General features: G+C 63.0%; 37 protein-coding genes. 7 read left to right on the top strand and 30 right to left on the bottom strand.

Features of this window, described 5'->3' with window-relative positions:
* Positions 1–42 precede the first annotated feature (42 nt).
* From P0D73_RS40185 to P0D73_RS40175, 3 genes are read right to left on the bottom strand one after another with little or no spacing between them, the layout of a single operon-like run.
* Positions 43–747, bottom strand: a complete 705-nt coding sequence (locus P0D73_RS40185) for a response regulator transcription factor (protein ID WP_408435539.1) — start codon at positions 745–747, stop codon at positions 43–45.
* Between the two features lie 35 nt (positions 748–782).
* Entirely contained in the window at positions 783–2180 is a 1398-nt protein-coding gene (locus P0D73_RS40180) for a HAMP domain-containing sensor histidine kinase (RefSeq protein ID WP_132375129.1), read from the bottom strand.
* A gap of 13 nt (positions 2181–2193) precedes the next feature.
* The gene (locus P0D73_RS40175; RefSeq protein ID WP_310812328.1) at positions 2194–2871 is read right to left on the bottom strand and encodes a response regulator transcription factor; all 678 of its coding nucleotides are present in this window, start codon (positions 2869–2871) and stop codon (positions 2194–2196) included.
* A gap of 365 nt (positions 2872–3236) precedes the next feature.
* On the opposite strand from P0D73_RS40175, the gene P0D73_RS40170 reads away from it, so the two are divergent.
* Complete coding sequence (locus P0D73_RS40170) at positions 3237–3590, top strand: DUF4148 domain-containing protein (protein WP_408183146.1); 354 nt, start codon at positions 3237–3239, stop codon at positions 3588–3590.
* Positions 3591–3612: 22 nt separating this feature from the next.
* Here P0D73_RS40170 and P0D73_RS40165 read toward each other — a convergent pair whose 3' ends face one another.
* The 21 genes from P0D73_RS40165 to P0D73_RS40065 all read right to left on the bottom strand — a co-directional run bounded on the left by P0D73_RS40165 (position 3613) and on the right by P0D73_RS40065 (position 37701).
* Positions 3613–6819 carry a multidrug efflux RND transporter permease subunit gene (locus P0D73_RS40165; protein WP_408183147.1) on the bottom strand — a complete coding sequence of 1069 codons (3207 nt, stop codon included), beginning with the start codon at positions 6817–6819 and terminating at the stop codon, positions 3613–3615.
* 13 nt (positions 6820–6832) lie between these two features.
* Positions 6833–7381, bottom strand: a complete 549-nt coding sequence (locus tag P0D73_RS40160; RefSeq protein ID WP_408435535.1) for a GNAT family N-acetyltransferase — start codon at positions 7379–7381, stop codon at positions 6833–6835.
* A gap of 4 nt (positions 7382–7385) precedes the next feature.
* Complete coding sequence (locus P0D73_RS40155) at positions 7386–7967, bottom strand: GNAT family N-acetyltransferase (protein ID WP_408435533.1); 582 nt, start codon at positions 7965–7967, stop codon at positions 7386–7388.
* Positions 7968–7971: 4 nt separating this feature from the next.
* The gene (locus P0D73_RS40150; RefSeq protein ID WP_408435531.1) at positions 7972–9333 is read right to left on the bottom strand and encodes a TldD/PmbA family protein; all 1362 of its coding nucleotides are present in this window, start codon (positions 9331–9333) and stop codon (positions 7972–7974) included.
* Positions 9333–10769, bottom strand: coding sequence for a TldD/PmbA family protein (locus P0D73_RS40145; RefSeq protein ID WP_408435529.1), 1437 nt, complete (start codon positions 10767–10769; stop codon positions 9333–9335). The genes P0D73_RS40150 and P0D73_RS40145 overlap by 1 nt, the downstream gene beginning before the upstream one ends.
* Positions 10762–12429 carry an ABC transporter ATP-binding protein gene (locus P0D73_RS40140; RefSeq protein WP_408435527.1) on the bottom strand — a complete coding sequence of 556 codons (1668 nt, stop codon included), beginning with the start codon at positions 12427–12429 and terminating at the stop codon, positions 10762–10764. Before P0D73_RS40140 ends, P0D73_RS40145 begins: the two co-directional genes overlap by 8 nt.
* Entirely contained in the window at positions 12426–13541 is a 1116-nt protein-coding gene (locus tag P0D73_RS40135) for an ABC transporter permease (protein ID WP_408435525.1), read from the bottom strand. The genes P0D73_RS40140 and P0D73_RS40135 overlap by 4 nt, the downstream gene beginning before the upstream one ends.
* A complete protein-coding gene (locus P0D73_RS40130) occupies positions 13495–14547 on the bottom strand; it encodes a microcin C ABC transporter permease YejB (protein WP_091795321.1) in 1053 nt (350 codons plus the stop codon). The genes P0D73_RS40135 and P0D73_RS40130 overlap by 47 nt, the downstream gene beginning before the upstream one ends.
* 8 nt (positions 14548–14555) lie before the next feature.
* Positions 14556–16445, bottom strand: a complete 1890-nt coding sequence (locus tag P0D73_RS40125; RefSeq protein WP_408183156.1) for an extracellular solute-binding protein — start codon at positions 16443–16445, stop codon at positions 14556–14558.
* Positions 16446–16727: 282 nt separating this feature from the next.
* Positions 16728–19469: a TonB-dependent receptor plug domain-containing protein gene (locus P0D73_RS40120; protein WP_408280122.1), complete on the bottom strand. Its 2742-nt coding sequence runs from the start codon at positions 19467–19469 to the stop codon at positions 16728–16730.
* 302 nt (positions 19470–19771) lie between these two features.
* Positions 19772–20347 carry a helix-turn-helix domain-containing protein gene (locus P0D73_RS40115; protein ID WP_132375140.1) on the bottom strand — a complete coding sequence of 192 codons (576 nt, stop codon included), beginning with the start codon at positions 20345–20347 and terminating at the stop codon, positions 19772–19774.
* Positions 20348–20651: 304 nt separating this feature from the next.
* The gene (locus P0D73_RS40110; RefSeq protein WP_408435523.1) at positions 20652–21836 is read right to left on the bottom strand and encodes a tetratricopeptide repeat protein; all 1185 of its coding nucleotides are present in this window, start codon (positions 21834–21836) and stop codon (positions 20652–20654) included.
* Between the two features lie 9 nt (positions 21837–21845).
* On the bottom strand, positions 21846–22274 hold the full coding sequence (locus P0D73_RS40105) for an ExbD/TolR family protein (RefSeq protein WP_011487696.1): 429 nt from the start codon (positions 22272–22274) through the stop codon (positions 21846–21848).
* Positions 22275–22331: 57 nt separating this feature from the next.
* On the bottom strand, positions 22332–22754 hold the full coding sequence (locus tag P0D73_RS40100; protein ID WP_012432473.1) for an ExbD/TolR family protein: 423 nt from the start codon (positions 22752–22754) through the stop codon (positions 22332–22334).
* A 12-nt stretch (positions 22755–22766) separates the two neighbouring features.
* Positions 22767–23675, bottom strand: coding sequence for a MotA/TolQ/ExbB proton channel family protein (locus P0D73_RS40095; protein ID WP_408280116.1), 909 nt, complete (start codon positions 23673–23675; stop codon positions 22767–22769).
* A gap of 76 nt (positions 23676–23751) precedes the next feature.
* Complete coding sequence (locus P0D73_RS40090) at positions 23752–24417, bottom strand: energy transducer TonB (protein WP_207915680.1); 666 nt, start codon at positions 24415–24417, stop codon at positions 23752–23754.
* Between the two features lie 1039 nt (positions 24418–25456).
* Entirely contained in the window at positions 25457–31342 is a 5886-nt protein-coding gene (gene uvrA / locus P0D73_RS40085) for an excinuclease ABC subunit UvrA (protein ID WP_408435521.1), read from the bottom strand.
* A gap of 290 nt (positions 31343–31632) precedes the next feature.
* Positions 31633–33195, bottom strand: coding sequence for a cysteate racemase (gene cuyB, locus P0D73_RS40080; protein ID WP_408435519.1), 1563 nt, complete (start codon positions 33193–33195; stop codon positions 31633–31635).
* A 155-nt stretch (positions 33196–33350) separates the two neighbouring features.
* Positions 33351–34664: an MFS transporter gene (locus P0D73_RS40075; protein ID WP_132375146.1), complete on the bottom strand. Its 1314-nt coding sequence runs from the start codon at positions 34662–34664 to the stop codon at positions 33351–33353.
* A 68-nt stretch (positions 34665–34732) separates the two neighbouring features.
* Positions 34733–35938, bottom strand: coding sequence for a CaiB/BaiF CoA transferase family protein (locus P0D73_RS40070; protein WP_408315714.1), 1206 nt, complete (start codon positions 35936–35938; stop codon positions 34733–34735).
* Positions 35938–37701: an acyl-CoA dehydrogenase family protein gene (locus P0D73_RS40065; RefSeq protein WP_408435516.1), complete on the bottom strand. Its 1764-nt coding sequence runs from the start codon at positions 37699–37701 to the stop codon at positions 35938–35940. The genes P0D73_RS40070 and P0D73_RS40065 overlap by 1 nt, the downstream gene beginning before the upstream one ends.
* 132 nt (positions 37702–37833) lie before the next feature.
* On the opposite strand from P0D73_RS40065, the gene P0D73_RS40060 reads away from it, so the two are divergent.
* Positions 37834–38760, top strand: a complete 927-nt coding sequence (locus P0D73_RS40060; protein WP_408435514.1) for a LysR family transcriptional regulator — start codon at positions 37834–37836, stop codon at positions 38758–38760.
* Here P0D73_RS40060 and P0D73_RS40055 read toward each other — a convergent pair.
* Together P0D73_RS40055 and P0D73_RS40050 are read right to left on the bottom strand one after the other, a co-directional pair.
* Positions 38730–39047, bottom strand: a complete 318-nt coding sequence (locus P0D73_RS40055; protein WP_168793237.1) for a single-stranded DNA-binding protein — start codon at positions 39045–39047, stop codon at positions 38730–38732. The genes P0D73_RS40060 and P0D73_RS40055 overlap by 31 nt on opposite strands.
* A 127-nt stretch (positions 39048–39174) precedes the next feature.
* Positions 39175–40098, bottom strand: a complete 924-nt coding sequence (locus tag P0D73_RS40050) for a LysR family transcriptional regulator (RefSeq protein WP_408435511.1) — start codon at positions 40096–40098, stop codon at positions 39175–39177.
* A gap of 227 nt (positions 40099–40325) precedes the next feature.
* Here P0D73_RS40050 and P0D73_RS40045 point away from each other — a divergent pair, with 227 nt between their 5' ends.
* Positions 40326–41357, top strand: a complete 1032-nt coding sequence (locus tag P0D73_RS40045) for a glutathione S-transferase family protein (protein ID WP_408435509.1) — start codon at positions 40326–40328, stop codon at positions 41355–41357.
* 57 nt (positions 41358–41414) lie between these two features.
* Here the strand turns inward: P0D73_RS40045 and P0D73_RS40040 are convergent, their stop codons facing one another.
* Positions 41415–42326, bottom strand: coding sequence for a LysR family transcriptional regulator (locus tag P0D73_RS40040; protein WP_408435507.1), 912 nt, complete (start codon positions 42324–42326; stop codon positions 41415–41417).
* A gap of 165 nt (positions 42327–42491) precedes the next feature.
* Between P0D73_RS40040 and P0D73_RS40035 the strand changes: the two genes are divergently transcribed.
* The 3 genes from P0D73_RS40035 to P0D73_RS40025 all read left to right on the top strand — a co-directional run bounded on the left by P0D73_RS40035 (position 42492) and on the right by P0D73_RS40025 (position 44781).
* Positions 42492–43235, top strand: coding sequence for an SDR family oxidoreductase (locus P0D73_RS40035; RefSeq protein WP_408315723.1), 744 nt, complete (start codon positions 42492–42494; stop codon positions 43233–43235).
* A gap of 71 nt (positions 43236–43306) precedes the next feature.
* On the top strand, positions 43307–44203 hold the full coding sequence (locus tag P0D73_RS40030; protein ID WP_408435505.1) for an SDR family oxidoreductase: 897 nt from the start codon (positions 43307–43309) through the stop codon (positions 44201–44203).
* A gap of 134 nt (positions 44204–44337) precedes the next feature.
* Positions 44338–44781 carry a cyclic nucleotide-binding domain-containing protein gene (locus tag P0D73_RS40025; RefSeq protein WP_408435503.1) on the top strand — a complete coding sequence of 148 codons (444 nt, stop codon included), beginning with the start codon at positions 44338–44340 and terminating at the stop codon, positions 44779–44781.
* A gap of 50 nt (positions 44782–44831) precedes the next feature.
* Here P0D73_RS40025 and P0D73_RS40020 read toward each other — a convergent pair whose 3' ends face one another.
* The 3 genes from P0D73_RS40020 to P0D73_RS40010 form a co-directional block, all read right to left on the bottom strand.
* Positions 44832–45857, bottom strand: a complete 1026-nt coding sequence (locus tag P0D73_RS40020) for an aldo/keto reductase (protein ID WP_132375157.1) — start codon at positions 45855–45857, stop codon at positions 44832–44834.
* Positions 45858–45966: 109 nt separating this feature from the next.
* Positions 45967–47691 (bottom strand): tetratricopeptide repeat protein, encoded by a 1725-nt coding sequence (locus tag P0D73_RS40015; protein ID WP_408435501.1) that lies wholly within the window; start codon positions 47689–47691, stop codon positions 45967–45969.
* 197 nt (positions 47692–47888) lie between these two features.
* The gene (locus P0D73_RS40010) at positions 47889–48458 is read right to left on the bottom strand and encodes a DUF4142 domain-containing protein (protein ID WP_408435499.1); all 570 of its coding nucleotides are present in this window, start codon (positions 48456–48458) and stop codon (positions 47889–47891) included.
* 411 nt (positions 48459–48869) lie between these two features.
* Between P0D73_RS40010 and P0D73_RS40005 the strand changes: the two genes are divergently transcribed.
* Positions 48870–49847, top strand: a complete 978-nt coding sequence (locus P0D73_RS40005) for a chemotaxis protein (RefSeq protein ID WP_132375160.1) — start codon at positions 48870–48872, stop codon at positions 49845–49847.
* Positions 49848–49956: the final 109 nt, after the last annotated feature.

Genomic DNA, 49956 nt, shown 5'->3' with positions numbered 1-49956 from the left:
ACTAATAGACCACCACGAAAAGAAGAAACCCCAAACAGAAAACTAAAAACCAACCGAAACCTGATACCCAAACCGACTAACCGTCTCAATCCGAACCTCAGGCAAATCACCCAAAAGTTTCCTCCTCAACCGAGAAACAACCAGATTGACACTAGAAGGATCGACATCTTCCTTCTCCGGCCAGGCATACCGAATAAGCTGATCCCGCGCCACAGGCGCATTGACCTGCTTGATCAGACACTCGAGCAAAAGAAACTCTCTACGAGTCACCCCAACCCTCCGTCCACCAAAAACAAGCTCCCGAGTCGCGGTATCCAGAGAGGGCTCATCAACCGCGGAAAAAACAGAAGAAGGACCCGAGCCCCCAACAGCTCCTCGCCCCATTCCGATGCGCTGCAAAGCCTGCATCCGCTCATGCATTTCAATAAACGAATAAGGCTGACAGAAGCAAGCATCCGCGCCGGCGCGCAAAACTTTGGTGCGATCCTGCGCCGTAGCCGCGCCCAGTACAGCTACAATCGCCGCCCCACTCCCAGCCGAAGCAAACTTGACAACAAACTCCAGCAAGGCAGAATAAAACCCCACCTCCAACACCATCAAAACGATCGCATCAAACGGTTCCTGAGCCGCGAGAAAGACCCCATCCCGCAGATCATCAGCTCGCTGCAAACTATGTGCGCTCTCCTGAAGCGCCTTGAAAAGCCACGCAGCTTCCGGATGAGAAGGCCCCACGAAGAGAACGCGCATTCACGCCCCCGCAAGAACAAGAAAGGAAACCAGGCTCATGCAAGCGTCCTCGACCAGCATTCAATCGAAATCCGAGTGCCCGGCTGCGCATTACCGATTTTCATCGTGAAGTCATGCACCCGCATCACCGCGGAGACAATACTCAAACCCAGCCCTGACCCGGCCAGATGCCGCGTACTCTTACCGCGATAGAATCGCTGCAAAACCGCATCACGCTCATCGGCAGCAATACCGGGCCCGTTATCGACAATATCCACCTGCGGCCCAGCAGCCGTCTGACGCAACTCCATCCGCACCACGCCGCCTTCAGGCGTGAACTTGATAGCGTTATCCACCAGATTGCTCAACGCTTCAAAGAGCAACGCACGATCGCCATAGATCGCATCCACAGGCTGTGCATGAACAGAAAGCTGAATCGAACGGCTCTCAGCGAGCGGTTCGTACAGTTCGCCGACCTCTTCGATCAGCGTCTCCAACTGCATCTCACCGAAGCCGCCGCGCCGCTGCAACGTACCAATCTCGGAGATCCGCAGCATCGCGCGGAACCGATCGAGCAGCGCATCCGTTTCCGTGCGCGCGCGCTCCACCAGATTCGCCAACTCGGCGTCGTCGAGCGTCCCGGTCCGCTCCGCCGCGTGCGCAAGCACCGTCCGCACATGCGCAAGCGGTGTACGCAAATCATGCGCGATGCCATCGCAAGCGCCCTTCACTTCGTTCATCAGACGCTCGACTTCGGCGAGCATATGATTCACGAGATGCGCGAGCATATCTACTTCGTCGCGTCCGCCAATAGGCAAACGCTGCGCGAGATCGCCCTGCGCGATGCGCTGCGTGACGCGCCGGATCGCTCTCAGACGGCGCATCTGCCGCACGCTCAGTGCGAGACCACCGGCCACACCGGCGAGCAGACAGAAAACACCTCCGCCCACCAGGGCATTGATGATGGTCTGGCGAATCCGCAGAATGTGCGTGAGGTCACGCGCGACCACGAGCGTCGAGCCGTCCTCGCGACGCTCGGCCATGGCGCGCACCACCGGTGCCTGATCGTTACGCCCGAGCGCGAGCGTCAGATCGAGCGTCTTGCCGGTGCGATTGGTGGGCAGCGCGCCCGGATAGGCGAGCACGTCGCCGGCCAGCAGCCGGCCGTCGGCGGCGAACAGGCCGTAGTAATTCGTGTGCATACGCTCATGCTCGATGCGCCGGTGGATCGCGTCCGCGAGACCCGAATCGGGCAGCGAATCGAAGTAGATCAGTTGCCAGTCCATCACCACATCGGTCTCACGCTCCATGTCGCCGGTCACGGCCCAGCCGATGAAGCCCAGCAGCAGCATCACGGAAAACGAAAAGATGACCGCGTAAACGGAGAGCAGGCGAAAGGTGGTGGAATGCCAGCGCCGCCCGAGCGCAGATTGAGCGGGGAAGGTTGTGTCCATCAAAATGTGTCGCTCATGCGAGGATATAACCCGAGCCCCGCACGGTCTGAATCATCGGCGTCACGCCGGGCGGGTCGATTTTCTTGCGCAGGCGTCCCATGTGCACGTCGATCAGATTAGTGCCCGGATCGAAGTGATAGCCCCACACGGCCTCGAACAGCATGGTGCGCGTGATGGTCTGCCCCGCGTGGCGCATCATGAATTCGAGCACGCGGTACTCGGTGGGCAGTAGAACGATTTCCTCGCCGTCGCGCTGCACCTTGCGTGAAATCAGATCGAGTTCGAGCGGGCCAACGCGCAAGTGCGTTTCGAGTTGCGCGGCCGGCGTCTGACTGCGGCGCAGCAGCACTTCGAGGCGCGCGGTCATCTCTTCGGGGTCGAACGGCTTGGTCAGATAATCGTCGCCGCCGGCGCGCAGGCCGCGCACCCGCTCATCCACGTCGCCGAGCGCGCTCAACATCAGCACCGGCGTCTGAATGCCGATGCTGCGCATGGTGGTGAGTATTGTCAGGCCGTCCATGCCGGGTAGCATGCGGTCGAGCGTGATCACGTCGTAGTCTTCGCTGATCGCGCGCGCCATGCCGTCGCGGCCGTTGGCCACCCAATCCACGGTGAAGCCGCGGCTTTTCAGTTCACCGACAATTTCATTCGCGGTAATTTCATCATCTTCGATCGTCAGTACTCGCGACATGATCATTGCATGCGCCACAGCCCGCTCTACCGATGCAAGCGGCGGGCGCGACCGGTTATCAGTAGAGGGACATGATGCCATATTCGGCTTGCGCGTTCAGAGCACGGGCGTGCGGTTCGACGAATGTCGGCGCTTTGCCTCGGTGCCTGCATGCAGGCTACGCGGGGGCTGTTAGCGGATAGATGTCCGCTTCATGAAGAAAAATTTAAGTTCGCCGCAAAGCCATGAAAACGCGGCAAATCACGCCAGGATAAAACAAGTTTAATGTTGCCGACGCCGCTCCGGTAGGCGCACTCCACTAGCCTGATGTCAACCCGCAGACCTCAACGCGGGACGACTCGAACCCTCTCGTGGATGACATGAACATGAAGCTTGCAACGAAAAACCTGCTCAGCGCCCTTCTCCTGATTGGCAGCGCATCGGCCATGGCCGCACCGCATCTCACGCCGCAGCAATGCAACGATTATCCGTTCACACCGTTGAAAGGCGAAGTGACGCACAAGCAGTTGATGCGCGAACTCGGCGAACTCGAAGCGGTCGGCTATCAACCGACCGCCGATGACGACGACTACCCGCGCGATCTGCAACACGCGGAGAATAAGCTGCAGGCCGAGTATCGCGCGGACTGCATGCCGGCCGCGCCACGCGTGTCGGCAAGCAATGCCCAGATGCCGACTAGTCCGGCGCCCGTGCAAGCGGCGAATCAGCCGGCCGGTTGAGCACGGCACCGGTGGAGCACGGTCAGGCCGTCGGCGATTCGTCGAATGATCCGCGCTCGAGCGCAACACGGCGCGCCCGCCGCTCCGCACGCTTGCGATGCAGCTCCTCAAGCCGCCGCCGTCCATGCGTGAGCGATGCGACCGCATGGAACGCGACCGGCGCGAACACCAGCCCGAACAGCGTGGCGGCCAGCACGCCGCCAAACACGCCGGTGCCAATCGAGCGGCGGCTTTCGGCGCCCGCGCCGCTCGACACCACGAGCGGGACGACGCCGAGCAGGAACGCCGCCGAGGTCATTACGATCGGCCGAAAGCGTGCGCCCGCGGCTTCGGTCACGGCGCGCGTCAATGGCAGGCCACGCTGGTACAGATCGCGGGCGAACTGCACGATCAGAATCGCGTTCTTCGCTGCGAGGCCGATCACCGTGATCATGCCGACCTTGAAGTACACGTCGTTGGGCATGCCGCGCAACAGCACCGCGGCGACCGCGCCGATCACGCCGAGCGGCACGACCATCAGCACGGCAAGCGGAATCGTCCAGCTTTCGTAGAGCGCGGCCAGCGCCATGAACACCGCCAGCAACGAGAGGCCGATCAACAGCGGCGTGAGTTTCGCGGCCGCGGTTTCCTCGCGTGCCGCATCGACCCAGTCATAGCGCACGCCGACCGGCAACGAAGCGGCAAGCCGCTCCATCTCCGCCATCGCCGCGCCGGAACTGTAGCCGGGCGCCGCGTGGCCGCTCACGTCGAGCGACGGATAACCGTTGTAGCGCGTCAGCATCACCGGGCCGATCGACCACTGACGCGTCGCGATGGCCGAGAGCGGCACCATGCCGCCCGTCGTGTTGGGCACGGCGAGCGCGAGCAGATCGTCTTCGGTCATGCGCGTGGCGGCGTCGGCGGCGATCATCACGCGGCGCATGCGGCCGCCGGCCGGGAAATCGTCGATATAGGTCGAGCCGAAGGTGCTGCCCAGCACGTCGGCGATGCGATCGAACGACACGCCGAGCGCATACGCCTTCGCGCGGTCGACGATGAGCTCGACGCGCGGCGCGTCAGGCAGATCTTCCGAGTGCACCGAGGCCAGCACCGGACTCGCCTTGGCCTGCGCGAACAGTTGCTCGCGCGCGGCCTTCAACGCATCGAGCCCCACTCCGCCGCGATCTTCGAGGCGGAACACGAAACCGTCGGAATGTCCGAGTCCCGGCACCGAAGGCGGCAATTGCGCCTCGACGCTGCCGTCCAGAATCTTGTCGAACTTTGCGTTGAGCCGGTCGCGCAGGGCCAGTGCATCGATATCGCGCTTGCCCCAGTCCTTGAGTTCGACGAACCCCATCGCCACGTTCTGACCGCTGCCCGAAAAGCTCCAGCCGATCACACTCGTAACGTTCGCGATGGCGGGCTCGGCATGCAGAATCTCTTCCATGCGTTGCACCACGCCCAACGTGCGTGCCTGGGTGGCGCCCGCGGGCAATTGCACCATCACCTGCAACTGGCCTTCGTCCTCGCTCGGTAGAAAACCGCCGGGCATTTGCCAGTAGAGCACACCGCACGCACCAACCAGCACCGCGTAGACGGCCAGCATCGGGCCGATGCGGCGCAGCGTGCGCGCGGTCAGCCCGCGATACCCACGCGCGGCGCGGTCGAAACCGGAGGTGAAGCGGCTTGCCGCACGTGCCGCGAAACCCAGCAGTCCACGGCGCGCATCGCGTTGACGCACCGATTGGGTGTGCGCCTTCAGCAGATTCGCGCACAACGCGGGCGTCAACGACAAGGCCATGAACGACGACACCAGCATCGACGCGATCATCGCCACCGCGAATTGCCGGTAGATTCCGCCGACGCCGCCGGGAAAGAACGCCATTGGCACGAACACCGCCGTCAACACCGCGGTCACGCCGACAATCGCCCCGCCGATCTGCGACATGGCCTTGCGCGTGGCCTCGCGTGGCGGCAGGCCCTCGTCTTCCATCACGCGATGCACGCTCTCCACCACCACGATCGCGTCGTCGACGAGAATGCCGATGGCAAGCACGAGGCCGAACATCGTGAACACGTTGATCGACAGACCGCACGCATACATGGCGAGAAACGCGCCCATCAGCGTGACCGGAATCACCACGGTCGGCACCAGCGTATAGCGCAGATCGCGCAGGAACAGCCACATCACGAAGAACACCAGCACCACCGCTTCCGCGAGCGTGACGAGCACCTCGTGAATCGCGATCTGCACGAAGTGCGCATTGTCGAACGGGATTTCGATGGCGACGCCCGAAGGCAATCCTTTCGCCAACTCGGCAAGCCGCGCGCGAATCGCGTTCGACGTTTCCAGCGCGTTGCCGCGTGGCCCGAGTTGAATCCCGACCGTCGCCGCAGCCTTGTCGTTCAGGCGCGAATAGTACGAGTAATTGTCACGCCCGAGTTCGACTCGCGCGACGTCGCGCAGGCGTACAGCCGAACCGTCCGGCCGCGCCTTCAGCACGATCTGGCCGAATTCCGCCGGCGAGATCAACTGGCCCTTCACGCTCACCGAGGCCGTCAATTGCTGGCCCGGCACGAACGGCGCGTCGCCGAGCGTGCCTGCCGTGACAGTCGCGTTCTGTGCGGCAATCGCGGCGTTCACTTCGGCGGCGCCGAGGCCGTATTCGCGCAGCTTCATCGGATCGAGCCAGATACGCAGCGCTTCGTCGGCGTCCCAGAGTTGGGCCGAGCCCACGCCCGGCGCGCGCTTCAGCTCACGCAACACGTAGCGGCTCAGATAGTCGCTCAATTGCACGGAGTCGCGCGTGCCGTCAGTGGAACTCAGCGCGACCAGCATCAGGAACGTGTTGGCCGCCTTGAACACGCTGATGCCCTGCTGCACCACCTGCTGCGGCAAACGCGGCTCGACCTGCTTGAGCCGGTTCTGGATGTCGACCAGCGCGAGATCCGGATTGGTGCCGGGCGCGAAGGTCGCGTCGATCTCGAGCTCGCCCAGGTTGTCGCTGGTCGTTTGGTAGTACAGCATATTGTCGGCGCCATCGAGACTCTCCTCGATGATGCTGCCGACGCTCTCGTCCACGACTTCAGTCGACGCCCCCGGATACATGGCGGATATCACGATGCGCGGCGGCGCAAGGCGCGGATACTGCGCCACCGGCAGTTGCGGAATAGCCAGCGCGCCCGCCACGACAATGGCGAGCGCGACGATCCATGCGAAGACCGGGCGGTCGATGAAGAAAAATGGCACTCAAAGAATCCGTTCAGATGGTCTGGAGGCGCGGTGCATCGACGAGACGGGCCATATGCAGCACGTCGGCCAACACGCCGTCACGCAGGGCAAAACCGCGCGAGCTGCCTTCTTCGACAAAGCCGAACTTGCGATACAGCGCAATGGCCGGCGTATTGTCGGAAAACACCGTGAGGTCGATGCGGCGCAAACCGAGCGACGCATCCGCGCAATCGATCAAGCCTTGCAAAAGCGCGGCGCCGACACCGCGGCCACGATACGCGTCGTGCACGGCCAGGCCCAAATGCGCGCAGTGCGCGCGGCTCGACCGATGGACCTCGAGACCGGCATGGCCGACCATGCGTTCGTCGATAATCGCGCACACGTTCACGCCGCCTTTGAGGCGCAGCTCGTACCAGGCCGCGAGTTGCTCAGGACTGCGATAGCCGACCGACAGCGTGCCGCGCCGCACACCGGGCAAGCTCGTGATCTCGGCGAACGCATCCATGTCCGACGATTCGAGAGCGCGCACCATAATACATTTGTAATGTGCAGCGTCGTCCGGCAACCTTGTTTGTTTCATGGTCTTATTCCGCTGCGAGATGGGCGGCCGATGGCGGCGACATCCACGGCGCCGGCTCGCGCAGCCGCGCCATGAAGAAACAATCGATCAGCACGCCACGGCGCAATACCGCGCCGCGCTGATGCGCTTCGATCTCGAAGCCGAACTTGCGATATAGCGCGAGTGCTGCGTGGTTATCGGTGTAGACATGTAACTCGACGCGCCGCAGACCGAGCCAGTTGTCGGCGAGATCGAGCAGTTCGGACATCAAGGCATGACCGATGCCGCGCCGCTGCCATGCGTCGTGCACGCCGATGCCAAGCGATGCCGCATGCGCACGGCGCCCCTTGAAAGGCCTGAGGCTCGCCGAACCGACCAGCGTGTCGCCGACCGTCGCCGCGATCGCGATTTCGGGCGCCTCGAGTTTTTCCAGGTACTCGCGGGTGCTCGCAATGGTCCGAAACGGCAGCTGCGGATTGCCGTTCATCGCCGCGGGCAACTGGAGCAGCGCGTGAAACTGTTCTGTGTCGGCCACGCGCAATGCGCGCAGCGTCAGGCCCTCGGGCAAGCTCTCAGGGTTTGATTTTGTTTTTATTTGTCGATCCATGGGCTCATAACGTCAATTCGAATGACCTCACCAGAATGCCAGGCAGTTGCATGCCGCCCGTGGCGCGCTCGCCCCATGTCGAGTCGCTCAATAGCAGTTCGGCTTGCGCGCCGAGTTGTTCGAGTTCGCTGCCGAGCAAACGGTACAGGCTGTCGTCGAAACGCATGGCTTCGAACGGTGCGACGATTTCTCCGTTCTCGACCCAGAACGTCGCGAAGCGCGTCATGCCGGTGAGGCGGCAATTCATGCGGTCCGAGAAGTTCACGTACCACAGGTTGCCGATGTAGAGCCCGGTGCCGATCTTGGCGAGCACGTCTTCTTCCAGCAGATCGCCCGCTTGCATCGACAGCGCGGCCGGCGACTCGCTGGCCAGCGCACCGTTGGGCGTCAAGCCGTACTCGCGCGCGCTGCGTGCGTTGGTCAGGCGTTCGGCACTGCGGCCGGCCTCGATCAGCGGGACGCTGTCACGCAGGTAGCCGTCGTCGTTGAAGCCTGGCGTGATGCCGAGGCTCAGATCTTCGCTGATGCTTACGCGCGGGTCGACTACGATTTCTCCCACATGCAGCTTGTACAACTCGCTGCGCGAGCTCGCCTGGGCGCGCGCGGAAAAGCCACTCCATGCGGTGACGCCGAGCAATTCCGCGAGCGCGGCGGGTGCCAGATAGGAACGGTAGCGTCCCGGCGCCAACGTGCGCGGCGTGCGCGCCAGAACGGCAAGACGCGTCGCGGCCTGTTCGACTTTGCGAGCGAACACGGCATCGCTCCAGTCGTCGCCGGCGTAGCTGGTTTTGATCGCGCGGCCGCTCGGGTCGTACAGCGACCAGCTGAAATTGAAGTTATCCACTTCGTACCAGCCGCGGCTGCCCTTCGTCGATGCGAAGCCGCGCACAATGGTGCCGCCCGCATAGAAGCCCACGAAGTCGAGCCCGTGCGCACATTCCGCGACGATGCGCGCGAGGCCGTCGGAATTCGCCAGCTTGCCGGAGCGCTGCGTGGTGCGCTGCCATTTCGAGGTGTCGAACAGCAGATGCGGATCGTCCGCCGCATCGCGCAGACCTTCGCGCAAGGTGGCGAGGGCCGCGCTCACTTCGTCGAGATCCTGTTGCAGATCGCCGCATACGGTCAGCGTGGAATAGGCCTGACGTGCGCCGTCGATCAGGCGCAAGGTCAGCTTGCCTTGCGACACGCTGCCGGTCTGCCGCACCTTGCCCGAATTGAAGCGAATGAAGTCGGACTGCTCGCCGGCAAATGAACTGAGGGTGGTTTCGCCGCCTTGTTGCAGGCGCTCGATCGCATCGGCGAGCAAAGTGAAATGCCGCTCCCAATCCACCGACGTAGCCGCGCGCGAAGAGATGAACTGGCTCATCATGCGCCTCCGAACACGTCGACGTCGCTGAAGACGCAGGCCGGCGACGCATGGCCGACGCGGATGATCTGCGCCGGTTCGCCCTTGCCGCACATAGATGTGCCATACACTTCACGCGTGGCCGCATTGCCCACCGCACTCAGGCTGCGCCAGAAATTCGCCGAAATACCGCGGTAATTCGGCTGTCTGACGACCTGCGTGAGCTTGCCGTTCTCGATCAACTGGCCGAACTCGCAGCCGAACTGGAATTTGTTGCGATGGTCGTCGATCGACCAGGACGTGTTGGTGCGCATCAGAATGCCGTGTTCGATGTTGCCGATCATCTCCTCCAGCGAACTCTCGCCGGGCTCGATATTCAGATTCGCCATGCGGTCGATCGGCGGCCGGTTCCAGTTCGACGCGCGCGAGTTCGCCACACCCGCCATGCGTGCGCGCTGTTGCGACAGCGCGCCGCCAAGCGGACGTTCCAGCACGCCGTTGCGAATCAGATATTGCTTGTGCGCTTCAGTGCCGTCGTCGTCGAATGCGTAGGCTGCCGCTTCCTCGCGCAGCTCCGGATCGAAGGTGACATTCAACAGTTCCGAACCGTAGCGATACGAACCGAACATGTCCTGCTTGACGAAGCTCCAGCCCGCGAAGTTGCGCTCGTCGCCGAGAATGCGGTCCAGTTCGAGCGGATGGCCGATCGATTCGTGAATCTGCAGCATCATCTGGTCGGGCATCAGCAACAGATCGCGCTTGCCCGACGGGCAATTCGGCGCGGCCAGCAATTGCAGCGCTTCATTGGCGACGCGCGCGCCCGATCCTTCGAAGCCGAAGCGCGTCAGCACTTCCATGCCGCCCTGTCCGAGCGTGCCGTAGTTGCCGCCCAGCGTGCGTACTTGCGTATCGCCGTTCGCATGCGCGGCGACGCTCAATTGCGGCATCACGAAGCGGAACTGCTGGTCGATCCGCACGCCGTCGCCGGTCATGTAGAGTTGATCGGTGTGCGTGATCTGCACCGCCGCCACACGTTCGACAATCTTTGCATCGAGGTTCGCGCCCGCGCATTCCGCGCCGAGAAGCTCGAGCCATTCGGTGCGGCTCGGCAACGCGCGTTGCGCATTCGGCGACACGTACTGCCCGCTCGCAACCGGACGTGCAACTTCGCGATGGTCGATCAGCGAGAAAGCCGCGCTCGCTTCAGCGCGCGCGGTCGCCATATCGAGCGCCGCCTGCAAACCCGCTGCCGACAGATTCGCGGTCGCGGCATAACCCGCGCCGGCGCCCACCCACGCGATCAGCATCGCACCGCGATCGCGCACCGTGCGCAGCGGCTGCGCGACGTCATTGCGGATCTCGTGGTCGTCGACCTGTTCGTCGACAATGCGCAGCGACCAGAACGCCGCGCGGCTCTTCAGCGTTTGGGCGGCTTGCGCCCAACGTTCGTCAATCATTGGCGTGTCCCGTATGAGTCGCGGCGGCGCCCGGCTCCGGCACGTTGAGCGACGAGGCCAGCAGCGACTGGGTATAAGGATGCGACGGCGCATGCAACACATCGAGTGTGTCGCCCGCTTCGACGATGCGTCCCGACTTCATCACAATCACGCGATGCGCCATGGCTCGCATCACCGCCAGATCGTGCGTAATGAACAAATAGCTTAGCTTGTACTTTTTCTGCAGATTTGTCAGCAGATTCAGCACCTGTTTCTGGATCGAGACATCGAGCGCGCTGGTCGGCTCGTCGAGCACGATCAATTCCGGCTGGACTGCCAGCGCGCGCGCAATCGCAATGCGTTGACGCTGCCCGCCGGAGAATTCGTGCGGATAACGCAGCATCGCGTCGGCGGGCATGCCGACTTCTTCAAGCAGGCTGCCGACGCGCGCGCGCCGTGCCTTCGCATCCACTTCCGGCCGATGCACGGCCAGGCCCTCGCCGATGATCTGCTCCACCGTCATGCGTGGCGACAGCGAACCGAACGGGTCCTGAAACACGACTTGCATGCGCGAATACAGCGCGCGGCGCGAGCTCGCCGTCTTGAGCGTGGAAAGCGGCAAGCCGTCGATATGGATATGACCGGCGGCCGGCTGCTGCAGGCCGAGCACGGTGGCGGCCAGCGTCGATTTACCCGAACCCGATTCACCGACGATGCCGAGTGTTTCGCCGCGCCGCACGCTCAGATCGACGTCCTGCACCGCGCGAAACGTGGAGCGTCCGAACATGGAACGCCAGCCTTTCGCCGACGTGCGGTAATCGACGGCCAGGCCTTGTACTTCCAGCAGCCGACGCGCGCCCTCCTCGACCGGCTCGACCGCGCGTTGCGGATCGCTATCGAGCAGCCGCCGCGTGTACAGATGCTGCGGGCTCGTGAACAGCGCCTCGGTCGTATTGGTTTCGACCAGCACGCCCTTTTCCATCACCGCGACGCGCTGCGCAAAACGCTTCACCAGATTCAGGTCGTGCGTGATCAGCAGCACGGCCATGCCGCGTTCGGCCGCTTCCTGTTCCTGCAACGAAATCAACAAATCGACGATCTGCTGGCGAACGGTGACGTCGAGCGCGGTGGTCGGTTCGTCCGCGAGCAGCAAACGCGGACGGCAGGCGAGCGCCATGGCGATCATCGCGCGCTGCCGCTGGCCGCCGGACAACTGATGCGGAAAGCTGTCGATGCGCCGTTCCGGTTCGGGAATGCCGGTGCGCCTGAGCAACTCGATGCCGCGCTCGCGCGCCGCATTCGGCCGCAAACCTTCGTGCAGACGCAGACTCTCGGCGATCTGTTTGCCGATAGTGAAGAGCGGATTGAGCGCCGTCATCGGTTCCTGGAACACCATCGCGACGTCCGCGCCGCGCAGGCCACGCATCTGTTGCTCGGTTTTCTGCAGCAGGTCTTCACCATCGAGCAGCATGCGGCCGCTCAATTCGGCATGCTCGACGAGCCGCAGAATGGATAACGCGGTCACGCTCTTGCCCGAACCCGATTCGCCGACCAGTGCAACGCGCTCGCCGCGTGCAATGGAAAGACTGAGTTCGTGCACGGCGACCTTGTCGCCGAAACGCACGGAGAAACGGTCGATTTCCAGCAACGGCCGGCCGATTGGCGCCTGAGTGTTGGTCATCGCGGACCTCCGCCGAAAGCCGAACCGCGCGAGCGCGTGTCGAGTGCGTTGCGCAATGCGTCGCCCATGAAGGTCAATAACAGAAGCGTAATCACCAGCGCGGCAAACGCCGACATCGAGATCCACCATGCGTCGAGATTGTTCTTGCCTTCCTGCAGCAGTTCGCCGAGGCTCGGAGTGGGCGGCGGCACGCCGAGGCCGAGAAAGTCGAGGCTGGTCAGCGAGAGAATCGCGGCGCTCATGCGGAATGGCAGGAAGGTAATCACCGGGGTCAGGCTGTTCGGCAAAACGTGGCGCCACATGATCTGCCAGTTGGTCAGGCCCATCGTGCGCGCCGCCTTGACGTAGTCCAGCGAACGGTTGCGCAGAAATTCGGCGCGCACGTAGTCGGACAGTACGAGCCAGCCGAACATCGACAGCAGAATGAAAAGCAGCCACAAGGTAGGCTCGAAGATCGACGCGAAGATGATCAGCAGGTACAGGTCGGGCATCGAACTCCAGATTTCGATCAGGCGCTGGCCGATCAGATCGGTGCGTCCGCCGTAAAAGCCCTGCACCGCGCCGGTCAGCACGCCGACCACGACACCGGACACGGTGAGCGCCAGCGCCATCAGCACCGACAGGCGGAAACCGTACAGCAGCCGCGCCAGCACGTCGCGCCCGAATTGATCCGTGCCGAGCCAGTTACTCGTGGTAGGCGGCGCCGGATACGGATGCGCGGCGAAGTAATCGATCGTGTCGTAGTGGAAATGATTCGGCGGATAGACCGCGAAGTTGCCGTTCGATTCGAGCCGCGAACGGATATACGGATCGAGGTAATTCGCGCGCGCCGGAAAGTCGCCGCCAAACAGCGTCTCCGGATAGTCCTTCACGATGGGAAAGTAGTAGTGCCCGTCGTAACGCACGAGCAACGGACGATCGTTGGACAACACCTCGCCAAGCAGGCTGATGACGAACAGCGAGAGGAAGATCACGAGGCTCCAGTAGCCCAGACGCTGCTGCCTGAAGCGCAGCCACGTACGCCGCCACGGAGAAGGCGACGCCGCGTGCGCCGCGCCGGCCGCGTCAGCGGTCCAGGCGGTTGAATTGGATGCGGGGGTCGACGAGGACATAGCAGACGTCAGCAATGAGTTTGGTTACGAGGGCAATCAGCGTGAACAGAAACAGCGAACCGAGCACGACCGGATAGTCACGGCGAATCACCGAGTCGTACGACAGTTGGCCCATGCCGTCGAGTGAGAACAGCGTTTCGATCAGCAGATTGCCGTTCAGAAACGCGCCGACAAACGCCGCCGGCAAACCGGTGAGAAGCGGAATCGCGGCATTGCGCAACACGTGTTTCCACAGTACGTCGCGCTCCGGCGCGCCCTTGGCGCGCGCGGTCAGCACATACTGCCGGCCGATTTCCTCGAGGAAAGTGTTCTTGGTCAGAATCGTGACGATCGCGAAGTTGCCCACCACCGATGCCGTGACCGGCAGCACGATGTGCCACAGATAGTCGAGCACCTTGCCGAACGCGCTGAGATCGTTGAAGTTATCCGAGGTGAGGCCGCGCATCGGAAACACCTGCCAGAACGTGCCGCCGCCGAACAACATCAGCAGCAACACACCGAGCACGAAACCGGGAATCGCATAGCCGGCCAGTACCAGCACGCTCGTGACAGTATCGAAACGCGAGCCGTTGCGCACCGCTTTCGCGATCCCCAACGGCACGGATATCAGATACGTGAGCAGCACCGTCCATAAGCCGAGCGTGATCGACACCGGCAGCTTCGATTTGATGACGTCCCACACGCTGTCGTGCTGATAGTAAGACTGGCCGAGGTCGAACGTCGCGTAGCGTTTGAGCATCAGCAGATAGCGTTCGAGCGGCGGCTTGTCGAAACCGAACTGCTTCTTGATCTGCTCGATCTGCTGCGGATCGACGCCCTGGCTGCCGTGATAGCCGCCGCCGCCCGCCCCCGCCTCTCCGCCACGGCCAGCGCCGTGGCGGAGTTGCGTCATCACCTGTTCGACCGGCCCACCCGGCACGAACTGCGTGACGACAAACGTCAACGTGACCACGCCGAGCAGGGTCGGCACCATCAACAACAATCGTCTGAGAATGTAGGCAAGCATGCTGTGCCTCAGTGGGCCGTAGCGGCCGTGGCCGCGGTGGAAGATGCGGTCTGGGCGGCCGGCGTTTTCGTGTACCAGTAGTCGATCACCCAGTCTTCGTATTGATACGACATCGGCACCTTGTCCGGATGACCGAGCGTCGACTTGTAGCCGATCCGCGCGCCCGGCGCGTAATACTCCGGCACGAGGTAGAACGAGTAGATCAGCACGCGATCCAGGGCGCGGGTCGCCGCTTCCAGGTCGTCCAGATTGTCGGCGGAAAGCGCTGAGTGAATGAGCGAGTCGACCGCCTTGGAGCGGATGCCCGGATAGTTTTCCGAGCCGACTTCCGAGGCCGCCGCGCTGCCGAAGCGGCGCGTCAACTCCGCGCCGGGAATCGTCACCGGCGGGTAGATGAACGTGGTCATGTCGTACTCGAAGTTGTCGAGCCGCTTCTGGTACAACGCGCTGTCGATCTCGCGCATATGCGCCTGAATGCCGAGCATGCCGAGCGCCTGCATATACGGCAGGATCAGGCGGTCCATGCCCGGCTGATCGTCCATGATCTCGATCGTCATCGGCGTGCCGTTGGCGTCGCGCAATGCGCCGTCGCGATAGTGCCAGCCCGCTTGCGCCAGCAGATCGCGCGCCACGCGCAAGTTGCCGCGCAAGGAATCCGGCGTGATCGTCGTGGGTTGCTTCAGCATGGGACCGAACACTTCCGGCGGCACGCTGGCTCTCAATGGTTCAAGCAAGGCCAGTTCCTTCGGGCCGGGCATGCCGGTCGCACCGAACGGACTCGCGGCGAAATAGCTGCTGGTGCGCCGGTATTGACCGTAGAACATCAGGCGATTCATCCAGTCGTAGTCGAATGCCATCGTCAGTGCGTGGCGCACGCGCGGGTCCTGAAACATCGGCTTGCGCAGGTTCATCAGCATGCCTTGCATCTGCGCGGGGCCGTCGGCGAATTCCCCTCTTTTCAGCAGTCCATTGTCGAAGTTCTTGCCGACGTATTTACGCGCCCATTGCGTTGCGCTGTATTCGACAATCGCGTCGGCGTCGCCGGCCTTAAACGCTTCCAGTTGCGTGTAATGGTCGCGATAGAGTTTGAAGGTGATGCTCGCGAAGCGGAACATGCCGCGCCGCGACGGTAAATTCGCGGCCCAGTAATCGGGGTTGCGGCGATAGGTGATCTGCTTGTCGTTCTTGCGCGACTCGATCAGATACGGACCGCTCGCGACCGGCGGCTCGTTCGCGATCTGGTCGAACGGCAGACGTGTGCCGTCCGCGCGCATGCCCCACTTCGGCGAGAAGATCGGCAAATCGCCCGCGATCAGCGGCGCGTCGCGCTCCGCGTGCCTGAAAACGAAGCGGATCGTGTTTTTATCGACCACGGTCGCGCTTTTGATGACTGAGAACTGCGCATTGAAGAGCGGCGATGCCTTCGGGCTCGTCAATGTGTCGAACGAGTATTTGACGTCGGCCGCGGTGATCGGATCGCCGTTCGAAAAGCGCGCGGCGGGATTGATGTGGAAGGTGGCCGAAGCGAGGTCCGGCGCGACTTCGACATCGTCGGCGATCAGCGGATACTCGGAAGCCAGTTCGTCCCAACTGCGCTGCATCAGCGTATCGAACATCAGATGCAGGATGTCCGGCGCGGGCGCACCGCGTACGAGAAACGGATTCAGCGAATCGTAGCTCTGCAGTTCGTCGAAGTTCTGGAAGCTGAGCTTGCCGTCGCCCGGCGCCGTGGGATCCGCATAGTCGAAGTGCGTGAAGCCGGCGGGATATTTGGGCTCGTCGTATTGCGCAATCGAGGGCCGCGCCTGCGCGCAGACCGCGCTCAATGCCAGACACGCACCGGCGCACAGGGCGATTCGCCCGGAGGTGCGCGGCCAGAGAAACTTCACAAGTCTCATCTTCGGAATGCGTAAGGACGCGCGCCGGCTTCAGGCCGGCGCGCGGTAAATCGAATCGGCGCGAGTGACGGCCCGACGCCGTCGCTCCCGTAGCTTTCCCCGCTGGCGCAGCGCTGCTGATGACTGGCCGCCGTCGCTCGCTGTGAGCTTGAACGAGCAGTGTGCACGGGGAACTCCAAAGTACGTCTCTAACAGAATTGCGCCGCTCCGGTACCGATGAACGGAAGCCGGAGCGGCCGACCGGCTAGACAGACTGTCGGTGCATCACAAACATCAAGGCCTTCAGAAGCGGTACGTCGCACCGACCTGGAAGAAGCGGCCGATGTTGGTGTAAAGCGACTGGTCGTAGCCCGTGATATCCGGGGTGGCCTGCCACTCGACGTCGAACGGCGGCTTGCGATCGAAGATGTTGTTGATGCCGCCGTAGATCGTCCAGTTCTTGAAGCCGCGATACGTGGCCATCAGATTGAACTGGCTGTACGACGCCACCGACAGCGTGCCGCCGTCACCGAACTCGGCCGCCACCGCGTTGGTGTACGGGCCAGTGTACTGCCACGTCAGCGTAGTGGTCAGCTTGCGGTAATCCCAGGAGAAGCTGGTATTACCCTTCCAGCGCGGATTGGACGCACCGAACGGCTGCAGCAGCGCGAGGTTGTTGCCGGCGAAGTCCTGCGTCGGCGCACCCGGGCTATTCAGCTTGAAGTGCCACACATAGGCCCAGTCGCCTGCCAGCGTGAACGTGCCGTACTTCGTGCCCACCGACTTGCGGAAGTTCATGTCGAAGCCGTCGGTGTCGAGCGAACCGAGGTTGACGAACTGCTCCTTGATAAAGGCCACCGTGCCGTCCGGATTGCGGATCACGGTCGACGGGTTGTTCGCATCCATCACCGCGTTCGGATCGTCCGTGCCGATCACGCCGTCAATGTGAATCTTGTAGAACGCCGCACCGATATCCGTCGACGAGTCCGGCGAAAGCTGGAAGCCGATGTTGTAGTTCTTGGTGTGCTCAGGCTGCAGCGCCGGATTGCCGTTGACCTGTTCCGTCGTGAAGTGCTTGGTCGGCGTGCCGCTCGGGTCGTTCGGGTCGACCAGGTTCTGGTGAGCCAGATAGGTCGCCTGCGAGTTTTCGACCAGCGTCGGGGCGCGGAAGCCGCGGCTATACGATGCAAAAGCCGTCAGAGCCTGCACCGGTTGGAAGCGCAATGCGAAGCTCGGCGAGAACGCACCACCGAAGTCGCTGTAGTGGTCGTAACGGCCCGCCTGCGTGAACGTCAGGTTGCGGATGATCGGAATATCGACCTGATAGTAGACGGCGGCCACATTGCGTTCGCCGTCGACTGTCTGCACGTTGGCCGGCGCGGTCACCCCAAGCGCGCTATACGTGCGCGAGTTGATGATGTTGCTTTCGTGACGGAATTCCGTACCGAAACCGACACCGACCGGACCACCCGGCAGGTTGAACAGGTTGCCCGTCGAGGTCTTCGCCGTGACGCTGTCGAGCTTCGAGATCGCCTGCTCATAGTCGTTCTGGAAGACGCCGTTCAAACCGTTCGGCGTGGCCGACGGGTTCGAGAAGTTGAACACGCCGTTTTGCAGAATGTTCTCGAGGCCTGCAACATTCAGCGCGTTGCCGTAGGTCGTGTCGACCGTGCTCTGCGAATGGCCGTAATCCGCGGACCAATCCCAGTCGCCGAACTTGGCCGTGGTGAACGAGCCCTTCACACCGGTCATCGCACGCCAGAACGTCGACACCGTATCCGCCGACACCGTGTTCGGGAACGTGTAGTTGATCAGCGTAGGCACGCCGAACGGGTTGTACGGGTTGGTGCCCGAGACCGTGCGCGAGATCGGCAACGCCGAACCGGTGGCCGGGTTGAACGCGTTGGTCTGGCTGCTCAGCACCGCCGGACCTTCGTTCTGCACGGTTTCGTTGCGGCTCACCCAAAGGTCGGCGTAAGCCTGCACGTCGTCGTTGACCTTGAAGGTGCCGCGCACTTTCGCGTTCAGGCGCGTGATCGCCGGCACCAGCGAGGTGGTGCTGGCCGGATTCGATTTACACGTGGACGCGCCGTTCGCCGACACGCTGCCCGGAGGACAGGGGTTGAGCGCCATGTTGGTGCCGTCGGCCGTGGTCCAGAACGACTGCTGGTTCGGACCGAGCGGGCCCGCGAGGCCACCCGGGAACTGGCTGAAGTCCTGACCCGCGGTCATGTCGCGATCGCCGAGCGACGACCCGGTGTCGCGGTAGTAGCTCGCTGCGGCCGTCACGTTGAAGCGGTCGCCATTCAGATCGCCGATACCGCCGAGCACGCTGAAGTTGCCCTGTGCGTCGCCCGGATGCTGCGCCTTGCCGAGCTGGCCATCGATCTGCAGGCCCTGGAAGTCCTTCTTCGTGATGATGTTGACGACGCCCGCAATTGCATCCGAACCATACACCGAGACCGCACCGGTCTTCACGATGTCGATGTGGTCGATCATGTTGAGCGGGATCGAATTCACGTCGAAGAACGTGTCGGTGAAGTTCACCGCCTTGCCGTAATTCGCCACCCGTTGCCCGTCCACCAGCACCAGCGTGTACTTCTCGCTCAGACCGCGCAATGCAATGCCGCCGCCGCCTTGCGCGGAGCTATTCATCGTCGTTTGACCCCAGCTGCTCCCCGAGTTCGCGGACGTGCCGCGCAGGAAGTCGGCCACGGTCGTATAACCGCTTTGCTGGATGTCCTTGGCGGTGATGGTCTGAACTTCCGTATTGCCGACCTTGTCCGACGTGCGGATCAGCGAGCCGGTCACTTCAAATTTCTTGAGTTGCTGAACCCCTTTCCCCGTCGGCGTCGCGGTGTTGCCATCCGCGGACGGTGTGGCAGCAGTGCCCGTTGCCGGGGTGCTTTCCGTCGTCGCGCCTGCCGCAGTGCCGGTGGCGGCCGGCTGGCTTTGTGCAAACGCCGGCACCGCGATTACGGCCGACAATGCCAGTTCAGCCCAGACTATTCTTCTAATGGCCAGCGCCAATGCCCTTTGTTTCATTTTTCCCCTTCTCGCTCGTCAGTAAGGCCACAGCAGTATGTGAAGAGTGGTCTCGTGAACCGCTCTACTCGATATACGGCGATCTTGCGCCGCGTTCCGTTAAAGCAACGTCAAATAAGTCAGTGTCGGACTACTAATTTATTGCAATCGGAATGCGCAGCGCTTTCCAATTGATGCCACTTCTACTGCCACGCGAACGGATGCCGCTATGCGCCGGCTTATTTTCCCAAATCGCGGGTACACACTTAAGTAATGCTTACAAATATCGAGTGACTGCTTTTTCTAAAGCATGGCCTACGGCACTAAAACAATCTTGGCGTCCCTACCCACACGACCACCGCTTCTTCACGCGCGGTGTTGGACCAGGAGTGCGGCACGGTGGACTCGTAATGCGCGGTATCGCCCGCCTGCAATACGAAAGTTGTGCCTTCCAACGTGAGCGAGATCTGGCCGCTCATCACATACAAGAATTCTTCGCCGGCGTGCGTCGTGACTTCTGATGGATTCTGTCCCACCGGCATCCTGACGAGGATCACTTCCAGCTTGCCGCCGACCGACAGGTTCGTCAGCCTTCCAAACAGATTGGCGGTTCCGTCAAATCCGAAGTACTTCAACTCGCTTCCTCTACGCACCGACTTGTCTTCAGTCGGCGTGTCGACGAAATACTGCACCGTGACACCCAGAGCTCGCGCAATACCGACCAGCGATGTGATCGAAGGTGTTGCGTGACCCCGTTCCACTTGCGACAGAAAGGGCTTGGAAATGCCCGCGGTCTTTGCCACTTCATCCAGCGTTCGACTGAGCCGTTGGCGCAGCGCGCGGATTTTGCTTCCTATAGAGACTGCAACGTGTGCCTTGTTATTGAGTGGCAAGACCATAGCAAGACAGAATCCCGTAGTCAAAAATAGTTTGATATATGCAAATTAAGTTTCGTCCGGCGCAACGTTCTCCCCAAACGTTGCTGATAGGTCAACTGAAATTACGCCATGGACAACGGGAACAATTGGTTGTCCAGAAGACTTCCGGATACTGCGAAATGCCTTGTGACGATCGCGGCTGCAACGCCAAGCAGGCATCGGAGACGAGCCACATTTCCTACGACGAGCGCGTCCCCCTCGCGCCCGCCATGAGGAGAGCTCGGGCGCGCCTCGTCCGATGGAACATAACGGGAACGGAGTGCTCTTATTTCGACGCCACCAGCACCCACAAACGGGCGAGATCGGCTGAGCCATCGGTGCCTTTCACTGCACGGAAGGTTTGCACCGCGCGAGCCTTGTCGCCCGCCATGTAGTACGCCTCACCGAGATGCAGCTGCGCCTGGTCCGGATGATCGAGTCCACCCTTGGCGATCGCGGCATCCATCGCCGCCAGACCCTGCTTCGCCTGCCCCGCGAAAACCTGATTGAAACCCATGTCGACGGGGGCAACGGGGTTTGCCGGATCGGCGGGCGCTTGCGCACGTTTGGCCGCGAGTGCCTGCAGACGTTTCTCGCGATCCGCCTGCGCGTCACGCCCCAGCACGCCCGACGTAAAGCCCTGATCGATGACCTGCTTGCCTTCCGCAGTGGTGCCCGCCACGATCGCCAGTTGGGTCATTTCCATGTAGTCGTCGGCGGTCGACAGCGAGCCGGTCGCGCGACGCAAGCGATACGTGTCGATATCGAGCTTCGACGAATAGCCCGGCTTGTTGCGAATCGCCGAGAACAGATCGTCCCAGTAAGACTGCTTCGGATGATAAGCAACCAGTTTTTCGAGCGTGCTGCGATAGGTCGCATCGTCCTTCACGCGCTGCGCACAGGTGCCGAGCAATTGCAGTTGCGACTCGTCAGGCGCGTGGCCAGCATGCACCTGCGCATCGATGCCGGGCTTGAGCAAGCTCACCACGCTCGCGCAATCGTTCGACAGGTAGTAAGACTGAACCAGCAGCGTGCGCATGTCGGGATCACCGCCACCCGACTTCAGATAGCGTTGTGCAACCTTCGCCGCCTGCGCATAGTTCTTTTGCTGGAAGTAGATGCCGGCCAATGCCGCTGACGTACGTTGCTCGTCCGCGCCGCTCAACTTGCCGGAACTCAGCAACGTTTCGTAGGCCTGAGCAGCCACGCCGGTGTCACCCGCCGCCGCCGCCGCCGCGCCACGCATCTGCTCGATCATGGTGCTTTCGTACGGCGTCTTGCCGGGCACTGCCGCCGCCTGATCGATCTTCGTCAGCGCGTCCTTGTACTTGTGCGCGCGATACAGATCCTGTGCGGCATTCAGCGGTTTCGCCACATCCGGCCGCAAAGTGTCCGCGGCATGAGAGGCGAGCGGCAGCACGAGAGCGGCCGCGATGACGGCGCGCTTGAACCGTTGATGAATCGTTTGCATTGCCCTTCCCTATTGCATGTACTGCTCATTGCCGATCAGGCCGATCTTCGTCGCGCCCAATCGTTGCGCCGACGCCATCACCTCCGCGACATCCTTGTACGGCACCAGTTTGTTCGGACGCAAATGGATTTCCGCCTGAACCGGTTCGGCGGCCACTTGCGCGAGCCTGGATTCGAGCGCCGCGCGGTTCGGCACCGGCTGGCCATTCCAGGTCGTGGTGCCGTCGAAGTCGATATCGATCTGCACCACTTCCGGCTGCGTGATCGGCGGCGGCGGATTACCGACCGGCAGGTTCATCTTGATGGCGTGCGTCTGAATCGGGATCGTGATGATCAGCATGATCAGCAGCACCAGCATCACGTCGATCAGCGGCGTGGTGTTGATGTCGACCATCACATCCGGTTCGCTGCCGCCGCCCGACGATACGTTCATTCCCATCATCGCCTCCTGTCGATCGGACCTGGCGCTTTACGCTTGGTCCGATCCCATGCAAAGTTAGCCGCCGCGCGCGGGCGGCTCAGTGATAAACGAAACCTTCGCGATACCGGCGCGCTCGCACTCGGTAATGACCCGGCCGATGAATTCATAACGCGCGCTCTGGTCGCCGCGAACATGCACTTCCGGTTGCGGCGTCATGACCGACACGGTTTTCAGGCGTGCCAGCAACGTCGGCGCGTCGACCTGCTTCTCGTTCCAGAAGAAGTCGCCGTCGCGGTTGACCGCGATGACGATACTTTTGGGCGTGGTCTGCAGCGGCTGGATCGTCTCCTTCGGCAATTGCACCGGCACCGTATGCGTCACGACCGGAATCGTGATCAGAAAGATGATCAGCAGAACCAGCATCACGTCGACCAGCGGCGTGGTGTTGATACTGGAGATGACCTCGTCGTTGTCGTCCTGCCCAACGCTCATTGCCATGACGGACTCCGCTTATTGAACCAGCGATGCTTCGCGAACCGCGGCTCGCGCCGGGCGGCGGCTGCCGGCCAGCAGAACGGTATGCAGTTGCGCGCCGAATGCACGCACACGCTCCATCACCGACTTGTTGCGGCGAACCAGGAAGTTGTAGCCGAGCACCGCGGGCACGGCTACCGCGAGACCGATAGCGGTCATGATCAGCGCCTCACCCACCGGACCCGCGACCTTGTCGATCGAAGCCTGGCCGGCAATGCCGATGGCCGTCAGCGCGTGGTAAATCCCCCACACCGTACCGAACAGGCCGACGAACGGCGCCGTGGAACCGACCGTGCCGAGGAAAGCCAAACCGTCTTGCAGACGATTCGACACGTTGGTGATCGCACGCTCGACCGAGGTATCGATCCACGTGTTGCGGTCCACGGCTTCGAGCAGCGCTTCGTCGTGATGCTCGCCGGCCTCGATAGCCGTTTCAGCGATGAAGCGGAACGGCGAGGCTTCGTCGAGGAGCTTCGCGCCTTCGCCCAGCGACGGCGCGGTCCACAACTGCTCGTCGGCGCTCTTTGCGCGGCGGTTCGCGCGGAACTGTTCGAAGAACTTGGTGATCATGATGTACCAGCTGCCCATCGACATGATCACCAGCAGAATCAGCACGAAACGGGCAACGAAGTCGCCGTTCTTCCAGAGGGCGCTAAGGCCGTACGGGTTGCTGACGGTTTCGGACGTAGCTGGCGCCGGCGGCGGCACCGCTTCGTCGGCGGCCGCGCTCGCGGCTTGCGGCGCGGCGGTGGCCGGTGCGACGGTTGCCGACGCGGTGGCGTCGCTAGCCTGCGCATGGGCCATTTGCGGTGCAACAAAGGTATCCACCGTGGTTACGGCGATCAACATGCTTGCCGCCAGTGCGGCGAGAGTACGCTTCTTCATGCCTGCTCCAAGTTCATTAGTACAACTTCTAAACTAAGACTGATAAATCGCTACCGGTACCGAACAGTCTGTGAATTCAGTTCAGGTTAAACGAGAACGGAACTTGAACACGGACAGCCTGGCCTTGGGAAACGCACGTGAACTGCTTGACTGCGTTGAATGCGGCACGATCCAGTGAGGAGTCGTCCGAGGATTTGGCAACGCGTTCATTCGTAATATGGCCCTGCGGGTCGACAACGAATTCAATGAGAACATCACCCGTCACGTTGTTTTCCTGCGCTTCCTTCGGATAGCGGATCGACGAACGGATCTGATCCGAGTTCGGACACACGACTCCAACTTCGGTGCTCACAGGCTTGCTCGGCGCGGGCGGCGCCGGCGGTGCGGGCGGCGCCACTGCAGGCGCCGACACGACCGGCGCGGCTTGATGCGTAATGGTCGGCTGCGGCGGCGTTTGCACCTGCACCTCCGGCGGCGGCACGAACGGCGGCGGCGGCGGCGCGAACTTAGGCGGCGGCAATTGAACCGTGGGCAACGGCGGCGGAGGCGGCGGCTTCACCGGTTCGATGATTTTCGTCTCGATAGGATGCTGAATGACCTGCACGACCTTGGTGGCGAGGCCATTGATCAGCGCATAAATCAGCACGATGTGCAAAAGCAGAACAACTGCGATACCGCCAAAGCGGCGTACTGGGTTTTGCTGCTTGCGCCCAAACTCACGCGGGCGCCCCGGCCTCTCCATACGGGCCGCTACTGCCGGAAATTGCCCTTCGACTTTCGTACCCACCTTTACTCCTCCGGCGTGAATCGTCCATTTCTGTAACTGCAGTGCGCTTATCTACCGCGAACAACATTCACTTCAACCATCCGAAGATCGGCGGTCTTTGATTCGGAGTCCAAAACGGACGTGACACTACCCGGCTCCGATCCGACGACACAGACGCGTCTCCAGGAGACCGCGGCCGTGCGTCATGCGAGCCGAATAGCCTATCTAAGTAGAACTACTAATAGATTAAATTTGAGCCACTCACTTCTGCCTTGCATGAACGCTGGGGACCACCCGATCGCTATAAGTCGTAGCGCCTGGAACTTTTTGCGCAAACGTCACACGCGTTTCATCGGTCGCAACGATAGCAGGACAAAAAATGTACGGTCAAACTTTTTTTGATGACAACATACTTAGTTTAGAGAGGTAACTCTAACTCAAGCGAAATTCGCTCCGCTTTAAAAGAATAAGCGTATGTCGAGCAGATAAGCATTCGGGCTTTTTTTGCCCGCCAATTGGGAATTCGCTGCACATTCGTCGTGCATCGATGCACGCGAAACGGTCGGCAGCACGTCTGATCCGGTTCGCGAAAGCCCCCGCTGGGCAGGCGTTTGCGCGCCATCTCAACATGACTCGCGTGGCTCGCGGATAGGACGTTTGTTGTGGTGTTCGGGCGCCGGGGGTGTGACCGCCGCTGAAGGCGAGACGATAGCAGAAGAGTAGAAGCGTTTAAAAAAATTTTAGCGGTATTTACGACACTCTAAATACGCATCTCAATTACGCGTTGAATTGAATTACAAAACAATTCCAATAAATTACATTAAGCCAACAACGCGAATCATGTCGGGCGCGGGCGATGTCGGCGCGACGTTGGTGGGCATATAGGGCAATTTCGTGAGGGCCGAATTCGCCCGGCCAGAATGACATGAATCATGCGCCGGCAAACTCTTGCGGGTTCAACTCAACAAAGGAGCAAGCGGGAGCGGCGCAACGTTGATCGCGCCGCTCTGCTGCATCAACCGTTTGTGCCCTCGCCTGCCACGACAGCGCTGTTGTTACGCGATCGCGCGAGAACCGGCCGCAACGCGGCGCCCGTATGACTCGCCGCAACGCGCGACAATCCTTCGGGATCCGTAGCAGCGACGATCGCCCCGCCGCCCACTCCGCCTTCCGGACCGAGGTCGATGATCCAGTCCGCCTCGGCGATCACATCCAGATCGTGTTCGATGACGACGACACTATGCCCGCCGTCCGCGAGACGATGCAGCACGCGAATCAGCTTGGCGACGTCCGCCATGTGCAGGCCCACGGTCGGTTCGTCCAGCACATACAAGGTATGCGGCGGCTTCTGACCGCGCCGTGTGATGTCGTCACGCACTTTGCTCAATTCAGTGACGAGCTTGATACGCTGCGCCTCGCCGCCCGACAACGTGGGCGACGGCTGACCCAGCGTGAGATAGCCGAGCCCGACGTCTTTCATCAACTGCAATGGATGAGCGATATTGGAGATGGGCGCGAAGAACTCGACGGCCTCGTCGATTTCCATGGTCAGCACGTCGCCGATATTCTTGCCGCGCCACGTGACCGCCAGCGTCTCGGGATTGAAGCGCTGCCCGTGACACACATCGCAAGGCACCTTCACGTCGGGCAGGAAGCTCATGCCGATGGTGCGCACGCCCTGCCCCTCGCAGGCCGGGCAACGGCCTTCGCCGGTGTTGAACGAGAAACGCGAGGCCGTATAGCCACGCGCGCGCGCTTCGAGCGTGCCGGCAAACAGCTTGCGGATCGCGTCCCACACGCCGATGTATGTGGCCGGACAGGAACGCGGCGTCTTGCCGATCGGCGTTTGATCGACTTCGAGTACACGGTCGATGGTTTCCCAGCCAGTGATCGCATCGCACCCTTGCCATGCATGCGTCACGTTGAGTGGCGCACGCGGCGCTGTGCGCGCCAGCACGCTGGAACGCCGGTTCGCCGCGGGCTTCTCCTCGGCCGCCGCACGCGCGCGCCGCGTGGCCGGCGACGACAGCACCGAACGTCCGACAGCGTCCAGCAGGTTGGTCATCAGCACGTCGCGTGCAAGTGTCGACTTGCCGGAGCCGCTGACGCCGGTGACCGCCACCAGCCGCGAGAGCGGAATGCCGACCGTGACGTTGCGCAAATTGTGCAGCTTGCCGCCGTGCACAGTCAGCCAATTCTCCGGCACTGCAGCCGTACGTTTGCCCGGCGCGACCACTTCGCGGCGCGGCTGCAACGGATGCACGATGGGCTGCGCGAGAAACTGTCCGGTCAGCGAATCGGGTTGCGCCGACAGGTCGGCCACACTGCCCTGCGCGACCAGGGTGCCGCCGCGTTTGCCCGCGCCCGGCCCGATGTCGATGATGTGATCCGCACGCCGAATCGTGTCCTCGTCATGCTCGACGACCACCAGCGTATTGCCCTTTTCACCGAGCTTGCGCAAAGCGTTCAACAGAATCTGGTTATCGCGCGGATGCAGACCGATGGTCGGTTCGTCGAGCACATAGCACACGCCTTGCAAGTTACTGCCGAGTTGCGCGGCGAGCCGGATGCGCTGCGCTTCGCCGCCGGACAGACTCGGCGCCGCGCGATCGAGACTCAGATAGCCGAGCCCCACTTCCTCGAGGAACTGCAGGCGGCTGCCGATTTCGCTCACCACGTCACGCGCGATTTCCGCGTCGCGACCGGTCATCTCCAGCGTGTCGATCCACGCGCGCGTGTCGGACACGGTCCACTGCGCGACATCGACGATCGCCTGCGCGTCGAACGTGACCGCGCGCGCGGTGGGGTTCAGACGCGTACCCGCACAATCCGGACATGGTTCGTCCACGAGACCTTCGGGTTCCTGCTCTTCCGACGGCAGGCTCTGTTCGCGACCGCGATTGTCGTCGACGACGATCGTATCGTCGTACACCGCGCGTTGTTCACGCGTGAGCGCGAGGCCCGTGCCGACACACGTGGTACACCAGCCATGCTTGCTGTTGTACGAGAACATGCGCGGATCGAGTTCGGGATAACTCGTGCCGCACACCGGACATGCGCGCTTGGTGGACAGCACCTTCACCGCGCCGAGTTTCGCGGTGGGATGGCCGCCGCTGATCGCGTCGTGCAAACCGTCGAGCGGCGCCAGCAGATGCATCACGCCCTTGCCGACTTCGAGCGTCTGGTCGAGCGCCTGACGCAGTTCGGTTTCGTGGTCCGGCGACACGACAATGTCGGCCACCGGCAGCTCGATCGTATGCTCGCGGAAGCGGTCGAGCTTCGGCCACGGATCCACCGGCACGAACTCGCCGTCCACACGCAGATGAGTATTGCCGCGCGCTTTCGCCCATTTCGCCAGATCCGTATAAACGCCCTTACGGTTCACGACCAGCGGCGCGAGCAAGCCAACGTGCTGCCCCTTGTGATCGCGCAGCAACTGCGCCGCGATCGATTCGACGCTTTGCGACGTGACCGGCGTACCGTCGTGAATGCAATGCTGCAAACCGAGCTTCACATACAGCAGACGCAGGAAGTGCCAGACCTCCGACGTGGTCGCCACGGTACTCTTGCGGCCGCCGCGCGAGAGCCGCTGCTCGATCGCGACGGTCGGCGGAATGCCGTACACCGCGTCGACCTCGGGCCGCCCCGCCGGCTGCACGATGGAACGTGCGTAGGCATTCAGCGATTCGAGGTAACGGCGCTGCCCTTCGTGAAACAGAATGTCGAAGGCGAGCGTGGACTTGCCCGAACCGGACACGCCGGTAATCACGTTGAATTTGCCGTGCGGAATGTCCACGTCCAGCGCTTTCAGGTTGTGCTCGCGCGCATTGACGATGCGCACCACGTCCTCGCCTTCGATCGCCCGGCGCGCGCGCGCGGCGCTCAGCGCCTTTTGCAGCGGAATGCCTTGCGACGCCGGTTCGGCCGCTGCGCCCATGGCACGGTCATATTGCAGCAGCGCCACGCCGGTATGCGATTCCGGGCAAGCTTTGACGTCTTCCGGCGTGCCGGCGCACAAGACCCGGCCGCCGCCATCGCCACCTTCGGGACCCAGGTCGATCAGCCAATCGGCCGCGCGGATCACGTCGAGATTGTGCTCGATCACGATCAGCGAATGACCGCTCGCGAGTAGCTTGCCGAACGCCTGCATCAGCTTGGCGATGTCGTCGAAATGCAGGCCCGTGGTCGGTTCGTCGAACATGAACAGACGTTTGGCGACCGGCTGCTTCGCGCTGCGCGCAGTCCGCGCCTGGGCCGATTCCGCGAGGAAACCGGCGAGCTTGAGCCGCTGCGCTTCGCCGCCCGACAGCGTGGGCACCGGCTGGCCGAGCTTCACGTATTCGAGGCCCACGTCGACGATTGGCTGCAGCACGCGCAGCACTTCGGCATCTTTGGCGAAATATGCAGTGGCTTCGCTCACCGTCAATTCCAGCACGTCGGCAATGCTCAGCGCGCGCGCCGGTTCGACGCGCTCGATCTTCACTTCGAGCAGTTCCGCGCGATAACGGCGCCCGTCGCAATCGGGGCAGCGCAGGTACACGTCGCTCAGGAATTGCATTTCGATATGTTCGAAACCCGAGCCGCCGCAGGTCGGGCAACGGCCTTCGCCCGAGTTGAAGCTGAACATGCCCGGACCGTAGCCGCGTTGCTGCGCGAGCGGCGCCTTGGCAAACAGCTTGCGGATTTCGTCGAACGCGCCGACGTAACTCGCCGGATTCGAACGCGCCGTCTTGCCGATCGGCGACTGGTCGACGAACACAACGTCGGTAACCTGATCGGCGCCGCTCAAACTAGTGAATGCGCCCGGCGACTCAGTGGCGAGACCGAAGTGCCGTGCCATGGCCGGATACAACACGTCTTGCAGCAACGTGGATTTGCCGGACCCCGACACCCCCGTCACGCAGACGAGCCGCCGCAACGGAATCTCCACCGTGACATCACGCAGATTGTGTTCCGTCGCGCCTTCGAGCACGATGCGCGGCGTGGCGGCATCCACCGGACGCTGCGACCAATGCGCCGCGTCGGCCACATGCCGGCGGCCGCCGAGGTACTCGCCGGTGAGCGTGCCTGACGAACGGATCGCCTCGGGCACGCCGTCGTAAATGATCGAGCCGCCGCGCTCGCCCGGTCCCGGACCCATGTCGATCAGACGATCCGCCGCGAGCATAACGGAGGGATCGTGTTCGACCACCACCAGCGTATTGCCCGCATCGCGCAAACGGTGCATGGCTTCGACGATGCGGTTCAGATCGCGCGGATGCAAGCCGATGCTCGGCTCGTCGAGCACGAACAGGGTCTTGGTGAGCGACGTGCCGAGTGCCGTGGTCAGGTTGATCCGCTGCACTTCGCCGCCCGACAGCGTGCGGCTTTGCCGGTCGAGCGTCAGATAACCGAGGCCCACGTCGCACAGGTACTTGAGGCGCGTGCGCACTTCGGCTAGCAGCAGCTTGAGCGCGTCGTCGAGCAAGGCGCTCGGCAAACTGATTTCGTCGAAGAAGCGCCGGATGCGCTCGATCGGCATCAGCATCAGGTCATGCACGGTCAGACCCGGCAACGCTTCGAGCTGCCCGCGCGTCCAGTCGACGCCGCGCGGCAGGAAGCGCTTCTCGGCCGGCAGCACGTCGTCCGCATTGGCCTTGCTGCCGAGGCGCCACAACAGCGATTCCGTTTTCAGGCGCGCGCCGCCGCAGGTTTCGCACGGCGTATAGCTGCGGTACTTGGACAGCAGCACACGAATATGCATCTTGTACGCTTTCGATTCGAGATACTCGAAGAAGCGTTTGACGCCGTACCAGTGGCTTTGCCACTTGCCGTTCCAATCCGGCGAGCCGTTGATGACCCAGTCGCGCTCGGCGTCCGTCAGTTCGCCCCACGGCGTGCCGCGGCGGATATCGGCTTTCGCCGCGTAGCGCATCAGATCGTCCTGGCATTCCTTCCACGCGGGCGTTTGCATGGGCTTGATCGCGCCGTCGCGCAGCGTCTTGCGCGCGTCTGGAATCACTAGCCCGAGGTCGACGCCGATCACGCGGCCGAAACCGCGGCACACTTCGCACGCGCCGTAGGCCGAGTTGAACGAGAACAGCGCGGGCTGCGGGTCGGCGTAGCGCAGATCGCTTTCCGGGCTGTGCAAGCCGGTGGAGAAACGCCAGATTTGCGGTTCGGCTTCCTGACTGTCCGCCCCTTCCGATGACGCCGGCAGCACATAGATATTGACGCGCCCGCCGCCGCGCTTGAGCGAGGCCTCGATCGCCTCGACCACCCGCTGCTTGTCCACCGAGCGCAGCCGGAAGCGGTCGGCCACCACGTCGAGCAGCTTGCGCTTGCCGGTAGGCGAATCGACTTCGCGCTGCGCCTGCACGCGCGTGTAGCCACTGGCCGACAGCCACTGCTCCACTTCCTGCTCCGACGCGGATTCCGGCAACTCGACCGGGAACGTGACGACGAGCCGCGGCTCGTTTTCCGCCGTGCGTTCGAGCAACTCGGCGTAGATCGTTTCCGGCGTGTCGTGGCGCACCTGATGGGCCGTCTTGCGGTCGAACAGTTCGGCCGCGCGCGCGTAGAGCAGCTTCAGGTGATCGTTGAGCTCCGTCATGGTGCCGACGGTCGAACGCGAACTGCGCACCGGGTTGGTCTGGTCGATCGCAATCGCCGGCGGCACGCCGTCGACCCGGTCGACTTGCGGCCGGTCCATGCGGTCGAGAAACTGCCGGGCGTAAGCGCTGAATGTTTCGACGTAGCGCCGCTGCCCTTCCGCGTAAAGCGTGTCGAACACGAGGCTCGACTTGCCGGAGCCGGACGGGCCGGTGACGACCGTCATTTCGCCGGTTCGTACGTCGAGGTCGACGTTCTTGAGGTTGTGCTGGCGTGCGCCGCGAATCTTGATAGTGCCGTTAGATGCCAATTTTTCCGACCGTCTGAATGAGTGGGCCACCTCTCACGGACGCCTCGCGACCGCGCAAGTTCGGTGCCGCCGGGCTGGCGGAAACCCACGCCGAAGCCCGGCTTGCAACGGGATACTATACTGTATATTTATACAGTTTTCCACGACGCGGCCCGGGTAGGCTTTGCAGGCCCGTCAGGCGGTGACCGGCGGCAAAAATGCGCGCCGCTTGGCGCGGCAGCAAGCGTTGTGCCGTTGGGGAGAGAAAGGTTTAAAGCCGCTCGAAGTGGCGTCGGAGACGTGAAGCGGCGCTATCGCGCCAGACTTGCAAGGCGCAACGGTGTGGTAACGGGCGCACATTTCTTAACCGTAGACGCTCTCCGCACTGATCGGCTCCCTGTCGGCACCGCAGCACCCGGCGCTGCATCCAGCGCCCCGCTCTTACCCAGCGCATACGCCACGCAGCGCTTCGCCAACACCTCGGCCGGATCGACGAGACGCATCACCCGTCCGCCCACGCACGCCAGCGTCGCGTCACGCAACAGCAGCGGCAACTCGGTGCAACCCAGCACGATCACCTGGGCGCCTTGCACGACCAGATCGTCGAGCGCCGCGGCGAGATCATCGCAGCACTCGCCCGACGTGAAGCCCGCCTTCGCACCCTTCGGTCCGTAGATGGCGTTCATCAGCCGCGCCTGCGCCGGTTCGCCCGGCGCAATCTGCACGAAACCGCGCGCTTCGAGCGCCTGCTCATAGACGCGGCTCGCGAGCGTGCCCGAAGTGGCGAGCACGCCGACTTCGCGCACGTCCGGAAAGGTCTCGCGCAGATAATCGGCGGTACAGGTCAGCATATTGACGATCGGAATGCCGAGCGACGGCTGGATCCGCTCGACGAACGCATGCGCCGTATTGCACGGAATCGCGATGAGGTCCGCGCCGCCGTCCTCGAGCGTCTTGCAGCCGGCATACAACGCGAGCGTCGGATCGTCGCCGTTGCCGAGCAGCGCGGCGGTGCGGTCCGGAATCTGCGGATTCTGCTCGACCATGATCTTGATGTGATCCTGATCACACGCGGCGGGCGTATTGCGCACCAGCTTGGCCATGAAGTCGACCGTCGCCGCCGGCCCGACGCCGCCCAGCACGCCCACCTTGAAGCGCCGCTCCGGCTGCGCATATTGGGCCGCCGCGACGTAGCGCGCGTAAACGAGATTGGCGTCGACGAGCGGCACCTCGAGCCGGCCGAGCGCGCGCGCGACCAGCGCGATTTCGACGAGCCCCGGCAGGATGATCTCCGCGCCCTGCGCAATGAGGTCCGCGCACGCGGCGCGCAGCAACTCGACCGGGCGGCCATAGAAGCGGCCGTTTAGGATGCCTTCATCGCTATAGACCGCGCTCGTCACGCAATCGACGCCCGCTTCGTTGCGCGGATGCAGCACGTCGAACCGCGCGGCATCGAAATAACGTTCGAAGAGGCCGTTATGACGGATGGCCTCCGAAGTCAGCACGCCGATCCGGCGCACCGACGGAAACGCTTGCCGCACGTGCGCCGAGAGCGCCGTCATGATGTTGGCGATCGGCACGGCCACGTTTGCCGAGAGTTCGTCGATGAAGGTATGGCTGAGGAAGCACGGCAACACGATCGCCTCGACGCCGCGCTTTTCGAACGCGCGCATCGTGTCGAATACGTGAATCTTGAACTGGGCGCTCGCCTCGCTCTGCGAGGCCGGCCCTTGCCAGGACTGCTGCTCGAGAACGAGATCGAATGGCCGCGCCGCACCCGGCCGGTTCCAGGCGGCGCTCATCCGGCACAGGACGTCGGCGCTGGCGAGCTGCGCCGCGCCGGTCACGACACCCAGCGAACGATAGCGATTCATGATGGCTTCCCCCCGTCGTTTTTTTGCCGCCCGCCTCGATGGTAGGCGGCTTTTGCGCGGTTGAGGATGACATTATGTAGGCGGACTATGACGTGGGGTCAACCACGAACCACAATTACCCTGTGTTTCCCGGCGTCGAGCGCACCGGCAAACGCCTAGGCCGCTTCGGCGACGCCGTGCGCCGCACCGCGCTTGCGGCGCTCCAGCGTGCCGATGCATACCAGCGATACGCCGGCCAGAACACTATAGAACACGGCCAACGGCCACCAGGCGCCCGGATAACGATGCGCGAGCAACGTCCCGATCAGCGGCGTCAGACCACCGGCCAGCGCGGCGCACACCTGATACGACAGCGAAATCGCCGAATACCTGACGCGCACCGGGAACGCGGTCGACATGAAGCCGGCCATCACGGCGTAGGAACTCGACATGCACATCACAGCTAGCGCAATGCCGATCACGATCGCCACCGGCCGCCCGGTCGAAACGAGCGCGAACATCGGATAAGGCGACAGCATCGCCAACGCGGCCGCGCCCTTCAGGAAGCGTCCCGTGCCGATACGTTGCGCGAACCATCCGGAACCCAGTTGCGTGAACAACTGGATGAACGCGACCACGAACAGGCAATCGAGAATCAACGAACGGTCGAGGCCGAGCGTTTGCGTCGTGTAGTTGAGCATGAAGGTGTTGACGAACCATGCGCCGGCCACGCCGATCACGTTCGCGCCGAGGCATAGCAACAGCGTGCGCCACGCATCGCGCACGACCTCGGCGACCGGCAGCGCGGCCACGCGTCGTTGCGCCTTGAGCGCCTTGAATTCCGGCGATTCGTCGACACCCGCGCGGATCAGCAGGCCGACCACCAGCAGCACGGCACTCGCGAGAAACGGCAGGCGCCATCCCCAGCCAAGGAACGCGTCCTTATCCATCGAGGCCACTGCGCGGAACGCGAGCAGCGACAGGATCAAGCCCGCCGGACTGCCGAGCTGCGCGAACGACGCGAAGAAGGTGCGCCGTCCCTGCGGTGCGTGTTCGCTTGCCATCAGCACCGCGCCGCCCCACTCGCCGCCGATCGCAATGCCCTGCGCGACCCGCAGCAAGACGAGCAGCACGGGCGCCCACACGCCGGCGCTTGCATAGGTCGGCAGGAAGCCGATGCCGACGGTGCCGATGCCCATGATCGCCAGCGTCGCCACGAGTGCTTTCTTGCGGCCGATGCGGTCGCCCAGGTGGCCGAACACCAGCCCGCCGAACGGCCGCGCGAAGAAGCCGACCGCAAAGGTGCCGAACGAAGCGAGAGTGGCGAAAAACGGATCGCTGCCAGGAAAGAACAGCTTGCCGAATATCAGCGCGGACGCCGTGGCATAGATATAAAAGTCGTACCACTCGATCGTGGTGCCGACAAAAGCCGCGGCTGCGGCGCGCGTCGGTTGCCGGCTTGCGGCGTGGTCGTCGGACTCGTGATTCATGTCTCTGTCTCCAAGGTCTTTCTTCTGGATGGCGCGGCTTCTGCGTGCCGTCGCCGGGAACTGCGAGTTTAAGCTTTGAGCACGCCCGCTTCGAGCAGACGCTGCTGGGTGGCGGCGTCGATACCCAATGCGTCGAGCACGTCGCGCGTGTCGGCGCCGAGCGACGGTGGCGCGCTGCGATACGTGGCCGGCGTGCGCGACAGCTTGATCGGCGACGCGGTGCCGCGATACTCGCCCATCTCGACCACCATGCCGCGGTGCAAGGTATGCGGATGACGCGCCACGACGTCGACGGTTTGCACCGGACCGCACGGCACGCCCGCGTTGATCAGCGCATGCGCGAGCGGCTCGCACTCGTGCGTGGCGAGCAGACTTTCGAGCGCGGCCTTCAGCGGCTCGCGATGCGCGCAGCGGCTGCGGTTGTCGACGTAACGCGGATCGTCGGCGAGTTCGGGCGCGCCGAGATGGGCGCACAGTTTCGCGAACTGCCGGTCGTTGCCCACCGCGAGAAAGATCGGCGCGCTCGCTGTGCGATAGCTGTCGTACGGCGTGATGTTGGGATGCGCGTTGCCGCTGCGCTGCGGCGTGCGGCCCGAGCCGAAATAGTTCGGCAGATGCGGATGCAGCAGCGAGACGCCGCAGTCGTACAACGCGATATCGATCGACTGGCCGCGGCCGCTCTTCGCGCGTTCGGCAAGCGCGAGCAGAATGCCGGCGAGCGCGTTCAGGCCGGTGACCATGTCGACGACCGGCAAGCCGACGCGCGTGGCGGGACCGTCACGCTCGCCGTTCACGCTCATCAGGCCGGTCATCGCCTGAATCGCGGCGTCGTAGCCGGGCAAGCCGCCGAGTGGACCATCGGGACCGAAACCCGATACGGCGCAATGGATCAGCTTCGGGAAACGCTCGCGCAGATCGCGCTCGTAATCCATGCCCCAGCGCCCGAGCGTGCCGGGTTTGAAGTTTTCGACCAGCACGTCGGCATCTTCGAGCAGCTTCCACAGGATCGCGCGGCCTTCATCGCGCGCGAGATCGACCGCGATGCCCTGCTTGTTGCGGTTCACGCCCGCAAAGTACCACGCGGTGTCGCCGTAAAACGGCGGCCCCCAGCCACGTGTTTCGTCGCCGTCGGGCGGCTCGAGCTTGATCACCCGCGCGCCGTGATCGGCGAGCGCCTGCGTGCAGTACGGGCCGCCGAGCACGCGGCTCAAGTCGATCACCTTGATGCCTTGCAACGCGCCTTGCTTGCCATCGTTCGGAAGCGGTGCGGCCATTACGCGCTCCTTTGCGGCAACAGTTGCAGCGCCTGTTCGAGCGTGACGCTGCGGCCGTTAACCAAAGCGTCGATTACATCGCTCTCGTCCGATGCCGAATGCAAGGCCAGCGGATCGAACGGCAACAGCTTGTGCCGCACCACCAGATGCGCAAGCGCAAGACGCCGGTAATCCGGCGAGAGACGCACGCCCTCGCAGGCCATCAACACTGCGGTGCTTGCGTGATACAGCGCGGTGCCCGCTTGCCGGACCCATTCGTCGCGGCCGGAATCCGCCACGCTCGCCAACGCGTCGCACGCACGCGCGAGTGTCGCGCGCAGCAACGCGAGACTGGCCGCCGGCAATCCCACCGCGCCGAGCAGATCCTGCAGATACGTGCGCAACGGTTCGAGCGCGCCGTCGCGTTTCGCCGCTCGCGCGATGTCGAGCGCGACGATGTTGCTGGTGCCCTCCCAGATCGAGCCGAGATGCGCGTCGCGTACGAGCCGCGCGTCGCTCCACTCTTCGATATAGCCGGTGCCGCCGCGCACTTCCATCGCGTCGCCGGTCACGCGGCGCGCGTCGCGGCATGCACGGAACTTGATGAGCGGCGTGAGGATGCGCACGCATTTCGCCGCCTGCCGGTCGCCCGCGTCGGCCTGCTCCAGCAGCAGCGCGATGCGCATGAACATCGAGCGCGCCTGTTCGGCGGGCAGCATCATCTTGAGCAACTGACGCTGCATCAACGGCATGTCGATCAGCTTGCGGCCGAACGCTTCGCGATTGCGCGCGATGTGCAACGCCTCGGTCAGCGCACGGCGCATCAAACCCGCGGCACGCACGCCGTTCGACAGACGCGACATATTGATCATGTCCGCCATTTGATGAAAACCGCGGCCCACTTCGCCGATCAGATACGCGACCGCGCCTTCCAGCACGATCTCGCCGCTCGCCATCGAACGGCTGCCGAGCTTGTCCTTCAGACGCACGATCCGGTAGCTGTTGCGCGAGCCGTCCGGCAGCGTCTTCGGTAACAGGAACAGTCCGAGTCCGTTGATGCCGGGCGGCGCCGTGTCCGGCCGCGCGAGCACCATCGCGAGATCGGCGTCGGCGTTCGAGCAAAACCATTTGTCGCCATACAGACGCCACGTTTCGTCACCGTTCGCATCGATTTCGAGCGACGCACGCGTGGCAATGCGCGCGACGTCCGAACCCGCTGCCTGTTCGGTCATGAACATCGCGCCCTGGAATAGCGTGTCGAAATCGCGCGAGGCGAGCATCGGCAGAAAACGCGCGACCAGTTCCGGCGCGCCGAATTTGCGCAGCGTGCGCGTGAGCGAATCGGTCATGCTCACGGGGCAACACAGGCCGAATTCCGCCTGCACGAACAGGAAGGTCAGCGCGTATTTCACGAGCGGCGGCGGCGATTTTTTGCCATCGCGGGTTTCGTGGCTCATCGCGGCCAGTCCCAACTCCGCGTAAGCCACGCGTTCCAGCGCGACGTAATCCGGATGCTTGTCGATACTTTGCAGCGCTTCGCCGCGCCGCGTGCGATGGTGCAATTGCGGCGGGTTCTTGTCGGCGGACAGCGCCCACACGTCGAGTTCGTCGGACGCGCGCTGGCCCAGCGAGACGAGCTGGCTTTCGAGTTCGTGAAACAGCCTCTCGCCGAGATGCAGCTTCAACAGACGCTCGAAGTCGGGATCGCTGGTGAAGAAGTTGATGCCCCGGCTATCGGGAATGTTGGACGAGCCGTGTGCCGGCTGCGCGGTGATTTCGCTCATACGTGTCTCCTTACTCTGCTATGCACGTCAGTGCTTGTGGGAGGAGCATAGGAGCGGCGTCGATAATCGTCTAATACAACTTATATCCGGTACGATAGACGCAGCTTATCGATCAACACTAAGGAGGCAGCCGTGGACCTGAAGCAGTTGCGCTATTTCGTGGCGGTCGCCGAGGAGCTGCATTTCGGCCGCGCGGCCAAGCGGCTGTTCATTTCGCAGCCGGCCCTCAGTTTCGACATTCGCAAGTTCGAGGAGCAGCTCGGCGTGCAGTTGCTCGCGCGCACCAACAAAACGGTGTCGCTAACCAACGCCGGCCAGGTGCTGCTCGGCGAAGCGCGCCGCCTGTTATTGCAGGCGAACGAGGCGGAACGCATGACGGTGCGCTCGGCGCATGGCCTCGCCGGCCGCTTGCGTATCGGCTTCGTGAATTCGATGCTGTACCGTGGCATGCCACAGGCGGTGAAACGCTTCGAGACCGATTACCCCGGCGTCGAAATCGTCCTGAAGGAGATGAACACCAGCGAGCAGGTGCACGCAATCCAGCGCATGCAGATCGATATGGGCTGCGCGCATTGGGGAAATTTTCCGACCGACGTCATTTCCACGCCGATTTTTTCCGAGCCGTTCCTGTGCTGCCTGCCCGCCGCTCATCCGCTGGCGCGCAAACGCAAGGTCGATCTGCGGGCATTGGCGCAGGAGCCGTTCATTCTATTTCCGCGCACCGTGTCGCCGCATTATCACGATCTGATCATCGCGCAGTGCGTGGGAGCGGGATTCAGTCCGTTGATTCGCCATGAGGCGCGCTTGTGGCAGACCGTCGTGACGATGGTCGGCTTCGGCATGGGCGTTGCGCTAGTGCCGTACACGTTGCGTCAGGTCCAGGACCCGAAGGTCGCGTTTTTGCCGCTGACAGGCGAGACGCTGATGTCGCAAGTGCTGCTGCTGCGCCGGAGCGGCGACGCGGAACCCGTCGCGGACCGTTTCGTCGAGTATCTCAGGGATGCCGGCGGCGAGCCGCCGAACACGGCTCATTCATCCGCTTCGCGGCGGCCTTCGTAAGCCGTCAGTATCTTGTGGGCGACCATATCCACGGCCGGTTTGACGAGCCCGTTCTTGTCGGTCCAGACCTTGGGCGTCAAGGTGCCGCTCAGTGCGACACTGTCCGCGTCGCTCAACGCGAGCAGCGCGGTTTGCACGTCGTCGTCGAAAGCGATCACGTTGACGAAAATCGTGTCGCCGTCGTTGGTGGCCGCGCGCACCTTGCAGGTCACGAAACGCCTGCCGTTCTGCCCCGTGCGAATCTGCGCCTCGCCGTATAACCGCCCGCCCACCAGTCCATCGATCATCGCCTTGCTCCTCTTGTTTCGTACCGTGCAGAAAGCAGAATCGCCCAGCACGGCGCGTATGATCCCACGAGAAGCGGCGCGGCCTCTATAAAAAGCGCCGCTCGATCGCGGACCAACGGCGTGAGCATCACGCGCCGATCGTCAAATCCACGCCGCGCACGAGGCGTTTCGCGAGCCGCGGTTGCCGCAACTGTTCGAGCCACCACTGCAATGCGCGCCCTTCATGATCGCCACGCCACGCGACGTACAGCACGTTCGGCTCGCGCGGATCGGAGGTCGCTTTCTCGATCAGCTCGCCCTGCTTCAATAGCGTCACGACGCGCTGACGCGGCAACCAGCCCACGCCAAGGCCGTCGCGCTGCGCCAGGATCTTCGCGCGCATCGACGGCACGGCGAGTGACGCCTGTCCGCCGATCAAACCATAAGCACGCCCCGCCGTCGTACGCGATGAATCCGCCACCACCACTGCGCGATGTTCGAGGATCCGTTCGCGGCCGAGCGTCCCCTCGACACCCGCCAGCGGATGGCGCGGCGACACCGCGAACACCCACTCCATCACGCCGAGTTCGAACCAGCGCAGACCGGGAATCGCCGGCGGCTCGTTGGTCGCGCCCACGATCAGATCGGCACGGCCGTCGCGCAGCGCCTCCCAGGTGCCGCTCAATACTTCGTGGGTGAAGCGCAGCTTGACGCCGGAGTCGAGCGCGTCGAAGGCGCGTACCACCGGCATCAGCAGTTCGAATTCGAGAATCTCGTCCGTGACCACCCAAAGGCGGTCTTCCCAGCCGCTCGCGATCTGCTTCACGCGCTGCGTCATGCGCGACATGTCGAGCATGAGACGCGCGGCTTCGTCGGCGAGAAGCTGGCCGGCGGGCGTGAGTTGCAGGCGGTAGCGGCGCCGGTCGAATAGCAGCGCGTCGAAGCGCGTCTCCAGTTGCCGGGCGGCATGCGAGATCGTGGACGGCGCCTTGCCGAGGCGAGCCGCCGCGCGCGACAGGCTGCCGGTCTCGCGAATCGCGTCGAGCAAAGCCAGTTCGTCTTCCGACAACATGTTCTACTCCTTCGAACGAGTTCGACGAAAAGATGGTACGGCAAAGCGCCGCTGCTAGTCCACTATGGCGATATGACGGCAAAATTGGCGGCAAGCACGGTTGGCGCGGGCTTTCGGAAAAGCCGCACGAGCCAGTGACGAGCCACTGCAAACGCGGCCGACGCCGCGCCTGGAACATTCATTGCGCGCGGTCGTGGCACGACGGCGTACGCACAAGGAGCGGCGACATGGGACTTTTAGTGGACGGACAATGGCAGGACCGCTGGTACGACACCAAGTCGACCGGCGGCCGTTTCGTGCGCAAGGACGCGGCGTTTCGCAACTGGGTGACGGCCGACGGCTCGCCCGGTCCGAGCGGCAGCGGCGGCTTCGAAGCGCAAGCGGGACGCTACCATCTGTATGTGAGCCTCGCCTGCCCGTGGGCGCATCGCACCTTGATCGTGCGGGCGCTCAAAGGCCTTGAAGCGATGATCGACGTCTCCGTCGTGCACTGGCTGATGCTGGAAAACGGCTGGACCTTCGCGGACGGCCCTGGCGTCGTGGCCGACAGCGTCAATCATGCGAAGCTGCTGCACCAGGTCTATACGGCCGCCGATCCTCACTACAGCGGCCGCGTCACGGTGCCGATCCTGTGGGATAAGCAACGGGCCACGATCGTCAGCAACGAATCGTCGGAAATCATTCGCATGCTGAATTCGGCGTTCGACGGCATCGGCGCCAAGCCCGGCGATTTTTATCCGCCGCCGTTGCGTCCGCAAATCGACGCGATCAACACGCGCGTCTACGACACGCTGAACAATGGTGTTTACAAGGCGGGCTTCGCCACCACGCAGCAGGCCTACGAAGAAGCCGTCACGCCGCTCTTCGGAACGCTCGACTGGCTCGACGCGCAACTCGCGACGCAACGCTATCTGACCGGCGCGCAACTCACCGAAGCCGATCTCCGGCTGTTCACGACGCTGATCCGTTTCGACGCTGTCTACGTGGGCCACTTCAAGTGCAATCTGCGCCGCATCGCCGATTACGCGAGTCTGTCCGCCTACACGCGCGATATCTATCAGTTGCCCGGCATTGCGCAGACGGTCGATTTCACGCACATCAAGCGGCATTACTACGAGAGTCACCGGGGCATCAATCCGACCGGCGTCGTGCCGCTTGGTCCGGTTCAGGATTTCTTGGCGCCGCATGATCGGGCACGGCTCGGGGTGCAGGACACCACTGCCGCTATTCGCTCGCGGCCGTATGCAGTCAGGGAATAGACATCGCGCTGATCAACATCTTCGACACGCACGGCGCAGCGGCCTGAACGCGCGTATTCACAGCGCGCCACCCGTGTTCGCCGTTGCCGCTTCGAATATATCGCGCAGCCACTGCGCAAACACCCGCACCCGCGACGACAACTGACGGTTCTGCGGATAGAGCACGGACACCGGCATGGGCGGCGGCGGAAAGTCCGCAAGAATGATTTTCAGCCGCCCGGCCGCCAGTTCGGCCGCCACCCGGTATTGCGGCACCTGCACGATGCCGAGCCCCGCCAGCGCGGAGCCCGTATAGAGTTCGGTGCCGGTCACCGACACCGCAGACGGCAGGACCATCGCCACCTCGCGGCCCGCCACGCTGAATTCGAGCGGCACGGCCTTGCCGGTCGCGCTCGACACGTAATTGACCGCCCGATGCGTGGACAGCGCCGACGGCTCGGCCGGCTCGCCATACGCAGCGAGATACGCCGGACTCGCGACCGTCACTTGCGGCAATTGCGCGACGCGCCGCCCCACCATCGACGAATCCTGCAGATGGCCCGCCCGCAGCACGCAGTCGACTCCCTCCCGCACCAGATCGACGAGCCGGTCGTCTTCGCCGATGGTCAGTTCGATATCGGGAAAGCGCGCGAGAAAGGCCGGCAGCGCCGGCACCACGAAGTGCCGCGCCAGCGTGCCCTGCAAGTTCACCCGCAACAAACCCTTCGGCGCGAGGTTCGAAAACGAGCCCTCGGCCTCCTCCATGTCGGCAATCAGACGCACGCAGCGGCGGTAGTACGCCTCGCCGTCGTGCGTGAGACGCACCGTGCGCGTGGTGCGCTCGAGCAGCCGCGCGCCGAGCCGCTGCTCCATGCGCTTCATCAGATTGGTCACAGTGGCGCGCGGAATCTGCAGGTCGTCCGAGGCGCGCGTGAAGCTTTGCCGCTCCGCGATCCGTATGAAAACTCGCATTTCCTCGAAACGATCCATGGTCGATGCCTGGCTGTGGGTGGCTGTTTGTGACGCCTGTAGGGCGGTCCTTGCGTCAATTGTTAAAGCAAATGGAATGATGATGCCAAGTCTAACCCGATTATCTATGCGCGGAAAGCGTCCATGATTCACCTCACCCACCCAACAGACACAAGGAAACGAATCATGAACACGCCTAAAAACGCCCAGGTCGCTATCGTCACTGGCGCGTCCCGCGGCATCGGCGCAGCGGTCGCGCAACGTCTGGCCAAGGACGGCTTCGCGGTCGCGGTCAACTACGCATCCAGTTCGGCCGAAGCCGATGCGCTCGTCGCGGAACTCACGGCAGCCGGCGCCAAAGCCGTCGCGGTTAAGGCGGACGTGTCGAACGCCGACGACGTGCGCCGCATGTTCGAGATCACCGAACAGCAGCTCGGCAAGGTGGACGTGCTGGTCAACAACGCGGGCGTGCTCAAGACCGTGCCGCTCGCCGACACCAGCGACGCGCTCTACGACCAGACTTTCGACATCAACGTGCGCGGCACCTTCAACACCTTGCGCGAAGCCGCTGCGCGCATGAACGACGGCGGGCGCATCGTCAACTTTTCGAGCACCACACTGGCGCTGAACATGCCGGGCTATGCGATCTACAACGCGACCAAGGCGGCCGTCGAATCCTTCACACATGTATTCGCCAAGGAACTGCGCGGCCGCAACATCACCGTCAACGCCGTGGCGCCAGGTCCGATCGCGACGTCGCTGTTCCTCGACGGCAAGACCGAAGAACAGATCCAGACCTTCGCGAAGATGCCGCCGCTGCAACGCCTCGGCCAACCGGACGATATTGCGTCGGTGGTGGCGTTCCTCGCCGGTCCGGACGCGGGTTGGGTCAACGGGCAGATTCTGCGTGCGAACGGCGGTATTGCCTAACGCGCTCGATGCGCATTACTGCGGGCAGGCTCTGACGAGCCGCCTCACTTTCATCGAATCGGAGAAGAAAAATGCAGAAGAAGATCATCCTCGTGACGGGCGCCGGTACGGGTATCGGCAAACTCAGCGCACAGTCGCTCGCCGAAGCCGGCCACATTGTCTACGCGACGATGCGCGACGTCGAAGGACGCAATAAGCCACGCGCCGATGAAATGCGCGCGCTTGCGAAAGCGAAGGACATCCAGTTGCATCCGCTTGAACTCGACGTGTTGTCGCAAGCATCGGCTGATGCCGCCGCCGCGACGGTCGTGCGCGAACAGGGACGGCTCGACGTGGTGATGCAAAACGCCGGCCATCTGGTGGTCGGCCCGAGCGAAGCCTTCACGCCCGAGGAATTGGTGAAGGTGTTCGACACCAACCTGTTCGGCGCGCAGCGCGTGAACCGCGCCGTGCTGCCCTATCTGCGCCAGCAGGAAGCCGGCTTGATGCTGTGGGTCAGCAGTTCGACGACCAAGGGCGGCTTCCCTCCTTTCCTCGGTCCATACGGCGCCGCGAAGGCCGCAATGGATTCGCTGGCGGTTTCGCTCGCATATGAGATCGCGCGCTTCGGCATCGAGACCTCGATCGTGGTGCCGGGCGCGTTCACGCGCGGCACCGCTCACTTTCCGAGCGCGGGCAAGCCGGCCGATACCGAACGCGCCGCGGCCTACGCACGCTACGACGGCGTGATGGATCAGATCGGCCAGCGCCTGTCCGAACTGACGCCCGACGACGCCGATCCGCAAGCCGTGGCCGATGAAATCGTGCGGATCGTCGGCCTGCCTTCAGGCGAGCGGCCGATGCGTTCGGTGATCGACTTCGTCGGCGACGGCGCGCGCGAGGTGCTCGAAGTGTCGGAGCGTGTGCGCATCGAGTTCGCCAAGCGAATCGGTATGGGCGATTTGCTGGAAGCGCGGGTTCAACGTTGAACGTGACGTCAAGGCATACCGCCGTGAAAGCAATTTCGCTGATCGCATGCGCCGTTGTGCTGCCGGTTCTCATCGGCGCATGCGATGCCCAACCTCAACCGGCCGCCACTTCCATCACGACGAGGAGCACGACCATGAAACCCTCGGTCACATACCTTCATTTGCTGAAGCACACGCCGTTCTTTACGAGCCTGACGACCGACCAACTGCGATGGGTGATCGCCCACTCGCATGAATGGGAAGCGCAGGCCGGCACGGTCGTCGCGCAATGCAACGACAGCGCGGCAACTGCCGAGGATCAGGCCATGTGGATTCTGCTGGACGGCGGCTGGCAAGTCGAAGTGAGTCCGCACGCTTTCCCGGCGGACCATGCTGGCGCGGGCAAGTGGTTCAGCGCGGCGGCGGCGTCCGGCACCGCGTGCCGCCTCGTCACCACCGAACACAGCTACGTGATGAAAATCGAACGAGCCGACTTCGATGCCATGCTCGCGCAAGGCTTTGCCTTCGGCACGCATCTCGACGCCGGCCGCCACTACTACGGCCAACTGTTCGCCGCTCCAGCCGAACTCGCGAAATGAGTCCGAACCGGAGCACCTGACACGCAGCGCGCCTTGAGGCGAAAGCGCGCTTACACCGCCTTCGGATTACGTTCCTCGAATCCTTCCTGATGCCAGTACGGATAAGCGGGACGCACGGCACTCGCCGCGTCGAGCTTCGCCACCTGCTCGGGCGTCAGATTCCAGCCCACCGCACCGAGGTTCTGCCGCAGTTGTTCCTCGTTACGCGCACCGATCAGCACCGTCGATACCGTCGGCCGCTGCAGCAGCCAGTTCAGCGCGATCTGCGGCACGGTCTTGCCGGTTTCGGCCGCGATCTCGTCGATCGCATCGAGCACGCGGAACAGATACTCGTCCGGCACCGGCGGCCCCATGTCGGCGGTTTTATGCAGGCGGCTCGAATCGGGCAGCGGCTGGCCGCGCTTGATCTTGCCCGTGAGACGCCCCCAGCCGAGCGGACTCCACACCACCGCGCCCACGCCCTGATCGACGCCGAGCGGCATCAGCTCCCACTCGTAATCGCGTCCGACCAGCGAGTAGTAGGTCTGATTCGCGACGTAGCGCGGATAGCCGTAGCGATCCGCCACGTCCTGCGACTTCATCAGGTGCCAGCCGGAGAAATTCGACACGCCGGTGTAGCGGATCTTGCCGGCGCGCACGAGATCGTCGAGCGTGGACATGACTTCGGCGATCGGCGTTCTGGCGTCGAAGCCGTGCAACTGGAACAGATCGATGTAATCGGTTTGCAAGCGCTTGAGCGCCGCGTCCACGGCCTGAATCAGATGGAAGCGCGACGAGCCGACGCTGTTCGGTCCATCGTCGAAACGGAAGGTCGCCTTGGTCGAGATGATCGCTTTGTCGCGCTTGCCCTTGAGCGCTTCGCCGAGCACCGATTCGGACGCGCCGCTCGAATAGATGTCCGCGCTGTCGAACATGGTGACGCCCGAATCGAAGCAGATGTCGAGCAGACGCCGCGCCTCGGCGACGTCGGTCGCGCCCCACGCCTGGAAAAACTCGCCCTTGCCGCCGAATGTGCCCGTGCCGAAACTCAGCACCGGCACCTTGAAACCGGATGCACCCAGATGTCTGTATTCCATTGATCAATCTCCGTGGCTTAGCCGTCCATAAACGGACATTCAGTCTACGCGCGTCCGCGCAAACGCGTCGGCCAGCGCGCAGGGAACGTGGCGGGTGCGAACGGGATCGTTATCGTGAATGCGCCACGTCCGTAGCCAATGCGCTCAGCGCGTCACGCGCGGCTTGCATCACACTGTCCCAATCGCCGAGCGCCGGTTGCCGGAACAAGCGGGCGCGCGGATACCACGGCGTATCGGTACGCTCCAGCATCCAGCGCCAACAGGTGTCGAAGCGGTTCAGAATCCAGACCGGCTTGTCGAGCGCGCCGGCCAGATGCGCGGTGGACGTGTCCACGGAAATCACCAGATCGAGGTTCGCCACCAACGCTGCGGTGTCGGCAAAGTCGTTGAGTTCTTCCGTGTAATCGATCACGCGTTCGCCCCACTCGCTGCTTTCGAGTTGCTGTGCCGCCGGTCCTTTTTGCAGGCTGAAGAACTGCACGTTCGACACCTCGAGAAGCGGCGTGAGTTGTGCGAAAGCGATCGAACGGCGTGCATCGTTCTTGCGAAGCTCCGCGACATGCGGCCGGTTTCCGCCCGCCCACACGAGTCCGACTTTCAGGCGGCCGTCTGCTTGCGCGTGAATCCGATCGTGCCATTGGCGAGCCGCTTCGGCCTTTGCGATGAGATAAGGCGTTGTCGATGGAATGCTGTCGAGCTCGGTCTTGAATGCAAGCGGCAGACTCAGCAACGGACAGTGGCAATCGAACGGCGGCAGCGTTTGGCCGGCTTCGATCAATTGGTCCACGCCATCGAGCGTGGCCATGAGACGCATCAACTCGCGCGGCACTTCGAGCACGACCTTCGCGCCGAGTTTCGACACCAGCGCGGCATAGCGGCAAAACTGCAGCGTGTCGCCGAGGCCCTGTTCCGCGTGCAGCAGAATGGTCTTGCCGTTGATCGAAAAATCGCCCAGCCAAAGGGGTTGCGCAAAACTGCGCCGGCTTGCCTTGATGCGGCTGCGCTCCCAGCGCCATTCATATTTTTGCCAGCCGCCTTCGAGCTGTCCCATTTGCAGCAGGCACAGCGATTCATTCCAATGTGTTTCCGCAGCATCTGGATTCACGGCCAACGCGCGTTCGTAACTCGACAGCGCTTGCGCGTGCTGATTGAGGTCGATCTGCGTCAGGCCGAGATTGTTCCAGGCATCGGCGAATGCCGGGGCCAATTCGAGCGCGCGACGGTAGCAGCGTTCCGCTTCTTCCGGCTGGTTCAGGTCACTAAACGCGTTGCCGCGATTGCTCCACGCATCCGGATAATTCGGTTGCAGCGCGAGCGCGTGGTCGCAGCTTGCGAGCGCATCAGCGGGACGGCCCAGATCGCGCAGCACACACGCGCGGTTGTTCCAGGCCGGCGCGAAATCCGGCATCAGGGCAATCGCGCGATCGAAACTGCCAAGCGCATCGAGCGGCCGATTCAGGCCGGCTTGCGCGTTGCCGCGATTGTTCAGTGCGTCGGAAAATTTGGGCTGCAAGGCCAGCGCGCGCTCGGCACTCGCGAGGGCTTCGGCGAATCGCTGCAAAGCGTTCAACGCATAGGCCAGATTCGAATGAAGCGGCGCCTGTTTCGCGTTGATGGCAAGCGCTTTTCTGAGTAACTCGACGCCCTCTTGCAGGCGGCCCGCTTGCAGCGTCAGCGCGCCCAGCAATTGCAGCGCGTCGAAATGACGGGGCTTGAGTTCGAGAATCTCGCGATAGAGTCCCTCGGCCTCGGTGAAAGCGCCGTTGCGCTGAAGCGCGACGGCTTGCCGAAGCATATGGTCCAACTGTTGCGGCAGATTGGCGGACTTGCTCATGCGGAGAGCTTTGGTCGAATGCGCGTGAAAGTGGTGGGAGCTTTCGAGGTTCGCGCATCACGCAAGATGAATCGCAAACGATGCATAGCGCAAGACCCTGCGCGCAGCGGACTCGAAAGAGCGAAGCCGATTATCGCCGAAAACCACGCATTCGAACGGCCGCGCGCCACGCCGCAACGTGACGCGCGTTAAGCCGCTTACTGCGCGGTCGGCAGATGCTTACGCTTGGCGAGCTCCTGCGCCATCGCGTAGTGTTCCTGGATCGTCGGCAATGCCTTCTTCGCCGCGTCCTTCAACTGTTCGTCGCGGCCCGAAGCGATTTCCGCCTGGAACGCCGACAGCGCTTTCTGTTCGCCGGCGAGCGCGACCTGCTCGATATAGACCTTGTCGAAGTCGGCGCCACGCAGGTTGTTGATGCTCGCGAGCACCGCTGCGTCGGGGTCGTTCTTCGGCACATCGACGCCGCGTGGGCTCGCCGCGCGCAGCGCGTCGGAGATTTTCGCGTTGTCGGCCGAGACGCGCTCGGCGAATGCCTTGACGTCGCGATCGGTCGAGCGCGAGGTCGCGATGCGGGCGGCGTCGCGTTGCGTGGCGACGGCCTTGGTTCCGTCCGCGATGAACGTCTGGTCGGCGGCATGCAGACGGCCGGCGTCGGCCGTAGCCGCTGCCGGTGCTGCCGGCGTTGTTTGAGCGTTGGCCGCGCCGGCGACGACGAGCAGGCCAGCCATGCAGGCGCTGGTGATTGTGGCGAGAGGCAAGCGGATCATACGTTCTCCTTGAGGTGGAAGCGAAACAACTGCGATGCGTGTGCGCCTCAGGCTCCTGCCGACTGTGCGGTTACCTTGCGGTCAGCTTGCGAGCCACTGACGGCGCCACGCTTTTATCGCTGTGAATTCTAGAAGGCGCGCTGTGCGCCATGTGATACGACGCTGTCGCTTCTGTAACCTTAGGTAACCTTCATATGAATGCCTTGACAGGGCTGGATTGCGGCCGTTGCGCTTGCGCCGATTCCCGCCCTCAACTCAATATCGGCTGCGCGTTAACCAGAGCATGCGAGGAAATCGCCGTCGAATCGCTGAACTTTCTGTCCGCCGCGCCGATAACAGAAAGGTAGGGCGCGCGCCAGGATCGAACGCAACGGTGGCATGGCGCATCACACGCAACCCTGGAGAGATTCGATGGCAGTAGAAAACCGCGCGAACGATGAACGCAGCAACCTGACGAGTTCCAACAAGTTCGAGTTGTTGCTGTACCGCTTGGGCGCCGTGCCCGGCAGCGACGCGCATGAGCTTTATGGCATCAACGTGTTCAAGGTGCGGGAAATCTCGACCATGCCGACGGTTACGCCGATCGCCGGTTCGTCGCCGTTTGTGATGGGCGCCGTGGATATTCGCGGGCAGATCATTCCCGTGATCGATTTGCCGCGGCTGATGGGGTGTCAGCCGACGCGCGGGCTGAATATTTTGCTGGTGACGGAGTTTGCTCGGTCGACGCAGGCGTTCGCGGTTGAAGAGGTCGACGATATCGTGCGGCTGGAGTGGAATCAGGTTTTGTCCGCCGAAGGTGCGGCTGGGGGCAATCTGGTTACTAGCATTGCGCGGATCGATGGGAATACTGGTGATTCGCGCCTGGCCCAGGTGATCGATGTCGAGCAGGTTTTGCGGGATGTGTTCCCGTCACAGCATCCTAGTGTGGATCCGACTTCCGTTGGGGAGGCGTTGGGGATTCGGCGTGGGGCGAAGATTCTTGCTGCAGATGATTCGGGGTTTGCTCGGAAGCTCATTGAGCAGGCTTTGAGTGCTATTGGCGCGGATTATGTGATGACCAAGACTGGGGAAGAGGCCTGGAATACCTTGCAGCAGGTTGCGCGCGAGGCGCAGGCTAATGGGACTCGTGTCAAGGATAGTATCGCCCTTGTTTTGACTGATCTTGAGATGCCTGAGATGGATGGATTTATGCTCACTCGGCAAATTAAGGCTGATGAGCGGACTCGCGATATTCCGGTCATTATTCATTCTTCTCTTACCGGGGCGGCTAATGAGGCGCATGTGAAGAATGCCGGGGCTAATGGGTATGTGGCGAAGTTTGCTGCCTCGGAGTTGGCGGATGCTATTCGGAATGCTATTGGGGTTGTGCCTTCTGTTGTTGCTGCTTGAGTTGGGGTTTTTTTCTGCTGCTTCTTGTTGGTTTGTTGGCCTTTCCTTGAATTCGCGGTGGTTTATTAGTGTTGCCCCTGTGCGGGGCAATGCTCTCAACTTAAGCCCC

It is taken from the genome of Paraburkholderia sp. RL18-101-BIB-B (assembly GCF_046026985.1).
In the GTDB taxonomy this organism is placed as follows: Bacteria; Pseudomonadota; Gammaproteobacteria; order Burkholderiales; family Burkholderiaceae; genus Paraburkholderia.
The sequence above is the reverse complement of the archived record's forward strand: the minus strand, read 5'-3'. Positions and strand labels throughout refer to the sequence as shown.

Bases quoted from the DNA above. Each gene is read 5' to 3' on its own strand.
- P0D73_RS40185 (WP_408435539.1), bottom strand. From the start codon at position 747: ATGCGCGTTCTCTTCGTGGGGCCTTCTCATCCGGAAGCTGCGTGGCTT.
- P0D73_RS40180 (WP_132375129.1), bottom strand. From the start codon at position 2,180: ATGGACACAACCTTCCCCGCTCAATCTGCGCTCGGGCGGCGCTGGCAT.
- P0D73_RS40175 (WP_310812328.1), bottom strand. From the start codon at position 2,871: ATGTCGCGAGTACTGACGATCGAAGATGATGAAATTACCGCGAATGAA.
- P0D73_RS40170 (WP_408183146.1), top strand. From the start codon at position 3,237: ATGAAGCTTGCAACGAAAAACCTGCTCAGCGCCCTTCTCCTGATTGGC.
- P0D73_RS40160 (WP_408435535.1), bottom strand. From the start codon at position 7,381: ATGAAACAAACAAGGTTGCCGGACGACGCTGCACATTACAAATGTATT.
- P0D73_RS40155 (WP_408435533.1), bottom strand. From the start codon at position 7,967: ATGGATCGACAAATAAAAACAAAATCAAACCCTGAGAGCTTGCCCGAG.
- P0D73_RS40150 (WP_408435531.1), bottom strand. From the start codon at position 9,333: ATGAGCCAGTTCATCTCTTCGCGCGCGGCTACGTCGGTGGATTGGGAG.
- P0D73_RS40145 (WP_408435529.1), bottom strand. From the start codon at position 10,769: ATGATTGACGAACGTTGGGCGCAAGCCGCCCAAACGCTGAAGAGCCGC.
- P0D73_RS40140 (WP_408435527.1), bottom strand. From the start codon at position 12,429: ATGACCAACACTCAGGCGCCAATCGGCCGGCCGTTGCTGGAAATCGAC.
- P0D73_RS40135 (WP_408435525.1), bottom strand. From the start codon at position 13,541: ATGTCCTCGTCGACCCCCGCATCCAATTCAACCGCCTGGACCGCTGAC.
- P0D73_RS40130 (WP_091795321.1), bottom strand. From the start codon at position 14,547: ATGCTTGCCTACATTCTCAGACGATTGTTGTTGATGGTGCCGACCCTG.
- P0D73_RS40125 (WP_408183156.1), bottom strand. From the start codon at position 16,445: ATGAGACTTGTGAAGTTTCTCTGGCCGCGCACCTCCGGGCGAATCGCC.
- P0D73_RS40120 (WP_408280122.1), bottom strand. From the start codon at position 19,469: ATGAAACAAAGGGCATTGGCGCTGGCCATTAGAAGAATAGTCTGGGCT.
- P0D73_RS40115 (WP_132375140.1), bottom strand. From the start codon at position 20,347: ATGGTCTTGCCACTCAATAACAAGGCACACGTTGCAGTCTCTATAGGA.
- P0D73_RS40110 (WP_408435523.1), bottom strand. From the start codon at position 21,836: ATGCAAACGATTCATCAACGGTTCAAGCGCGCCGTCATCGCGGCCGCT.
- P0D73_RS40105 (WP_011487696.1), bottom strand. From the start codon at position 22,274: ATGGGAATGAACGTATCGTCGGGCGGCGGCAGCGAACCGGATGTGATG.
- P0D73_RS40100 (WP_012432473.1), bottom strand. From the start codon at position 22,754: ATGGCAATGAGCGTTGGGCAGGACGACAACGACGAGGTCATCTCCAGT.
- P0D73_RS40095 (WP_408280116.1), bottom strand. From the start codon at position 23,675: ATGAAGAAGCGTACTCTCGCCGCACTGGCGGCAAGCATGTTGATCGCC.
- P0D73_RS40090 (WP_207915680.1), bottom strand. From the start codon at position 24,417: ATGGAGAGGCCGGGGCGCCCGCGTGAGTTTGGGCGCAAGCAGCAAAAC.
- cuyB (WP_408435519.1), bottom strand. From the start codon at position 33,195: ATGAATCGCTATCGTTCGCTGGGTGTCGTGACCGGCGCGGCGCAGCTC.
- P0D73_RS40075 (WP_132375146.1), bottom strand. From the start codon at position 34,664: ATGAATCACGAGTCCGACGACCACGCCGCAAGCCGGCAACCGACGCGC.
- P0D73_RS40070 (WP_408315714.1), bottom strand. From the start codon at position 35,938: ATGGCCGCACCGCTTCCGAACGATGGCAAGCAAGGCGCGTTGCAAGGC.
- P0D73_RS40065 (WP_408435516.1), bottom strand. From the start codon at position 37,701: ATGAGCGAAATCACCGCGCAGCCGGCACACGGCTCGTCCAACATTCCC.
- P0D73_RS40055 (WP_168793237.1), bottom strand. From the start codon at position 39,047: ATGATCGATGGACTGGTGGGCGGGCGGTTATACGGCGAGGCGCAGATT.
- P0D73_RS40050 (WP_408435511.1), bottom strand. From the start codon at position 40,098: ATGTTGTCGGAAGACGAACTGGCTTTGCTCGACGCGATTCGCGAGACC.
- P0D73_RS40045 (WP_408435509.1), top strand. From the start codon at position 40,326: ATGGGACTTTTAGTGGACGGACAATGGCAGGACCGCTGGTACGACACC.
- P0D73_RS40040 (WP_408435507.1), bottom strand. From the start codon at position 42,326: ATGGATCGTTTCGAGGAAATGCGAGTTTTCATACGGATCGCGGAGCGG.
- P0D73_RS40035 (WP_408315723.1), top strand. From the start codon at position 42,492: ATGAACACGCCTAAAAACGCCCAGGTCGCTATCGTCACTGGCGCGTCC.
- P0D73_RS40030 (WP_408435505.1), top strand. From the start codon at position 43,307: ATGCAGAAGAAGATCATCCTCGTGACGGGCGCCGGTACGGGTATCGGC.
- P0D73_RS40025 (WP_408435503.1), top strand. From the start codon at position 44,338: ATGAAACCCTCGGTCACATACCTTCATTTGCTGAAGCACACGCCGTTC.
- P0D73_RS40020 (WP_132375157.1), bottom strand. From the start codon at position 45,857: ATGGAATACAGACATCTGGGTGCATCCGGTTTCAAGGTGCCGGTGCTG.
- P0D73_RS40015 (WP_408435501.1), bottom strand. From the start codon at position 47,691: ATGAGCAAGTCCGCCAATCTGCCGCAACAGTTGGACCATATGCTTCGG.
- P0D73_RS40010 (WP_408435499.1), bottom strand. From the start codon at position 48,458: ATGATCCGCTTGCCTCTCGCCACAATCACCAGCGCCTGCATGGCTGGC.
- P0D73_RS40005 (WP_132375160.1), top strand. From the start codon at position 48,870: ATGGCAGTAGAAAACCGCGCGAACGATGAACGCAGCAACCTGACGAGT.